This window comes from Nocardioides sp. Root140, assembly GCF_001426745.1.
Taxonomy (GTDB): Bacteria; Actinomycetota; Actinomycetes; order Propionibacteriales; family Nocardioidaceae; genus Nocardioides.
In genome coordinates this window covers 111,665-167,724 of record NZ_LMFI01000015.1, presented here as the reverse complement: position 1 = coordinate 167,724, position 56,060 = coordinate 111,665, and the positions used below count along the sequence as shown (strand labels likewise).

Here is a 56,060-nt window from a genome sequence, read left to right as displayed (position 1 = left end):
TGACGTTGCTCCTGTCGGGGGCGGAGCGCACGGTGCGTTCCGACACTGCCAACAAAGGACGGGCAAACCAGACATTTGATACATGGCGCAGTGAAAATCTCGCAGGGAACGATTCGGAGCGCACCGTGTCAGCGCCGTAGACTGACCGGGCTGTCCCATGGCCGGGCAGGAATCCATCGCGAACGAAAGCGCTGCCCCATGTCTGGAAACACCTCACGCTCCGATCTGCGCAACGTCGCAATCGTCGCCCACGTCGACCATGGCAAGACCACGCTGGTCGACGCGATGCTCCACCAGGCCGGCGCGTTCACCGCGCACCAGGCCGAGGGCGTCGCCGAACGCGCCATGGACTCCGGCGAGCTCGAGCGCGAGAAGGGCATCACGATCCTCGCGAAGAACACCGCCGTCCACTACGCCGGACCGGCCGCCGACGGCAAGCCGATGACGATCAACATCATCGACACACCGGGCCACGCCGACTTCGGTGGCGAGGTCGAGCGCGGCCTCTCGATGGTCGACGGCATCGTGCTGCTGGTCGACGCGTCCGAGGGCCCGCTCCCCCAGACCCGCTTCGTGCTCCGCAAGGCGCTCAACGCCGACATGCCGGTGATCCTGGTGGTCAACAAGACCGACCGTGGCGACGCCCGCATCGACGAGGTCGTCGACGAGACCTACGAGCTGTTCATGGACCTGCTGGACGAGTCCCACAGCCAGGACGCCCTCGACTTCCCGGTCGTCTTCGCCTCGGGCAAGGCCGGCATCGCCAGCACCGTCAAGCCCGCGGACGGCACGATGCCCGAGGGCAGCGACCTCGAGCCGCTCTTCAAGACGATCCTCGACACCATCCCGGCCCCGACGTACGACGAGGGCGCGCCGCTCCAGGCCCATGTCACCAACCTCGACGCCTCCCCGTTCCTCGGGCGCCTCGCACTGCTGCGCATCAAGCAGGGCAACCTGAAGAAGGGCCAGACCGTCGCCTGGATCAAGCGCGACGGCGACATCAAGAACGTCAAGATCACCGAGCTCCTCGTCACCGAGGGCCTCGAGCGCAAGCCCGGCGAGTCCGCCGGCCCCGGTGACATCGTCGCGGTCGCGGGCATCCCCGAGATCACCATCGGCGAGACCCTGGCCGACCCGGAGAACCCGGTCGCGCTTCCGTTGATCCACGTCGACGAGCCGGCCATCTCGATGACCATCGGCACCAACACGTCCCCGCTGGTCGGCCGCGTCAAGGGCCACAAGGTCACCGCCCGCCTGGTCAAGGACCGCCTCGACTCCGAGCTGGTCGGCAACGTGTCGCTGCGCGTGCTCCCGACCGAGCGCCCCGACGCGTGGGAGGTGCAGGGCCGTGGCGAGCTGGCGCTGGCCATCCTCGTCGAGCAGATGCGTCGCGAGGGCTACGAGCTCACCGTCGGCAAGCCGCAGGTGGTCACCAAGGAGATCGACGGCAAGGTCCACGAGCCGATGGAGCGCCTGACCATCGACGCTCCCGAGGAGTACCTCGGCGCGATCACCGAGCTGCTGGCCGCCCGCAAGGGCCGCATGGAGCAGATGACCAACCACGGCACCGGCTGGGTGCGCATGGAGTTCGTCGTCCCGGCCCGCGGCCTGATCGGCTTCCGCACCGAGTTCCTCACCGAGACCCGGGGCACCGGCATCGCGCACCACATCTCCGAGGGCTACGAGAAGTGGGCCGGCGAGATCCGGTCGCGCAACAACGGCTCGCTGGTCGCAGACCGCTCCGGCGCGGCCACGGCGTACGCCATGACCAACCTGCAGGAACGCGGCATCATGTTCCTCGAGCCGACCACCGAGGTCTACGAGGGCATGATCGTCGGCGAGAACTCGCGCGCCGACGACATGGACGTCAACATCACCAAGGAGAAGCAGCAGACCAACATCCGGTCCGCCACCTCCGACAACTTCGAGAAGCTGATTCCGGCCAAGCGACTCTCCCTCGAGCAGTGCCTGGAGTTCTGCCGCGAGGACGAGTGCGTCGAGGTCACCCCCGAGACCGTGCGCATCCGCAAGGTCGTGCTCGACGCCCACGCCCGCGCGAAGACCGCGTCGCAGGCGCGCAAGGCCAACAAGTAGCAGGCGCCCCGACCGGGCCAAAGGCAGCACCCGGCAGAGACGACGCTGGCCAGAGTCGCGAAGCGGACCACTCCCGAGCAGGGGATGGTCCGTTTCGCGTTTCCCGCCGTAGATGGCCACCTGGGAAACGTGGCGAAACCGGACAACCCGGCATTCCTCCCGGTGAGTGGGACCTCCGCCGGACCGCGCCCGCGGACCACACGACGCTGTGACCACAGACACAGAATGCGGTGACCTCGGACCACCCGTCACACATGGAGGAACAGTGAAGACACGCATCTCGACCCGGGCGCGATGGGCGGTTCTGCTTTCAGCAGCCGCCCTCGTCGTCACCGGGTGCGCCGACACCTCGGCCGACGACGGCGGGACCAAGGGGTCCTCCTCCGACGTGGACTACTCCACCCGGATGATGAACGTCGAGGAGGCGTCGGGCGACCCCGTGAAGGGCGGCACGCTGCGTGTGTCGGAGTACTCCGAGGCGCGCACCCTCAACCCGACGCAGACCTTCCCCACCGGCTCGACCGGCGGCAACATCATGGCCGCGGTCTACGACACCCTCATGCGCTACAACGGCGACGAGGGAACCTTCGAGCCCCAGCTGGCCGAGTCCCTGGAGTCGAGCGACAACCAGACGTGGACGCTCAAGCTGCGTGAAGGGGTCACCTTCACCGACGGCACCCCGCTCGACGCCGACGCCGTGATCGGCAGCGTGAACTACTACACCTCCAGCTACGGCCTGAACGCCCTGCTGATGAAGCAGGAGGTGAAGTCGCTCAAGGCCGTCGACCCGTTGACCGTCGAGATCAGCCTCGCCCACCCGTGGGCCACGTTCCCGAACGTGTTCACCAACGGCCCCGGCATGATCATGGCTCCGGCCGCCTACAAGAACCCCGAGGCCTTCAAGCCGATCGGCGCCGGCCCCTTCAAGTTCAAGAGCTACGCGCCGGCCGAGAAGACCGTCGTCGTGGCCAACGACGACTACTGGGGCGGTCGCCCCGCCCTGGACTCCATCGAGTTCGTGCTGCTCGGCCCGGACAGCACCGGCTACGAGACCCTGAAGTCCGGTGGCGTCGACGTCGCGTTCCTCCGCGGAACCGAGACCGTCGACGAGGCCATCCAGGCGAAGGTCTCCGGCATGGTCAACCACGCCGGCATGGCCAACAACCTGTGGATCAACAACCGCGAGGGCTCGCCCGGCGAGGACAAGCGGGTGCGCCAGGCGATCGCCCTGGCCTTCGACCCGGAGATCTACCTCAAGCGCATCGCCAACGGTGCCGGCAACCCGAGCAAGCTGCTCCTCGGGCCGGACTCGAAGTGGTCCCCGGGCGTCGAGGCGACGCCGACCGACTCCAATCAGGCCAAGGAGCTCGTGAAGGAGGCCAAGGCCGACGGCTTCGACGGCAAGATCCGGGTGCTGGCCCGAACCGACCAGGACTCGCAGTCGGGGGCGATTGCGATCCAGGCGATGCTCGAGGCGGTCGGCTTCGAGGTCAAGCTCGACCTGGTGCAGAACGTCGCGGACCAGATCCAGAAGGTCTACGTCGACCACGACTTCGACATCGCCACGTCAGCCACCTCGATCCAGGAGGAGAACGTCTACGGCCGCCTCGTGTCGGCCCTCAGCGCCCAGTCGCCGACCAACGTCCCCGGCTACTCCAACCCCGAGATGGACAAGCTCTTCGCCGAGCTGGAGGGCAAGGACACCCCGGAGGCGGCCAAGGAGGTCCTCACCAAGATCGAGGAGCTCTTCGCCGAGGACGCGCCCGGCGTGGCGATCAACTCCGGCGCCATGGTGAACGCGTGGAACAAGAACGTCCACGGCATCAAGGGCAGCGGCGAGACGATCATCCTCTTCGACAAGGCGTGGCTCGAGAAGTGAGCTGACAGACCGAACAGACCGAACGCCCGGCTCCTCCCCCGTGGAGCCGGGCGTTCTCTGCATTTCGTCGTACGACGAGCAGCCGGCGCACCACGCGTGCCGTCGTCGTACGACGGGTGCACGCGTGCCGTCGTACGACGGGTGCCCACGTCGTACGACGAGTGCCGGACGAACAGACAACGGTGCCCACGGGCTCTCGATCGCGAGAGCGCGTGGGCACCGTTTGGACGAGTCAGACCGTTCGGGCCCAGGGTGCGGCGGCCTCGAGCTGGCCGGCCAGCGAGAGCAGCAGCCCTTCCTCGCCGAGGTCGGCGGCGAACTGCACGCCGACCGGCAGGCCGTCGGAGTCGGTGCCGAGCGGCACCGACATGGCCGGCATCCCGGTGGCGTTGAAGACGCTGGTCCACGCCGAGAAGGTCGCGGCGTGCTGGTAGATCGACTCGGGGTGGGTGGTGTCGAGCAGCCCCAGGGGCGGCACCCGCCGGGCGACCGTCGGCGTCAGCAGCACGTCGTACTGCTCGAAGGTCGCGCCGACCTCCCAGCCGATGCGTTGGGCCGCACTGAGCGACCGTGAGAGCGCCGTGGCCGGCAGGGCGCGGTAGTGCTCGAAGAGCTGACGGGTGAAGGGCTCGAGGTCGTCGTCGAGGAGCTCGCGGCCGAGCACGGCCAGCCGGTCCTGCACCGCGACCGTGAAGGCGATGCCCATGAGCGGCGCGGTCTCCGCGCTCACCTCACCCGGCACCCACGGGGCCTCGATCGGGACGACGGTGTGCCCGAGCGACTCGCACAGGGCAGCGGCCCGCTCGACGATCGCGAGCACTTCCGGGTCCGTCTCCGGTCCGTCGGCGAAGGCGGTGGCCAGAGCGATCCGCAACGGCCGGGGCGACTGCGCGGCGAGGGTCGCGAACGACTGGGCGGGAGTCGGGACACCGATGGCGGTGCCCGGCAGGCGTGCCGACGAGATGTCCAGCAGAAGGGCGCTGTCGCGCACCGTGGTGGTCACGGCGTGGTGCACCGAGGCGGGACCGCTGAGGGTCGACGGTGCCGGCGCGCTGGTCACGCGTCCTCGGCTCGGCTTGAGCCCGAAGAGGCCGTTCATCGAGGCCGGGATGCGGATCGAGCCGCCCCCGTCGCTCGCGTGGGCGACCGGCACGAGGCCCGCGGCCACGGCGGCGGCGGACCCACCGCTCGATCCACCGGGTGACCGGGTGAGGTCGCGCGGGTTGTGGGTCGGCCCGTGGAGCTGCGGCTCGGTGCTGGCGTTCAGGCCGAACTCCGGGCTGTTGGTGGTGCCGAGCACGACCATGCCGGCCCGCTTGTAGCGGGCCACCAGCTCGGAGTCGCGGTCGGGCACGTGCTCCGCGAAGAGCCGGCTGCCGCGGGTGCTGGGCAGCCCGGCGACGTCCATGTTGAGGTCCTTGACCAGCACCGGTACGCCGCGCAACGGACCGTCGGGCAGCCCGGCGTCGACCTCGGCCAACGCCTCGTCGAAGCGGGTGGCGATCACAGCGTTCAGCGCCGGGTCGTGCTTCTCGATCCGGGCGATCGCCTCGTCGACGACCTCACGCGCAGTGGTCTCCCCGTTGCGGATCGACGCCGCAAGGGCGATGGCATCCAGCGGCTGGTTCAGGTCGTGGGCGTCGATGACGGACATCAGACGGCCACGTTGTGGCAGGCGATGAAGTGGCCCTCACCGACGGGCCGCAGCTGGGGCTCCTCGGCGGAGCAGCGGTCCGTGGCGAGCGGGCAACGCGTGCGGAACCGGCAGCCCGAGGGCGGGTTGAGCGGTGAGGGGAGCTCTGTCGCCGCGGCGGACATCGGCCGGTCGGAGGCCACCGGCCCGGTGACCGGGTCGCCGGGGGTGGCGATCTCCTCGCCACCGGGGATCGAGGCGATCAGGGTGCGCGTGTAGGGATGCAGGGCGGCGGTCTCCATGCCGGTCGACGGCAGCACCTCGCAGGTCTTGCCGAGGTAGAGCACCATCACCCGGTCGCTGATGTTCTTCACGACCGAGACGTCGTGGGCAATGAAGATCATCGAGAAGTCGAACTTCTCCTTCGTCTTCTCCAGCAGGTTGAGGATCTGCGCCTGGACCGACACGTCGAGGGCCGAGACCGGCTCGTCGCAGATCAGCACCTCCGGGTTCATCATCAGGGCCCGTGCGATGCACACCCGCTGGCACTGGCCGCCGGACAGCTCGTGCGCCCGCCGGTCCCACACCACGTCGGGGTCGAGGCCCACCGCGACGAGTGTCTCGCGGACGGCGGCGTCCTTGTCGTCCCCCTCGAACCCCCAGATCGCCAGGCCCTCCGCGACCAAGTCGCGGACCTTCCGGCGCGGGTTCAGGGAGGAGACCGGGTCCTGCATGATCATCTGCATCTTCGAGCGCGCGCGGCGCAGCTCACGCGGCTTGAGGCCGGTCAGGGCCTGCCGATCCAGTCGCACCTCGCCCGAGGTCGGCGGCGGCTCCTGCATGACGGCACGGCCGGCGCTGGACTTGCCGCAACCTGACTCGCCCAGGATGCCGAGGGTCTCCCCCGGCAGCAGGTCGATGTTGAGGCCGGACACGGCGTGGACGACCTGCTTGCGGCCGACCGGGAACTCCACGACCATCTGGTCGACGGTGAGCACGGGGGACGCGTCGGGGCGCATGTGTGCGGTTCCGCTGCCGGCCATCTCAGCCCACTTCCTGTCGTTCGGTGACCTCGGTGAGGGGGAAGTGGCAGGCGCCGAGGTGTGACGCCTCGGCATGCAGGCCACGTACCCCGTCGCTCATCTCCCGGAGCTGGGGTTGTTCTTCACGGCACCGGTCCTGCGCCAGGCGGCATCGCGGCGCGAAGCTGCAGCCGCCGGGCGGTGCGAGCATGTTGGGTGGCGCGCCCTCGATCGCCCGCAGCACCGTGTGGGGTGCATCGGCGATCCGCGGGATCGACGCGAGCAGCGCCTCGGCGTACGGGTGCGCAGGTCGGGCGAAGACCCGGGAGGTCAGTGACGTCTCCACCGTCCGGCCGCCGTACATCACGGCGACCCGGTCGGTCCGGCCCTCCACGGCGCCGAGGTCGTGGCTGATCAGGATCGTCGCCATGTTGCGCTGGGAGGCGAGGGACGCCAGCAGGTCGAGGATCTGCTTCTGCACCGTCACGTCGAGCGCGGTGGTCGGCTCGTCGGCGATCAGCAGCTTGGGGTCGCAGGCCAGTGCCATCGCGATGACCACGCGCTGCCGCATGCCTCCGGAGAGCTCGTGCGGGTACTGCTTCATCCGGCGCGCGGGCTCGGGGATGAACACCTGACGCAGGAGGTCGATCGCCCGCTCGTGCGCGTCCTTGCGGTTCAGGCCCAGGTGCAGTCGGAGCGCCTCGGTGATGTGGGCGCCGACCCGCTTGACCGGGTTCAACGAGGTCATCGGGTCCTGGAAGACCATCGCGACCTCGGGGCCCCAGAGCTTGCGCCGGTCCTTCGGCTTCATCGCGTGTACGTCGTGCCCGCCGATGCGCACCGAACCGGAGACGGCCGTGGTGGCGTTGTCGGCGATGAGGCCCATGACCGTGCGGCCGAGCACGGACTTGCCGGAGCCGGATTCGCCGACGATGCCGAGGGTCTCCCCTGCGCGCAGTGACATCGAGACTCCGTCGACAGCCCGCATCACCCCGCGAGGGGTGGTGAAGACGGTGTGGAGGTCGGCAACCTCGAGGACGAGTTCGTTGGTGTCGTTCACAGCTTTGCACTCCTCGTGTCCCACCGCTTCTGGGCCTTCTCGCCCAGGAGGTTGAAGGAGAAGACGGTCAGGAACAGGAACGCGCCGGGAACCAGCACGATGTGTGGGTAGTCCTCCATGGCGCCACCCTCACCCTCCGCGATCATGTTGCCCCAGGTCGGGTCGGGCTGCTGGATGCCGAGGCCGAGGAAGCTCAGCGAGGCCTCGGCCACGATCAGCGCGGAGATCATCACGACCGCCATCGAGCAGACCGGGAGCAGTACGTTGGGCACCAGCTCGCGGGTCATCACCCGGAACCGGGTGGCCCCCATCAGCCGGGCCGCCATCACGAACTCGCGCTGGGCGAAGGCGATCGTGTTGGCGCGGGCCAGGCGCACCATGCTCGGGATGGTCAGCAACGACAGGGCCAGGGCCATGTTGCGCAGGCTCGGGTCGAGGAAGGTGCTCAGCGTGATGAGCAGGATCAGTGGCGGCACCGCGAGCAGCGCGTTGGTGAAGATGCCGACCACGCTGTCGACGCCCTTGCGGAAGTAGCCGGCCATCACACCGATGGCGCCGCCGACGACGGTGCCGATGGTCACCGCCAGCAGCGAGATCGCCAACGACGTACGGGCCCCGTGGAGCGAGCGGGAGAGCAGGTCCAGGCCCTGGTTGTTGGTGCCCAACGGGTGGTCGGTGAGCAGGCTCGGCGCCATGTTGGTCGGCTCTACGAGGGTCTTCGCGACGTCGTTGTGCTCGCCCAGGGGCAGCAGGGGTGCGAGCACCGCGGCCACGCAGATGCCGATCAGCCAGACCACGGCCAGGACGAACAGCAGGTCGACCGGCTTGCCGCGGAAGCCCACGACCAGGCGGGCGATCCCGTGGAAGATGAGCCCCAGCCCGGCCAGGACCAGCACGGCCTTGCCGGCCAGGACGAGGGTCGGTGTGGTCCAGCCGAAGCCGGCCACGGCACCACCGGCCACCAGGAGCGCCGCTCCGACCAGGAGGGTGCGGGTGCGGTTCTCCGCGCGGGCACGGGACTTGTCACTACGCATGAACACGGCGGGTCCTCGGGTCGAGATAGCCATACGAGACGTCGATGCTGGCGTTCACCACGACGTAGACGAGGGCGATGATCAGGACCGCGCCCTGGACCAGGGGGAAGTCGCCCTGGTTGGCGGCGGTGACGATCATCGATCCCATGCCCGGCAGTGCGAAGAGGTACTCCACGATCACGGTGCTCCCGATCAGGCGCCCCAGGCTGATGCCCATCAGGGTCACCAGCGAGAACGACGACGGGCGCAACGCGTCGGTGACCATGATCCGCCACGGCGGCATGCCCTTGGCACGGGCGGCGAGGATGTAGTCCTCGTTGAGGGTGACGATCAGGTCGTTGCGCAGGATGCGGGTGAACAGCGCCAGCTCCATCATCGCGATGACCAGCGCGGGCAGCAGGGCATGGTGCAGGTTGGCCGGAAGGTCCTCACTGATCCGCACCCACTGCGCCCGCGGGAACCAGCCGAGGCCGTTGGCGAAGACCATGATCAGCAGCAGGCCGGCCAGGAAGGACGGGATCGACAGGATCGCGAACATCGACGCGCTGATGATCCGGTCGACGAGGCCACCGGCGTGGGCGGCGGACCACATCGCCAGCGGGACGGCCAGCACGAGGGCGATCAGCAGGCCCATGGTGGCCAGCTGGAAGCTGACCGGGAGGGCGCCGAGGATGCGATCGGTCACGTCCCCCTGCGGCGGCACCAGGGAGCGACCGAGGTCGCCGGTGACGGCCGAGGAGAGCCAGTGCCAGTAGCGCGTCAGCAGCGGGTCGTCCAGACCCAGCTCCTGGCGCAGGTCCACGTAGTCCTGTTTGGGGTGGCCCTCCCCGAGGATGGCGACCGCGGGGTCGCCGGGCATCAGGGTCACCATCGCGAACACGCCGAAGCTGACCACGAAGAGGACTGCCAGCAGCTCGCCGGCACGGAGCGCGATCCGGCGCATCAGCGACCGTCTCCGCTCCGGGGGCGTCGGACAACCAGGCTCATCAGCGGTGGTCCTTTCGTCGGATGGGGCACGGTCGGTGACCGGGCGAGGACATTGTGGGAAGACTAGGTCTGGTGACTGCGACCACACCGGCCGCGATCCCGCTGACCGGAACCGGTGGTGACGGGTTCGGATTCAGGGCAGGAATCGGCGGCGCCCGTTGGCGTCGAACTCCGCGACCAGGGTGGCCTTGTCGGCCTCGGTCATCGGCTCGTACGCAGGCTCGCCGCGCCCCACCCACCAGAAGACGGGGTCGCCGGTGCGCCACCCGTCGAGCTGGATCTCCTTCTTGCGCAGCTTGTTGGAGCCGGTGCTGGGCAGGGCGTGCGAGACCCGGACGAAGCGCGGGGCCCCCTTGGTGCCGAGGTCCTGCTGCCGGGCCAGGAAGGCCCCCAGGTCGAGGTCCTCGAAGGTGCGTCCCTCGGGGATCTCCACGGCGGCCATCACCTGGTCCCCCGCCCGCGGGTCCGGGACCGCGAAGGCGGCCGCGGTGAGGATGTCGTCGTGGCGACGCAGCGCCCGCTCGGTGAGCAGCGCGGAGATGTTCTCCGAGTCCACCCGGATCCAGTCGCCCGAGCGTCCCGCGAAGTAGAGGAAGCCCTGGTCGTCGAGGAAGCCGAGGTCCCCGGTCCAGTACCACCCGTGGCGCACCCGCTCGGCGTCCGCCTCCGGGTTCTTCCAGTAGCCCTCGAACGCGGCCGCGCCGGTGGTGTTGACCAGCTCGCCCACGGCCAGCTCGGCGTTGAGCACCCGGCCGTGCTCGTCGAGCTCGGCGACCGCGCACTCCTCGCGCGACTCCGGGTCGACGACCTTGACGCCGTCGTGGGCCGGACGGCCCAGGGCACTGGTCGGTGCGGCGGGGTCGAGGGCGACCATGCCGGCACCTTCACTGGACCCGTAGGACTCGAGCAGGGTGGCGCCGAAGCGCTCCAGGAACCGGGCCCGGTCCTCCGGGGACGCCTCGGTGCCGAAGCCGTGGGTGAGCGCGATCGTGTGGTCGTCGGGGCGTTCGGGGGTGCCGAGCACGTAGCCGATCGCCTTGCCGACGTAGGTGAAGTACGTCGCCCCGTAGGCACGCACCTCGTCGACGAAGCGGGACGCGGAGAACTTGCGGCCCAGCGCCACGGTTCCGCCCGCGGTCAGGGTGGGCACCCACAACCCCATCACCGCGTTGCCGTGGAAGAGCGGCATCGAGCAGTAGGAGATGTCGTGGCGGCGCACGTCGTACTTCGCGGTGTTCTGGTAGCCGAGGCCGACGAGGCGTCCCTGGCTGACCCGTGCTGCCTTCGAGGCACCGGTGGTGCCGCTTGTGAACAGCAGGAGCATCTGGGTCTTCGCGTCGATCTCCGGCCGGCGAGTGGGTTCACACGCGTGGGCCGTCACCTGGTCGGCGTACGACGGCTCGTCGGTGCGCAGGAACCTGTCCTTCGGGACGCCGATGTCGAGGCCGTCGAGGAGGTCGACACCTGACCGGTCGGTGACCACGAGCTGGAGCTCGGTGTGCCTGACCTCTTGCTCGAGGTAGTCACCGCTTCGGGTGCTGTTGATGCCGACGACGGTGGCGCCGGCCAGGGCAGCCGCACCCAGCCAGAAGATGAACTCGGGCTGGTTGTCCAGCAGGATGCCGATGTGGAACGGGCGCTCGGGGTCGCGCAGCTCCTCGGCCCAGGCGGCGCGGGCCGCACTCTCACGGACCACCTCGTCCCAGGTCCAGGAGGAGTCGCCGTCCAGCAGGCCGGGGTGGTCGTCGCCCAGGCGGGCCAGCAGCAGGTCGGCGATCGTCTCGAGCCGTTCCTCCGCAGGGACCTGCGGCCGGCCGACGGGCGCCTTCTTGGCGGTGATGGCGTTCATCGGACCGCCCCGACGTAGCCCTCCGGCTTGCCCCAGCTCGCGGAGCGGGTGGTGCTCCGGTCGACCAGGACGCACCGGGTTCCGGTGAAGTTGGTGGGCATGCACTTGTTGCAGTGGATGCACAGGGAGGCGGTGTCCCGGTCGGCGGCGATGCGGTTGATCAGGTCGGGCTCACGCAGCAGGGCACGCGCCATCGCGACGTACTCGAAGCCGGAGGCCATCGCCTTGTCCATCATCGCCTTGTCGGTGACCCCGCCGAGAAGGATCATCGGCAGCTTGACCGCGTCGCGGATCTGCATGGCGTCCTCGAGGAGGTAGCCGTCGGTGTAGGGGTAGCTGTGCAGCAGCCGCTTGCCGACCAGCTTCACGCCGAGCTTGATCGGCTGGGGCATGACCGCTGCGAAGTCCTCGAGCGGGGCGTCGCCCTTGAAGAGGTACATGGGGTTGAGCAGGGAGCTGCCCGCGGTCATCTCCAGCGCGTCGACGGTGCCGTCCTGCTCGAGCCACTGGGCGACCGGGAGCGCCTCGTCGAGCCAGAAGCCGCCGGGCACGCCGTCGTCCATGTTCATCTTGGCGAGGATCGCGATCTCGCTGCCCACCTCGTCACGGACGGCGCGCATGATCTCGCGGGCGAACCGGGCCCGGTTCTCCAGGGAGCCACCGTAGGAGTCGGTGCGGTGGTTGACCTTCGGGCTGAGGAACGAAGAGGCCAGGTAGTTGTGGCCGAGGTGCACCTCGACCGCGTCGAACCCGACGCGCACGGCCCGGCGGGCCGCCTCGGCGTGCTGGCGGACCACACGCTGGATGTCGTGGACGCCGATCTCCTGGGCGAAGCTCAACGAGGTCTTGTGGAAGTGCCGGCTCGGGGACAGCGCAGGCAGGCCGTTGCCCTTGGGGCTGGCCACCGGACCGCCGTGGCCGATCTGGGCCGAGACGGCGGCTCCTTCGGCGTGCACGGCGTCGGTCAGTGCCCGCAGTCCGGGCAGCGACTCGTCGGTCCAGTAGATCTGGTGACGGTCGGTCCGCCCCTCCTTCGCCACGGCGCAGTAGGCCACCGTGGTCATCCCGACCCCGCCCTTGGCGTAGCCGACGTGGAAGTCGACGAGGTCCTGGGTGACCAGAGACTTGTGGCTGAGGCCTTCGTAGGTGGCCGCCTTGATCACCCGGTTGCGCAGGGTCAGCGGGCCGAGGGTGGCCGGCGACAGCACGTCGGGCACGGGGGTGGAGGTCGTCATGCTCCGCACGCTAGGACGGCGCCGTCGGGCCGGCGTTCCGCTCTCCCACTGACCGGAACCGTCAGCCGAAGAACGCCTGGGCCCCGTCGAGCGGGATGGTGGCCCCGGAGAGGTACTGCAGCTCGGGGCTGACCAGGGCGGCCACCGCCCGCCCGATGTCGGCCACGGGATCGCCGATCCTCCGCAGCGGGATCGAGGCGACGAACGCCTCGGCCTCCTCCGGGTTGCGTTCGGCCCACCCGGCCAGGCCCGGCGACAGTGCGTGCGGGGCGATCGAGTTGACCCGGATGTTGTCGGGCCCCCACTCGACCGCCACGGTGCGGGTCAGCGACCGCAGGGCCGTCTTCGCGGCCGCGTAGGCGCCGTACGTCGTGGGGTCCCAGCGCACCATCGCCGAGGTGACCAGGTTGACGATCGAGCCGCCGCCCTGCGCCACGAGGTGGGGGTGCGCGGCCTTCATGAACTCGAAGGCCGCGAACGGGCCGCTCCGGAATCCTCGTTCGAAGTCGTCACGGCTCATCCCGAGCAGGGGCCCGTAGGCGCCGACGTAGGCGTTGTTGACCAGGACGTCCAGGCGCCCCAGGTCGCCGACCACCCGGTCGACCAGGCCAGGGATGCCGTCGTGGTCGGTGACGTCGAACTCGTAGGGCCGCGCGGTGACGCCGAGGCCGGCCAGCTCCGCGCAGGAGTCCTCCAGCTTGGCCAGGGTGCGGCCCACGACGGCGACGTCGGCGCCTCGTTCGGCGAGTGCGACGGCGATGCCGCGACCCACTCCCTGTCCGGATCCGGTGACCAGCGCGACATGTCCTGCAAGACTCTTCATGGCAACATGCTTCGCCGCGGAACACGTCCGGGTGGGGACCCGTCCCGGTCACCGGGAGGCACCCGCGTGGCGGCGGTCACGGCTCCGCAGACTGGACGGACCGGCGGAGTACGCCGTCCGACGTACAGACACATGAGGAGCTCCAGCCCGATGACGACCACTCACGACCCGATGGCCGCCTACGCCCGACTCGTCGGCCCCGGTGGGCCCTTCGAGATGGTCGAGGACGACGTCCTGGGCACCCGGATGCCGGTCTACCGCAACCGGGCACGCGCCCTCCACGAGGTCCTCGCTGACTCGGTGCAGTACGGCGACCGCACCTACGTCGCCACCGCGGACGAGCGGGTCACCTTCGCCGAGCACGCGTCCCGGGTCTCCTCCCTGGCCAAGGCCCTCACCGACGAGTACGGCGTGAAGAAGGGCGACCGGGTCGTCATCTCCGCCGCCAACACGATCGAGTGGATCGAGAGCTTCTGGGCGGTCGTGTCCCTGGGCGCGGTGGCGGTCGCGTTCAACGCCTGGTGGTCCGACCGCGAGGTGGAGCACGGCCTCGGCCTGACCGAGCCCGTGCTGGCCATCGCCGACGCCAAGCGCATCGACGCGCTCAAGCAGCACGGGCTGCCGGTGCTGACCGTCGAGGACGACGTCCCCACGTTGCGCGCGGCCCACCCGGACGCACCACTCCCCTCGGCCGACGTCGCCGAGGACGACCCGGCGGTGCTGATCTTCACCTCCGGGACCTCCGGCCACCCCAAGGGCGCCACCCACTCGCACCGCAACCTGCTCGCGGTCGTGGAGTACCACCGGATGAACGACGCTCTGCTCGCCGCTTTCGGCGACCCCACCGACCCGCGGGACCGCGCCTACCTGCTGGTCTCCCCGCTGTTCCACATCGCCAGCCTGCACAACCTGGCCCTCCCGCGGCTGGCCACCGGCTCCAAGGTCGTGCTGCACCTCGGCGCCTTCGACGTCGAGCGCATCTACGCGCTGATCGAGAAGGAGCGGGTCACCAACTGGGGCGCCGTGCCGACGATGGCCTCGCGGATGCTGGACGCCGACATCGCCGACAAGTTCGACCTGAGCTCGCTGACCTCGTTCTCGCTGGCCTCGGCACCGTCGTCGCTGGCGTTGAAGCAGCGGCTCCGCGAGAACCTGCCCTTCGCCACCGCGCTGGTCGACAGCTACGGACTGACGGAGACCTGCACCGGCGTCTCCGCGGCCACACCGGCCGACCAGGCCGAGGTGCCGGGAACCGTCGGCCGGGCGACGTACGGCGTCCAGCTCGAGATCCGCGACCCGTTGGGCAACGCGCTCGGCCCCGGTGTGGAGGGCGAGGTGTGCGTGCGCAGCTGCTACAACATGGTCGGCTACTGGCGCAACGACGAGGCCACCTCCGACACCATCCGCGAGGACCGTTGGCTGCACACCGGAGACCTCGGTGAGATCGACGAGCAGGGCCGGCTGCGGCTCAGCTCGCGGCGCTCGGACCTGATCATCCGCGGCGGCGAGAACGTCTACCCGGTGGAGGTCGAGAACGTGCTGACCGAGCACCCCGACGTCGTCGAGTGCCTGGTGTACGGCGTGGCCCACGAGGACCTCGGCCAGGAGGTGGCCGTGGTCGTCGTGCACGGTGAGACGGAGCCGTCGGTCGACGACCTGACCGCGTTCCTGAAGCGGGAGCTGGCCTACTACAAGGTGCCCGCGCACTGGCGGCTGACGTCGGTGCCCCTGGCCCGCAACGCGACCGGCAAGGTCAAGCGCTCCGCCGTCCTCGCCCCCAACTGAGATACTCCCTGACGTTTCGGTCCTCAATAACAGATACTCCCTGACGTTTCGGCCCCTCACAGAGGGACCGGAACGTCAGGGAGTATCTGTTTCAGTGGGGGCGGGCGACCTGGGCGTTGATGAAGAGCGCCTCGGCCGAGACGCACAGCTCTCCGTCGACGGTGATCTCGCCGGTGGTCCAGATCTTGCGTCCCTCGACCTTCGTCTGACGGCCGGTAATGGCGAGCTCGCGGAACAGCGGTGTCGGCCGGTGGTAGGTCAGGGTCAGCACCTTCGTCATCCCCGAGTCGCCGGCCCAGGCATTGGCGACGCCGAGCACGTGGTCGAGCAGCATCGAGGAGACTCCACCGTGCACGTGGCCCGGCGGGCCCTGGTAGGGCAGACCCAAGGTGACCACTCCCCCGATCGAGCCGTCGTCGCGACCCGCCAGCGCCAGGGGCGGGGCGATCGCGTTCTCCGGTCCGGTGATCGGGTCGTGGCGACTGACGCCCTCACCGGCCCACATGTCGACCAGGCGTTCGTCGATCGGACCGACGTGTTCGTCCAGGTGGTCGGCGACGGCGTTGAGCTGGGACGCGATCGCGCCCATCTCGGCCGAGGTCCGGTCGCCGGCGTGCAGCAGCGTCTCGATGACACGTCGTGCGGCGACGACCGCCTTGTCGACGCCGTCGTTGTTGGGCGCCGCGGTCAGCACCTCGAGTCGCCGGGTCTCGCCCTTCACCACCAGGGGTCGCTGGGCAGTCTCTTCGGTCATGTCGTCTTCCTTCCGGAGGAGGTCAGCGGGGAAGGCGGAGAATCCGCTCACCGATGATGTTGAGCTGTACGTCGGTCGTGCCGCCGGCGATGGTCAGTGCCCGGCTGCTGAGGAACCACCAGGTGGCGGTCCGCTCCTCCGGGTCGACGACGAGCGAGGCCCCGCCCTGGAACTCCATCAGCGTTTGCCAGGTGTCCTGGATGTTCTCCGCCGTGACCAGCTTGGCCAGGCTCGACTCGGCACCGGGCTGGAGCCCCGACACCGACCTGATCGTCTGGCGCAGGCCGAGCAGCCCGCCCGACTGTGCGTCGGCGATCAGGCGCCCGAGGACGGCGACCTGCAGCGGGTCCTCGCGGTCGACGTGCTCGAAGAGCAGCTCGGCGGTGCCGGTGGCCGAGTTCGAGGTCATGTGGACCCGCTCGTTGGCCAGCGTGGTGATCGCCAGCTTCCAGCCGTCACCCGGCCGGCCGACGAGCATCTCGTCGGGGATGAACACGTCGTCGAGGAACACCTCGTTGAAGTGCGATCCCCCGGTCAGCTCACGCAGCGGTCGGATGTCGATGCCGGGCGTGGTCATGTCGAGCACGAAGTAGGACAGGCCCTTGTGCTTGGGCACGTCCTTGTCGGTGCGGGCCAGCAGGATCGCGAAGTCGGAGCTGCGTGCTCCCGAGGTCCAGACCTTCTGGCCGTTGATCCGCCAACCGCCCTCGATCTTCTCCGCGCGCGTGCTGAGCGCGGCCAGGTCCGACCCGGCACCGGGCTCGGAGAACATCTGGCACCACTCGATGTCGCCGCGCAGGGACGGCGGCACGAGACGGTCCTGGATGGCGGAGTCGCCGTGCGCGAGCAGCGTCGGGACGGCCCAGTTGCCGATGATCATGTCGTGCGGCTCGAGGCCACGCTCGGTGAGCTCCTCGGCGATCACCACCTGGGTGACCGGGTCGGCGTCCTTGCCCCACGGAGCCGGGAAGTGCGGTGCGGTGTAGCCGAGTTCTGCCAACCTGGCTTGAGGATTCTCGTCGGTGACGGTGTCGAGCTCGGCGCCGATCGTTGCGCGGATCGCCTCCGCCTCGGGCGGGAGGTCGAGGCCGAGCGGGCGTCGTACGCCGGCCAGCGCGAGGCGGGCCACGCGTTGCTCCCAGACAGCCTTCGAGCCGAGCAGGATCGAGGTCGAGCCGGTCCGGCGCAGGGCGAAGCCGGCCAGGTGCTCCCACGTGTAGCCGATGCCACCGAGGGTGTTGATCAGGTCCTTCACGACGACGGAGGCGCCGGGGACGGTCGTGGCACCGGCGATCGCGGCGGCCAGCGAGGCCTCGTCGGACGAGGCACCCGTCTGTGCGCGTGCCGCGTCCCAGGCACAGGCCCGGCCCTGCTCGGTGCGCACCAGCATCCGGGCGACCCGGTGCTTGACCGCCTGGAACTTCGCGATCGGCTGGCCGAACTGCTCACGGGTGGTGGCGTACTCCGCCGCCGTCGCGGTCGCCCAGTCGGCGATGCCGGCCGACTCCGCGGCGAGGAGTACGGCGGCCAGGTCGAGGGGCCGCTGTGGGTCGAGGTCGAGCACGTCGGCCTTCGACACGTGGAGGTCGTCGACGGTGACGGTGGCGAAGCGGCGCAGCAGGTCGTGGCTGGGCTGCGAGGTGACCTGTCCCGAAGACCTCGTCACGACGATCCAACGGGTCGCGCCCGAGACCTGTACCGGAAGCACGAACACGTCGGCCAGCTGCCCGCCCATGACCACGCCACTGGTCCCGGAAACCCGCAAGCCGTCAGGGGTCTGCGTTCCGACCAGGCCGTCGCGCGAGAGGTCGACCGCACCCGTCGTCGTACCGTCGGCGAGCCCGGGCAGGTGCTGCTCGTGACCGCCGGCGTGGAGCACGGCGGAGGCCAGCACGGTCGGCAGGAACGGGCCGGGTGCCAGCACCCGGCCGAGCTCCTCGGCGACCACGGCCACCTCGGGGAGGCCGAACCCGGCGCCGCCCACCTCCTCGGGAAGGTGCAGCCCGAACAGGCCCTGTGCCGCCGCCTGCGGCCACCACCCGGGGAGTTGTTCGTCCTTCTGCTCGACGGCGGCGCGCACGGCGTCCTCGGTGACGTGGCGGCTCAGCAGCCCCCGCACCGACTCGGCCAGCGCGGTCAGGTCTTCGTCGAGCCCGATGCTGCCCACAGTCAGATCCGCTCGATGATCGTGGCGGTCGCGTGCGCTCCGCCGGCGCACATCGTGACCAGCGCGGTGGACTTGTCGGAGCGCTCGAGCTCGGCCAGGGCCTGGGTGAGCAGGCGGGCGCCGGTGGAGCCGACGGCGTGGCCGAGCGCGATGGCGCCGCCGTTGACGTTGACCTTGTCCATGTCGGCCTTGTGCTCCTTGGCCCACGAGAGCACGACGGAGGCGAACGCCTCGTTGATCTCGACCAGGTCGATGTCGCCGAGCTTCATGCCGGCCTTGTCGAGCACGTGGTGGGTGGCCGCGATCGGCCCGTCGAGGTGGAAGTGCGGGTCCGACCCGATCATGCCGGAGGCGACGATGCGGGCGCGCGGGCGCAGGCCCTCGGCCTCGGCGCGCTCCCGGCTCATCAGCAGTACGGCGGCCGCGCCGTCGCTGATCTGTGAGGAGTTGCCGGCCGTGTGGATGCCGTCGGGGACGACCGGCGAGAGCGTGGCCAGCTTCTCGAGCGTGGTCTCGCGCAGGCCCTGGTCGCGGGTCACCTCCATGGTCTGGCCCGTGGCGCGCAGGGTGCCGTCCTCCTGCTTCTCCATCACCGGCGCGGTCAGCGGCAGCAGCACGTCGTCGAAGCGACCCTCTGCCCAGGCGACGGCAGCACGCTGTTGGGAGATGAAGCCGAGCTCGTCAGCGGCGGCACGGGTGATGCCGTAGTGCCGGGCGATCCGCTCGGCCGCGGTGAACTGGTCGGGCAGGTCGATCTCGAACCCGTCGGGGATCGGCATCCCGGTGCCGGGAGCCAGGGCGGCGCCGAGGAAGACCCGGCTCATCGCCTCGACCCCACAGCCGATGCCGGCGTCGATCTGGCCCGAGGCGATCAGTCCGGAGATCATGTGCACGGCCTGCTGGGACGAGCCGCAGGCGCAGTCGATGCTCGTGCAGGCAGTGGTGTGGGGCAGACCCGCCACCAGCCAGGAGTTGCGGGTCACGTTGTTGGCCTGGGCGCCGGCCTGGGTCACGCAACCGCCGACGACCTGCTCCACGGACGCCGGGTCGATGCCCGCGCGCTCGATCACGCCCCGCTGGGCGGCACCCAGGATCTCGGTCGGGTGCAGGCCGGAGAGCCATCCGTTGCGACGGCCTACCGGTGTGCGGATGGCCTCGACGATCACTGCTTCGGGCATGACTGTTCCTCCTGTGTCGGACTGTCCCAGCAGGGTCGCCCGTTCGCGGGGTCTGGCGGCGTCCGGCGTCCCACTCACCGGGCGTGATCCGTGTCGCGGCCCCGTCGGCTCCACTGACCGGGACTCGTCCGGGCAGCGCTGCCGACGTACGACGTACTTTCGCCGCACCCGCTGTCCCGAGCCACCTGTGGCCGGGCCGGCGTCGACGCGGCACGAGACGCGTCGGATCCGCACCGAGTCGAAGGAGCAACATGAGCGAGACCAGCCTGGCCGGACGCACCGCGATCGTCACCGGAGCCGGCGGCGGACTCGGCCGTGCCGAGGCACTGTCGCTGGCCGCGGCCGGTGCCCGCGTCGTGGTCAACGACTACAGCGAGGCCGGCGACGCCGTCGTCGCGGAGATCAAGGAGGCCGGTGGCGAGGCACTCGCCGTCCGCGGCGACGTGGGCGACTGGGCGCTCGGCGACCGGCTCGTCGAGGCGGCGGTCGACACGTTCGGCTCCCTCGACATCGTGGTCAACAACGCCGGTGTACTGCGCGACTCGATGATCTTCAACCTGACCGAGGACGCGTGGGACGACGTGATCCGTGTGCACCTGAAGGGCCACGCCTCGCTCTCCCGCGCAGCCGCTGTCCACTGGCGCGCCGCCTCGAAGGCCGCTGGTGGTCCGATCTACGGGCGCCTGGTCAACACCACCTCCGAGGCGTTCCTGTTCGGTTCGGCCGGGCAGCCGAACTACTCCGCTGCCAAGGCGGGGATCGTGGCGCTGACCCTCTCCGCCAGCCAAGGCCTCTCCCGGTACGGCGTGACCGCGAACGCGATCGCCCCGCGCGCCCGCACCGACATGACGGCGCACGTTTTCGCCGGTGACCCCGACAGCGAGCGCACTCTCGACATCCTCGCGCCCGAGCGCGTCGCGACGCTGGTCTCCTACCTGGCCTCCCCCGCGTCCGCGGAGATCAACGGCCAGGTCTTCGTGGTGTACGGCGACATGGTCGCGCTGATGGACTCGCCCAAGGTCGAGAAGAAGTTCACCGCATCCTCCGGGGTCTTCTCGGCCGAGGAGCTGGCCGTGCAGCTCGGCTCGCACTTCGAGGGGCGCTCGCCGTACCAGACCTACGCGGCGTACTCGGTTGCCGAGCTCGACACGACCGGCGTGGAGAACATCGCCAACTGATCGGCCGGCCTGCGAGCGGCGGCGACCTCCGTGGGTTCGGGTCGTCGTCAGCTCCGGGTGGCCCCGCCTCCTCCGGGGAAGCGGGACGAGCACTAGGGGCTGCGGCCCGATCGGACCGAGTAGCCCTCGCACTCGGTCCGACCGGACCGAGTAGTCGGGCGAGTTGGCCCAGGTGGGCCGCACCACCGAGTGCCGCCCGGCCTCGGTCGGAGGCTCAGGTGTGCGATCCGCCGTCCACCCGCAGCTCAGCACCCGTGAAGTACGACGCATCGGGCGAGGCCGCGAACGCGATCGCGGCGGCGATCTGCTCGGGCTGGGCGGTGCCCAGCAGGGAACGAACCCGGCCGAAGTAGCTGAAGTCGAGGTCGCCGGGGCTCACCGCGGCGGTCAGCGGCGTGGCGGTGTTGCCGGGCGAGACCGGTACGACGCGGATGCCGCGTCCGACCAGCTCGGCGGCCAGCGTCTTGCTCAGCGCGAGGACCGCCCCCTTCGACGCGGCATAGGCGCTCATGTACGGGTTGCCGTGATCGGCCGCGGTCGAGGCCACGTTGACGATCACACCGACTCCGTCGGGCAGGTGGCGCAGGGCCTCACGGCAGAACAGCGCGGTGCCGATGGTGTTCACCTCGAACAGCTCGCGCATGTCCTTCACGCTCAGCGTCTCGATCGGCGTGGTGCGCTGGATGCCCGCCACGTTGATCAGCACCTCGATGCCGCCGAGTCGTTCGGCGGCGGTCGCCACTGTCGCGATCACCTGCTCCTCGTCGGTGACGTCGACGACGCCCGTCTCGATGCGTCCCGGGTTGCCGACGGCGCACTCGGCGGTCTCGGCCAGGCCGGTCTCGTCCCGGTCGACCGCGAACACCGCTGCGCCCTCGGACACGAGACGAAGGACGGTCGCCCGACCGATGCCCGACCCGGCGCCGGTGACCAGTGCATTGACCCCGCTGAACCTGTTCATGCCCGCGACCGTAGGGGCGGGCGGGCCGGGTGCGACCGCCAGCTCCCGTTCAGTGGTACGCCGAGGGGCCGGCGACGCGGTCGCAGATCAGACGCGGTCGCAGATCAGACGCGGTCGCGGATCAGGAGTGCGACCACTCGGCCAACAGCAGCGCGCAGGAGACCCGGATGTCGTCCTCGACCTGCTCGATCGGATTCCGCTGGTTCAGCGCGGCGGTGATCACGCCGTACCACGCCTGCTCGATCAGTCGGGCGAGCTGCTCGTCGCGAGCGCTCGGCTCGGCGAGACCCGCAGCACCCAGCAACAAGGCAGAGAACGACGCATGGGTGACGTTGGCGTCGGCGTGCGTCGCGTGCAACGCCGCGTTGTTGGAGACCATCATCGCGTGCGTCAGCAGGGGGGTCTTGAGCATCTGCCGGGTCGCAAGGATCAAGAGCTCGGTGACGGTCACCACCGGGTCGGCGTCCGGGTCCACGTCGGCCACCGCGCCCTCCATGCGCTGGATCTGGCTCTGCATGACCGCGGTGAACAGGTGCATCTTCGAGGGGAAGTAGCGGTAGAGCGTCGCGATCGCGACGCCGGACTCCTTGGCCACCTCGAGCATCTGCACGCGCTCGAGCCCGTTGGCGGCTCCCTGGCGGGCGGCGGAGCGGAGGATGCGCTCCACCCGCTCCTGCTGTTGTGGTGAGTTCGGCTGCGCTGGCGGCCTCACCTCGCCGATTCTCGGCACGTCATTCCCCTCGTCGATGTCGGAGCCATCGTCTCGCGAGGCTCTCACCGTGCGCGCGCAACTCTACCGGTGAGCGGGATCGGCGCCGGGCGACAACGCGCCCGACCGGCGCTCGCCCGACCGGCGCTCGCCCGCCCGGCGCTCGGCAGACCCTGGGCTCGGCAGGCCTGCTGGCAGCGGCTGGGCGCCAGGTCACTCCGACGAGGGCGGCAGCATCCGCTTGGACGCCTCGTGCGCCCCGAGCACCAGCTTGCGGCGATCACTGCCGCTGCGGATCTCCACGGCCTTCTCGTTGCCCTCGGCGACCTGGATCGGTCCGTGGGTGAGTGCGGCGAGTGCCTGCCGGGCAACGTCGTCCGGCTCGGAGACGTGCATGCCGGGGATGTCGAAGTTGAGCCCGGCCCGGGCCATCGCGGGAGTGCGGGTGACCCCGAGCACGAACTCGACCACGTCGACGTCGTAGTCGCGCATCTCGAGCCACAGGCCCTCGGCGAAGATCCGACCGAAGGACTTGGCCGCGGCATAGATGCTGATCTGCGCCGAGCCGAGGAGGCCGGCCAGCGAGCCGACCAGCAGGATGCCGCCGCGGCGACGCTCCTTCATCGGTGCGCCGAACAGCTGCACGAGCGCCAGCTGGGCGGTGATGTTGAGGTCGATCACCCGGCTGAACTTCTCCAGGTCACCGCTGACGAACTCGTGGCCGTAGGTGTTGGCCCCGGCGTTGAACACCAGCAGGCCGACCTCGAGGCCCTCGGTCACCTCGGCGACCCTCTTGGGCGCGTCGACCTCGGTCAGGTCGACCGACAGGGTGCGCACCTCGACACCCTTGGCCCGGACGGCGGCCGCGGTCTCCTCGAGCGGCCCCGTCTTGCGGGCCAGCAGGACGAGGTTGAGGCCGGCGTCGGCGAGCTGGTGGGCGAAGGAGGCACCCACACCCTCCGAGCCGCCTGCGATGACCGCCCAGGGGCCGTAGTTCTCCGCGTTGATCTGCTTTGCGTTGTTCGAGTCTGCGTTGATCGGGTTGGTCGTCATGCGTGCGCGTGCTCGCCTTCCGGGTTCGTCTTGAGTGGTTCGTCGACCTGCACGTCCACGTCGCCGCGGTGGACCGCCTTGATGACCGAGTTCCGCAGGCTGGCGCAGCCGGCGAAGGCGGCACCGTTCGGGCCGGGTCGGGGCGAGGCTGCCCGCCGTTCGACACAGGTCTGGGCTGCCTCGTCGGACCACTGGAGCGAGGTCTGCTCCCAGCTGCTCTTGCGCGCGAGGACCCGTGCCCCACAGGCCTCGCAGTCGACAGGCTGCATGGGCCCGTCGGCCAGCCGGTTGTCGGGGCGGACGGCCATCAGACCGTCTGCTCCTGCGCGGCGGACGCGTCCCGCGCCTTGATGTTCGCGGCGACCTCGGCCTTCCAGGCCTCGTTGGGCCGCGTGGTGTCGATCTCGAACTCGAAGCGCTCGGTCATCTCGGGGGTGACCTCCTCGACGTCGACGTAGAACTGCTCGTACCAACGGCGCAGCTGGTAGACGGGTCCGTCCTCCTCGCACAGGAGGGGGTTGTCGACGCGTGCCTTGTTCTTCCAGATCGTGACGTCCTGCTCGAAGCCGATCTTGATGAAGTCGCCCATCTTCTGGGCCATCGCGTCGGCCTCCTCGTCGGCCATGCCGACCCGCTTCTCGACGATGACGCCGTACTGCAGCACGAAGGAGTTGGCGTCGATCGGGTAGTGGCAGTTGATCAGGACGCTCTTCAGGTCCGCGTCCTCGTAGTGGTAGACGAGGTCGTCGATCATGAAGGACGGACCGTGGTACGCCGCCACGGAGCTGTTGCCGGTGGCCTTCGGAGCACCACTGCCCTCGGACTGGGGACGCGCGACGTCCTCACGTCCCTCCCCCTCCATGAACTGGGTCGCCACCGGGCCCTCGAAGACGTTCTTGAAGTACGTCGGGAACGAGTAGTGGATGTAGAAGAAGTGCGCCATGTCGACGATGTTGTCGACGATCTCGCGGCAGTTCGCACCCTCGATGACCGTGGTGTACCAGGTCCAGTCGGTCCAGTTGTCGTCGGTGGCACCGGCGATCCGTGGGATGGTGACGTCGGCCGGCGGCGGGTTGCCCTGCGGGTCGTTCCAGACGAAGAGCATGCCGTCCTGGACCAGCGTCGGCCAGGACGCCGTACGGGCCCGCAACGGGACGCGTCGGGCGTAGGGGATCGCCTTGCAGCGGCCGTCCCCGCCCCAGCGCCAGTCGTGGAACGGGCAGGCGATCTCGTTGCCCTTGACGGTGCCCTGCGACAGGTCGCCGCCCATGTGGCGGCAGTAGCCGTCGAGCACGTTCACCGTGCCGTCCTCGCCGGCGAACACGACCAGCTTCTGTCCGAAGGCCAGCACCTGGTGCGGCTCGCCGTCCTGGAAGTCCTTGGCCAGGCCGAGGCAGTGCCACCCCCGGGCGAACCGGGTGGGTGCAGCGTCTGCTTCGATCCGGCGAACCTCGTCCTCGACTGCAGTCATGTCCGTCTGTCTCCGTCCGTGCCTGGGGGGGGTGTGCCACTCACCGATCTTTCGCTCGAGTCTCGACCCGCCCCCGAGCGCGCGCGGACCGAAGTCCCACTCAACGGAAGAAGTCGCCGATCGCGTCCCCGAGTGGCCGCATTCTGGCCGCATGAGCCAAGACGTCCTGGACAACGTGCGAGCCCTCCTCCCGGCGATCGCCGAGCGTGCCGTGTCGACCGACGAGGCCCGCGTGGTGTCGAAGGAGACCATCGCGGAGCTCACCGACACCGGCCTGTTCCGGATGCTCCAGCCCAAGAAGTACGGCGGCCTCGAGCTCGAGCCGCTGAGGTTCTACGAGGCAGTCCGGATGATCTCCGGCGCCTGCGGTTCCACCGGCTGGGTCAGCTCCGTGATGGGCGTGCACCCGTGGCAGGTGGCGCTCTTCGCCAAGGCCGCCCAGGACGAAGTCTGGTCCGACGGGCCGGACGTGCTGCTCGCGTCGTCGTACGCCCCGGTGGGGCAGCTGAAGCGGGCCTCGGGCGGCTACCGGATGAGCGGCCGATGGAGCTTCTCCTCCGGGTGCAACCACGCGGAGTGGCTGCTCCTCGGTGCCCTGGTGATCGGCCCGACCGGCAACCCCGTCGACTTCATCACCGCCCTGGTGCCGCGCGCCGACGTCGAGATCCTCGACGTGTGGAACACGGTCGGGCTGCGCGGCACCGGCAGCAACGACGTGGTGGTCGAGGACGTCTTCGTCCCCGAGCACCGCACGCTCCGCAACTTCGAGCACGCCCGCCTCACCGGGCCGGGACAGAAGGTGAACAAGGGGCCGCTCTACCGGATGCCGTTCGGCGCGATCTTCACCACCGCCGTCACCGCGCCGGTGCTCGGCGCCGTGGCCGGCTGCCTGGAGACGTACGTCGGCGAGATGGCCGACCGGCTCCGGCTCAGCCTCGGCGGCGGTCGTTTCGCGGAGGACCAGTTCGCGCAGGTCGCGGTGGCGCGGGCGTCGTCGGCGGTCGACGGGGCGGTGCTGCAGATGGACCGCAACATGTCCGAGATGTACGCCGCGGCAGCGGCCGGCGGCGAGATCCCGATGGAGCTGCGACTGCGCACCCGGCGCGACCAGGTGCTCGGCACCGAGCGCGCCCTGGAGGCCATCGACATCCTCTTCAAGACTGCCGGCGGCAGCTCGCTGCACTGGACCAGTGCGATCAGCCGGGCCTGGCGCGACGCGCACGCGGGTTCGGTGCACGTGGCCAACGACGTCGAGCGCACCCTCGCCCTCTACGGCAAGGGCGTCTTCGGCATCACCGTCGAGGACAACCTCATCTGAACCGACAGCTCGACCGAGAAGGAGCACCATGACCGGCACCGGTCCCCTGTCCACCGCGAGCCAGCTCACTCTCGAACGGCGGGCGCTCGACCTCCTCGCCACACCGGAGCTCCTGGCCGCCCGCGACCGGGTCGCGGCGCTCTACCGAGCCGACCGCAACTACGGTTCGCACCCCGCCGGCGTCGCCTCCCTCGAGGCCGCCGCCGCGTCGATCACGGTCGCCGCCGTGCAGCACGCACTGGTCGCGGACCCGGCCCGGCCGGTCTTCCTGTGGTCGGCCTGCTCGGCCCACGGCTGGCACGGGATCGACATGCCCAACTCCGGCTACGGCATCGACAATCCCGACAACGTGCACCGCCGCAGCGCGGTCGACGGCGAGTCGACGTACGTCGTGCGGGGTCGGGTGCCGGAGGTGCCGGCCGCCCAGTTCTCGTTCATCTGCTACGGCGCCCCGGAGGCCGACGGAGAGGTGACCCGTGAGGGCGCCGCGATCGCCTCCGTGGTGCTCTCGTCACAGCTGGTGCCGGACGCCGACGGTCGCTTCGAGCTCACGGTCGGGCCGACGCCGGTCGACGACCGACCGCACCTCCTGACCGCACCGACCTCGACCTGGATGCTGGTGCGCGACGCCCTCACGGACTGGGAGTCCCAGGACCCGCTGTGGCTGGAGATCGAGCGGGTTGCGGGGCCTGACGCCGCACCCGAGCCGACGGACGCCGACCTGGTCGAGCTGGCCGTGGCCAACGTGGAGCGGTTGAGCCGCTACTGGCTGGACTACGACAACGAGCTGATCCACGACGTACGACCGCTCAACGCGATCAAGCAGCCGACGCCGCGGCCCTTCGGGGCCTCGGTGGTGGGCCGGTTCGACGTCGCCGCCGACGAGGGGCTGCTGGTCACCCTCGACCCGTGCGGCGCCGACTACCTGGGCTTCGAGGTCACCGACCCGTGGGGCGTCACTCGTCCCAGCGTCGAGGCGACCGGCGGGCTGAACAACCGCCAGGCCAAGGCGAACGCCGACGGCACGCTCACCTACCTGGTGGCCGCGACCGACCCCGGCGTGCACAACTGGCTCGACACCGGCGGGCTGACCGCCGGCATGGTCGCCGCCCGGTGGCAGGGCGGACAGGTTGCCGAGGACGCCGAGCCGGTGCGCGAGGTCCGCGTGGTCCCGCTCCGCGACGCCGCCTCGTTCTTCGGCGACGAGCACCGGATCACCCCCGCAGGACGTGCGGAGCAGTTGCAGCAGCGGGCCGCCGCCTTCGCCCGTCGCCTGCGCTGACGCTCAGGAGGCCTGCGCTGACGGTCAGGCGGGCCGCTTTTGACGCTCAGGCTGCCCGCGGCAGGACCGGCGGTCAGTGCGTGGACCGGGTCGGGAAGGTCGGGGCCTGGAGCCTGGCCAGCTTTGCGATCTCACCGGGCGTGGCGCGTTGGCTGCGGGTGAAGTCTCCGGCGTAGTAGCCGTTGTGCCGGCGGACGGGGCCCCGGTAGGTGCCGCGGTCTTCTTCGATCGTGAACATCTGAGTCATCTCCTTCGGGTCCCGAGGCGACCGCCCGGTTGGCGGTCCGTGTCGGCCTCTCATCAGTTCCACGAACGGCCCCGACCGTATTCGACAGGTCAGCCCGGACGACTTTCTCCCGAGCGAGACCTCGACTGAAAGCTTCCGAAGAAAATCTCGTGACGGATGTCGAGAAACTCTGGTCGGCTCCGACCAAGGGGTGGAAGGACCAACCACGAGTACTGGAGGATCAATCCCATGGCACGCATCAAGCGCTTCGACCACGTTGGCATCACCGTCTCCGACATCGACAAGGCGGCCGAGTTCTTCGTCGGGCTCGGCCTCGAGATCGAGGGCCGCACCTTCGTCGAGGGCGAGTTCCTCGAGACGGTGTGCGCCGTCCCCGACTCCCGCACCGAGGTGGTGATGCTCAAGTCCCCCGACGGCATCCGGCTCGAGCTGGCGCGTTTCGTCCGGCCCGACCACCAGCCGGGCTCACCCGACGCCCTGGCCACGGAGGTGGGCCTGCGCAACGTCAGCTTCGAGGTCGACGACCTCCACGGCGCGGTCGACGAGCTGGCCGCGAAGGGATACGGCCTGGTGGGCGGCATCGGCGAGCACGAGAACGTCGTGCGCATGGCCTACGTGCGCGGCCCGGAGGGAATCGTCGTGTCCCTCTTCGAGTACTTCGGCTGACGCCGGTACGCCGGTACGCCGCCACGCCGCCACGCCGCCGCTCGGCCCCACGCGGCGACCTCAGTGACGCAGGACCGTCAGGGCGTACGTCGTGTCACCACGAGCCGGGCGCCGCGCTTCGGGACGCTGGTGATGTTGCGAACCTTGGCCACGTCGTCACCCTGCGCGCTGAGGTCGTAGCGGGTCAGCACCTCACGCAACACCGTCACGCCCTCCATCAGCGAGAAGCCGGCGCCGATGCAGCGTCGTACGCCGCCCCCGAAGGGAATCCAGGTGTTGGCCTCGACCTTGCCCTCGATGAAGCGCTCCGGCCGGAAGACTTGCGGGTCCGCGAAGTTCTCGCTGTGGGACAGCTCGATCGATGCGGCGACTGCCGCACCGGCCGGCAGCGACACTCCCCCGACGACGGCCGGCTTCATCAGCAGCCGCGTCACGATGGGGATCACCGGGTGCAGCCGCATCGACTCCTTCAGCACCGCCTCGAGGTAGGCGTCGTCGCCGGAGTCGGCCGCCCCCTGCGCCTTGCCGAGGAGCTGCGGTGAACGGCCGAGCTCGTAGAGCGACCAGGCCAACGCGGTGGCCGTGGTCTCGTGACCGGCCAGCAACAGCGTGACGAGCTGGTCGCGCAGCTCGGCGTCGGTCAGTGGGTCCTCGCCCTCGTGGTCGCCGACGTGCAGCAGCTGGGAGAGTACGTCGGTGCGCGTGGCGAGGTCGGCGGCCTGTCGACGCTCGGCGATCTCGGCGTACAGCACCCGGTTGAGCTCGCGCTGGTTCTGGTGGAACGCCTTCCACATGCCGATCTTCCCCAGCTGCGGGTAGCTCGCGCCGACCAGGACGAGCGGGTTCACGTTGACCACGTTGTCGATCAGGGGCTGCAGCTCCACGACCCGGTGCTCGTCGGTCACGCCAAAGACGACGCGGATGATGACGGCCAGGGTCAGCGCGTTCATCCGCTCGAGCGACGCGAACGTCGTGCCGACCGGCCACTGGTCGACCTGGTCCTTGGCGATCTGGGCGATCAGCTCTTCGTACCCCTTGAGCGCGCGGGCACTGAACGCCGGCATCAGCAACTTGCGGGCGCGCTTGTGCTGCGACGCGTCGAGCAGGAGCACCGAGTGCTCCCCCATGACCGGCCCGAGAATGGCGTTTCCCTTGCCCGCATGGAAGTTCTCCGGGTCGCCGGCGAAGATGTCCTTGATCTGGTCGGGCTTGGAGTAGACGACGAGTGGCCGCCCGTCTGGCAGCAGCCGGATCGTGAAGACGTCGCCGTACCGTCGGTGCAGTCGCGGGACGAACGCACTGCGGAACCGCATGAAGGCCAGGGTCTGTACGACGGACGGCAGTCGCGGGCCGGGTGGGAACTCCCCGGTCGGCAGGGGCGGCCAGCCCTCGATGTACGCCGGGACTCTCGGCTCCGCGGAGGTAGTCATGCGATCGAGTCTGTCCCCGGCTCAGGCGCCCGACAACCTCCCCAGGTAGGAGTTCCATGGTGCCTGGGAGTCGCTGCGGCTCCGTCCTCGGCGCACGTTCTAGCGCTGGATCCGCTGTGGGAGAGCCTCGTAGTCATCCGTCGACGGTGCGATGAAGAGCCACCAGCCCGTCTCCAGAGCGACCGTCGAGTGGCTGACCCCGAGGTACTCGATCTCGACAGTCCTGCCCGGTGCCGTCCGCCCCCAGATCGACACCATCCGCCAGGACCAGTGGGTGCCCTGGTCGTCGGCGCTGCCACTCCCCGCCTCCTGCCACTCACCGTCCGGTCCGCGCACGTACTCGTCGAGGTCGATGTCAGCCTCGTCACCGTTGGTGTCGACCAGCGCCGCGGCAATGTCGTCCTGTACGGCGGCCGCAAGGGTCACGGCGTACCGCGGATCCCAGCCCCCGGCCTTGATCGCCGACTCCGCGTTGAGTTCCATCATCTAGGCATCGTGGCAGCAACGAGCCTGGACAGCGATCGAGTTCCCCAGCCCGGTCGGCTGAGCAAGACGGCGCTCATGACGTCAGCAACAACGCCAACGTGATCACGCTGAGCGGGAAGCCGACCCACCGAACAGCAGGCTTCGACCCGTGCCAGAACAACTGATCAAGGCCCATCAACAGTAGGCAAGCTGCGAAGCCCAACGTCGCCAGGTCACTCCGTGTCACGCCATCCGCGATGGCCGTGGAGGTGCTGATCGCGGCGACTGCGCCGGTGAAGAGCAGGAACCATCCCAGGGGCCTTGGAAGGGCTTGACCAGTTGACATGAGCGCATCATCCGCGATGTCGGCGACCTGTGTGGCCATTTCCCGCTGCGTTCGTGAGTGGACAAACCCAAGGGAGACCTAGTCTCGCTCGTATCTATCTCGGAACGACCTGCCGGCCTCGCGAATCGATCGAGCTCCGAAGACGAGGATCGGTAGCCATAGGAGCAACACGAACAGGCTGACGAGCAACCAGGCCCATGGTCCAGAACGCCCGTCGTTCAAGCCGAACACGAGGACGGCGCAGAGGATTGCCGAGATCCCCCACTTCCAGCGATACATGCCTCCCAAGACCGACGAGGCACGGCTGGGCGACTCCGTGACCGTACCCGCCTTGTCTCTCACGTGCCGTTCCGCCCTTCGCGGCTATGCGCCTCGGGCACGGCTCCGCCACGCCTTCAGCGCGGCGGGTACCGAGAGCACCAACCACAAGACCAAGAACACGAAGACAAAGGCTGCTGCACTGACCGCAATCTCTGTCGCTTGGGGCGACAACGGCGACAGTTCTTCTGCCCCCGGTTCCTTGGCCTCTCCGAGAACGAGTAGCACCTGCACGACAAGGAGAATCGCGGTGATGGCGGCCGCGGCCTGCCACGGACTCAAACGCTTAAGCACTGCATGACCGATCAGCGGAACGGGCGGCAGTTCTAGAGCGAGCCCGGTTGGAGCGGTACAGCAGCGTCTGGACAAGCGCTGCCAACACCACGAAGACCACGATCGACAGGACGCGTTCTCCCATGGGTCCCTCGCTCCGAAGCAGCATGTATGCACCGGTCACGACGACGGCAAGGAGGGGTGGAAGGATCCAGAAGGCGTAGGCACGGGCATCTCTCACGTCGCGAATCATGGCACCTAGCTCCGCGGCGCGTGTGTCTTCTTCAGATATCGCGGTGGAACGCAGCCCTCCCCACTGCCTGGTTGCCCCGTGCAGCCGATGACCCTCCCGTGAGCCGGGCCCCTCAGGCACCGTCTTCGGTCAGGGTCGTGGTCGGCAGCCAGTCGGCTCCGAGGAGGCTGGCGAGGTCGGCGAGGCCGGTGGTGTCGCCTCCCACCGTGTCGGAGGCTGCGGCGATCCGCTCCACCATCACCTTGCCGACCTGCTCCTCCACCGTGCCCTCGGCGTACGCGATGTGCCACGGCGAGACCTGGTGGTCGCGGTGGGTGCGGCCGGTCACCTGTCGTGCGGCGATGCCCGAGAAGCGGGCTTGGTGGAAGACGCCGACGCGCGGCTCGGTGCTCGCCTGGCGGCCGTCGGGGAGGGTCTCGCCGGCGTGCAGGCTGATCGAGGCGACCGTGGTGAAGACGCAGACCTTTGCCTGTCCGGTCTGGAACCTGAGCCTCTCGGCCTCGGGGTCGAACCGGTTGCGGCCATAGATTGTGGCGACTTCGATGCCGGAGTCACGCAGGCGATCGGCGATCGGGTCGGCGGCGGTCGCGACGAACTCGACCGAGCACGCCACTTGTCGCTCAGCCTGGACCTGCTGGGCGATCCAGGCGACCGTCGAGTCGACGCGAATGAGCCCGGCCTTTTGACGGAACCGCAGCAGCGCGGCCCGGCCTTTCGCTACATTGCGGCCGCGTCGAGCGATGTCCATCTCACGACAGAACTCTCCCCACTCGGCCTCGTACGCCGTCCGCTCCGCCGGCGTGAGAGCCACCGGCATGCCCGAGATCGGCACCGGACCCCACGGCGCAGCGCGGTGCAGCATCGCCGGGGGACGTTCCTCGGCCAGCCAGCCGCGCACCAGTTTGAGGTCCGCAGCGCGCCGCGCCGGATCGGTGGTCCACGTCGCTCCGTAGCGTCCTTGCTCCACCCCCACGCCGTGGCGTTCGAGGGCGGTCGCGAACGTGGCACCGGGTTGCGTGGCCGATGCCCAGTCCTTCATGGGCTCGCCGAGCACCTGCGCATATGCCGGAGCGAGGTAGGGCAGCTCGAGTGGCGTGTGTCCGGGCGTCGCAGTCGTTGCGATGACGAACGGCGCCTTGTCGTGCGGCTTCCCGTGTCCCGAGATCCGCGCCCAGAGCTTCCACCGCTTCGTCGTCGTACGTCGCAGGGCGTGGGCCTCGTCGGCGATGATCACGTCCCACGTGTGGTCCTTGACCTTCTCGAGTCGATCCCACGTGATCACGACCCATTCGAGACCGCCGTGGCCCAGCGCCATGATCGTGCGGCACCAGTGACCGATCGTGATCGCGGCAGGTCGGTCGGCGATGACGAGAACGCGTCGCGCACCGCGCAGGTCACCCACCGCAGTTGCCCCAAGGACCGCGGAGATCGTCTTGCCCACGCCGGGTTCGTCAGCCAGCAGGAACTGCCTTCCGCCTGCGGCGGCATGCGCCGCGATCGCATCGGCCGCCTCGTACTGAATCATCCGGGGTTCGAGTGCGTCGGTCGGCTCGGAGCTGGGCGTCGGGTTGCCGGGATTGAGGGTGTTCTCGATGAACCGACCGAGCGTGAACGGACCCGGAGCATAGGGCGCCAGGTGCGCGGGCACAGCACGCCCGACGTACAGATGGGCCTTGACTGTCGGGTGCCACGCGGCATCGTCGACCTGTGTCCCGTACGGGACGTCAAGCACCCACAGTCGCTCGTCCGGACCGGGGGCCGGCAACGGCCGCTGTGACTGTCGCACGCCGCCCCGGCGCGGGGACGAGCTGCGCCGACGAGCACTGGATCGGCGAGGACTGGCCACCCCCGGACACTATCGGGGCCGCCCCCACGCACAGAGTCGGCTCGCCCACGTCCGCGGTGCTCAGTGCAGACGCCGATTTGCGCGGCATCCAGTGCCCCATCGGCGGTGGAATGACGCACGTTGGACGCCACGGGGACTGACGCGCGAGCCACATGGGTGGTTTGTGTCAGAACGAGCCCGTCGGTGGGCGACCATTCAGTAGGCTGCCGACGTGCAGAGACTTTTCTTCGGCTATGCCGGCTCGGACACCAATGCCCGTGAGTGCATCCAGGCCGCCGCGACTCGAGTCGCTGAGTTCGCGAGTGTCGAGCAGTCCATTACGTGGGAGGACCTGCTCGTAGACGGGAAGCTCATTATCAATGACATCCTCGACGCCATCCATGACTGCACTCTCGGGATCTTTGACGTCACCAGCATGAATAACAACGTCTTGTTTGAACTGGGCGTGGCGATCGGCGCTGGTAAGGCCGTGGTGATCACACGAGAGGCAGACAATCAGACCTCGGACCGCATCTTTCGCGAGTTCGCGCTGCTGACCACGACCGGTTACACCGGATACCTCAACTCGGATGAACTCCTTGGTCGTCTCACCAAGATCATTGCGACGCCGCCGCCGCCCTTGCTTACGACCTTCTTGGGCGAGGAGAACAATCCAACGCTCGAAGATCGCCTGTTGTACGTGCCAAGCATGAAGGAAGACGAGGCCGCTCGGGCGTTGTCCAAACTGCTCGCCTCACATCGGAAGCTCGATGTACTGACAATCCCGTTGGACGAGCACGGCACATCTCCTTTGGCTTGGTTGACACAAGTCACGTACACGAGTCCTTTCGCGATCTATCACTTCACCCCACCGGAGGCCCTTCTCGCTGATGTGTCCAACCGGCGTTGTGCGCTCTTGGCAGGAGTCGCAATCGGAATGGGTCGCCAAGTCAGAGTGGTGATGAACAGCGCTGCACCAGTGGCAATGGACTACCGCGATCTGCGGCTCTCCTACACCAACTCCAAGAACCTGTCGGAGCGCGCCGAGACTTGGCTCTCCGGTTTGAAGTTCGAGAGTGCTAGTGGCCAGCGGATCCGCCGACACCTGCCCGCAGAACTAGCAGCGCTTCGATTCGGAAATCATGTCGCCGAGGCTGACGCCGGCGGGCTGGACGAATACTTCGTTGAGACTCGAGACTTCCTGGACGTCGTGGAAGGCACTGCGACCATCTTCACCGGTCGCAAAGGCACCGGAAAAACGGCAAGCATGCTGCAAGCGGCCTCTGTTCTGAGGAGCGACGCACGCAACGTTGTATGTGTGATCAAACCGGCCTCCTACGAGCTTGAGGCTCTGAACGACCTACTGCGCGGGATCCACGTTTCTCACATCGGCGACTACCTGATAGAAGGCATCTGGAAGTACTTGCTATACACGGAGGTGGGGGCGGCATTGGTGACGCATGCGGAACAGTCACCCGCTGGACTAGCTTCTGGCTCACCTGTCGATGCTGTCCGCAGAGCGCTCAATGCCGTGCACCATGGAACGGATGCATCGTTCTCGGAGCGGCTCGAGGACCTCATCCGGAACCTTGATCTCGATTTGGACAGCTTGGCCGAGGAATCTGGTCTCGAAGAGACCCGCAAGCAGATAGGTCGGGCGCTCTACGGGGGCCACATCCGGTCCCTGCGCACCCTTCTCGTGGCTGCCTTGACAAACAAGGCCCGGGTGGCAATCTTAATTGACAATCTCGACAAGGCTTGGGAACACGGAGCAGACCTTGCGACAATGTCTTCCGTGATTTTTGGCCTTCTCACCGCCGTCGGGAGAGTCTCAGACGAGATCGACCGAGAGGTCGCAAGCGATGGCAGGAAGGTTCGATTCACTCTGACGGCGTTCTTGCGAAGCGACATCTACGCCTACGTTCGCACTCGCGCTCGAGAGCCAGACAAGATCAGCGCTGCCGAGATTGAATGGCGCGACGTGGACCTCCTGGCCAGGGTGCTTGAGGACCGTTTCATCGTTTCTCGCGGTGGCAAGACAACTGCCGACGCTCTCTGGACTGAGTTCTTCGCAAAAGAGATCAAGGGCAGGCCGTCGAGGGACTACGTACTGTCCCGGGTGCAACCACGCCCGCGCGACCTGATCTTCTTCGCGAACTCGGCCGTCGTGCAGGCCACGAACGCTCGGCATCACATCATTGACGCCGATGACATCGATAAGGCCGAGCTCGCGTATAGCCAATTCGCCTACGAAGCTCTCCTCGTCGAAGGGGTAGCCGTTGGGCTGGACATGGAGAGTCTCCTGATGGCGTTCGTCGGCGAGAACGCGAAGCTTTCCGACGGTGAAGTTCGTGATGTTATGGCGGAGGGTGGCGTTCCCCGCGAAGCTCATCCTGACTACATGCACATCCTGCGGCAGCATGGATTCTTGGGCATTCAGACATCGTTGGGCATCTTCGACTACGGAGGAACTCCAGGCGAGATGCAGAAGGCCGAGATCCTTGCTTCGAAGCTCGGCAAGGCAGCGGGGCTCACTCGCACGTATGAGATCCATCCTGCTTACCGACGTCACCTATTGATCGAGGATCCTGACGCCAGTGTCTAGGCTTGGTCGCTGGACGACACCTTGTGAGTGAATGTCCCGCGTCATTCTGGGTGGAATGACGCGGGATGGCGTGGGAACGGCTGCGCGCACACGCAAGCCCGGACACAATCATGGGTGTGAACACGACCGGCGTCCCCGCCGCCGAAACCCAGGCCGCGCCAAGACGACGACTCGACCGACCCGTGCTGGTGGCCAACCTCGTCTCGGGAGCACTGTGGCTCCTGCTGGTGGCGGCTCTGGGCGCCTGGGTGCTGGCGCTGATCGGCGCGGTGTACGTCGCCGCGGCAAGCGTGTTCCTTGCCGCGGTCTACGGACGCGAGTCGCTCACCGTGCGCCAAGAGGCGCAGGCGTGGGCAACTCCCTGGCTGGCAGCGGTGGCGCTGTGGACCTGGGTGGCCGCCAGCCTCGAGGGTGGGGACTCAAGCTGGGCACTGAACCTGTGGTTCGGCGTGGTCGTCGCGAGCGGGTGCTACCTGGCGTGGCAGTTGCTGGCCTTGGCCGCGCGACAGCTGATGGAGTGGACGGCACGAATGCGCCGCTGAACCGGTCCCGGCCCCGCAGGTCTGCCGCAAGCGAGGCGACGACCGGTCAGGGGATGCGCACCACGGCCGTCGTGACCGGCGGGATCGGCCCGGCGCTGCGGGCATGTCGCAGGGCGATCATCACCTCAAAGTGCCCCTGGGTGGCGAGCCAGTCGTGCTCGGCAAGGCCTGGGTCCTGCTCCGCCAGCACCAGCCGTACGACGCCGTCCCGGCCCGGGCTGGTGTCGAAGCTCGTGGCGTGCACCCGGTCGCCGAAGCGCCACTCGAAGGACTCCATCCAGAAGTTCATCGGCACCAGGCTCCAGTAGCCATCGGGGTCCGGAGTGAACTCGATCATCAGCGCTTGGTCCGGTTCCAGCGACCAGTAGCCGGTCAGGTAGCCGTGGCCGGCAGGGGTGTGGATGTCTCCCTCATCGGGCATCGCCTCGAGCACGTTGAGCCGCTGCGACCGTTCACGGTGGGCCCATTCGGCCCACACACGGGTGTTGAACTTGGCGAACCCGATCGCCTGCTCCATGCCGACTGCCAGGTCCTCGGACGTCAAGGGCTCCCGCGGGGGTGCCGGCGTCGTACGCCGGATCGAGAGCGGGCGCGGTCGGTCCCGCAACGGGTCGCGCAGGTAGCGACGCACGGAGATCGAGTTGGCGTCAGGCTCCATCCGCAGGGCATTGCGCCCGCCGCGGGCGTCGAGTCGGAGCTCGAAGCTCCCGTCGTCGTCGAGGTCGAGGTCCTGCTCGGTGACCGACGCGATCATCCGACGGGGCGAGGCGTTGAGTCCGGTCAGGTCGCCGGCGTAGAGGCTGAACTCGATGAACTCGGTCTCGGCCATCGACCCGGAGACGACGTACTCATGGCCGAAGCTGACCAGTGCGGCGTCGTAGAGCTGACCCGGGCTGTCCCCGGCGAACTTGCGGACGCCGTCACGGGTCTTGCTGTGGAAGGCCGGCCAGACGGGGTCGCCGTAGTCGATGAACAGCTCCAGGCCGATGGTGAGGTAGCGCAGGTAGAGCCGCTGCCCCTCGGCCGAGTCCAGCGGCCGGTCCGGCGCGTCGAGCCGGGCGAGTTCGCCCGGTGCTGCGGCCACGGCCTCGGCGAGCCGGGCGAACCCGGCGCCGTCCTCTTCCGTCATCGGTCACTCCCTCGGTCAGTTGCCGAAACGCTGTTGGACGTGCCGGCGGCGTACGGCGATCTCCTGGGCGCGGTCCTCCGGACCCAACCTCGGAGTGTCTGCCGGCAGCACGTCGCCGAGCGCGTCGATCTTCACCGTGACCGCCCGTGGATGCTCGTCCTCCGGGAAGTCCGGGGTCGTGGACCCGTCGTAGCGCATCAGGATGACTCCCTGAACCAGACCCATGGTGTCGAGCCAGTTCGGGACCCCTGGATCGCGGGCACTGACCACGAACCGGTAGGCGCCGTCCGCGTCGCGGTGCGCCTGGTCGCCCGAGAGGCTGGTCTGCCGATTCGCGTACTCCAGCGAGGAGAACCACGGGTCGAGGAGCTGGATCCCCTGGTAGTCGCCCGAACCCGGCCAGGCGGTGATCACCATCGCCTCGTCGTCACCGAAGGCGAAGTTTCCCCGGACCATCCATCGTCCCGGCACGCCGCCGCGGGACCCGGGGTCGAACGGCTCCGACAGGGTGTTCGGCGACGCGTCGAGGTAGCCCTTCTTCACCAACGCCGGCCAGGCGCGCGCCTGCGCGACCAGGTCGGAGGTGGCCTCGCGCAGACGCGCGGCCAGGTCGTCAGGCTGCAAGGCGGGACGCAGGTCACCCTCGTGACCCACCCGGTCGATGTGCACCTCCCCCGGAGTCGCCGCGGACGCCCAGTCGCTGTAGATCTGGCGCACCAGGACGCGGGTCGCGTCGGCCGGATTCTCCAACCAGTTGCCCGGCTGCTCGACCGACGACGCGATCACCTCGAAGGTGCCGTCCTCGCTCACCTTGAGATCCTCGGCCGCCAGGTAGGACGCCATCCGGCCGGAGCCGAGGTAGGGGTCCCCGGCATAGATCTGGACCTCGAGTCGCTGCGCGTCTCCGAGCGTGCCCCAGATCCGGTAGGTCTCCCCCGGGTTCAACCGGGAGATCAGGTACCGCTGGTCACTGTTGTCGCCGCCCTCACGGATCCGGGTGTCGAGCACCCGGAAGAACGGGAAGTCTGGTTCGAAGAGGACGTGCTCCTCGAGCCGGGCGATCGTCATCCCCAGCAGGAACCTGTGGGCGCTGGCACGGTTCTCCGGTGACGAGTAGAGCTCGTCGTCCCGCAGCTCGCCGGCCAGTCGGCCGATGGTCCCCAGGAAGCCGTCGAAGCTGTCTGCGAGTTCATCGGCGCCCATGGGAGATCCCTTCAACTGCGTGAGATGTGACTGACGAAAGCATGGCGTCAGGAGTCCTGCAGGTCCCCGTCACGGGGTCGTGAACGCCGCCAGCGGCTCGGAGCCCGACCAGTCGTGGCCCCAGTAGGAGTCGGCGGTGATCTCCTCGGCGGTGTAGTAGGACTCGTCGACGAGCATGCCCTCGAAGCCGTACTCGAGGTCCCAGCCGCCGGGCGCGCGCACGTAGAACGACACCATCTTGTCGTTGGTGTGCCGACCCAGGGTCGAGGAGAGCGAGAAGCCGGCCTTGTTCACCTTGTCCAGCGCCCGGCCGACGGCGTCGAGCGAGTCGACCTCCATCATCAGGTGCACCAGACCGGGCGCCTCGCCGTGCGGGGCCGGGCAGACCGCCAGGCTGTGGTGACGCTGGTTGACGCCGAGGAAGCGCACCCGACGCACGGGCGGCGGCGAGTCGAGCCCGCCCAGCCGGATCGCGCCGCGTGGCAGGAAGTCGAGCACCTCCGTGTAGAAGTCCACCGTCTCCTCGGCGACCGTGGTCGGCAGCACGACGTGCCCCAGGCCCTGGTCACCGGTGACGAACTTCTGCGCGTGCCCGGTGAGGACCGGGCTGTGGTCGAGGACGGGCCCGAAGAAGACCTCCACGGGCGTCCCGGCCGGGTCCTCGAAGAACACGCCGGCCTCGACGCGACGCTCGTCGCACTCCTCCTGGCTGAGCACCTTCACGCCGATCCCGGAGGCCTCGACGGCACGGCCGACGGCGGCGAGCGCGAACTGGTCGCGCACCTCCCAGCCCACGGCGAGCACCTTGTCGGACTCCCCCGGTACGACGACCAGGCGGGCCGCGCGCTCGTCCATGCGCAAGTAGAGGCCGTTCTCGTCGGGCCCGGTGGTCTCCTGCATTCCCAGGCAGTCGACGGTCAGCTCGCGCCACCGCGGGATGTCCTGGCTCTGGACCTTCAGGTAGCCCAGTTGGCGGATGTGGGTCATGGCTTCGTCCTTCGTCAGGTGCGGGAGGGTGCGGCGGAGTGAGGGTGGTGGGTCAGATCATCGACAGCATCGGGCCGGGCGGCGGCGTGATGTCGATGTCGGTCAGTGCGGTGGCGTGGAAGACGGAGCCGGGCACGTGGATCGCGTGGGCGAGCCCCATGTGGCCGTCACGCCAGAACCGCTGGATCGGGTTGTCCATGCGCAGGCCGTTGCCGCCCGAGCGGGCGACGACCTCGTCCATGGCCCGCACCGCGCGCCAGGCAGCGGCCACCTGCGTACGACGGGACGCGGCGCGCTCGGCGAACGTGACCTCCTCGCCCGCGGCGGCCTTGTCGTAGAAGCGGGTGACGTTGTCGAGCATCGCCGTCCGCGACGCCTTGATCTCCTCGGCCGCAGCGCTGATCGCGAACAGCACGTAGGGGTCGTCCTTCACCTTCGTCCCGGTGATCTGCACGCGGGTCTTCTGGTAGGCGAGGTGGGCGGCCAGCGCGCCCTCGGCGATGCCGACCACGGCCGACGTGATGCCCAGCGGGAACGCGGTCGTGAACGGGATGTGGAAGCTCGGGTCGGTGTGGCCGGACTCGGCCGGCTGCGAGCCGTCGAGGAACTTGGCGAACTCGACGACGCGGTGCTCGGGGATGAACGCGTCCTTGACGATGACGTCCTTCGACCCGGTGCCGCGCAGGCCCACGACGTCCCACGAGTCCTCGACGATCTCGTAGTCGGAGCGCGGCAGGATCACGTGGTAGTTCTTCGGCGGCATGAGGGTGTTGCCCTCCTCGTCGCCCAGGAAGGCGCCGAGGAAGATCCAGTCGCAGTGGTCGGTGCCCGAGGAGAACTGCCAGTGCCCGTTGAAGATGTAGCCGCCCTCGACCGGGCGCAGCACCCCCATCGGGGCGTACGGCGAGGCGATCCACGTGTCGTGGTCCTCACCCCAGATCTCCTCCTGCACGCGGGGGTCGCACATCGACATCTCCCACGGGTGCACGCCGACGATGCCGGCCACCCAGCCGGTGGAGCCGTCGAGTGAGGCCAGGCGCATGACCACCTCGGCGAAGTCGCGCGGGTGCGCCTCGGCGCCGCCGTACTTCGCGGACTGGAGCATCCGGATCACCCCGGTCTCACGGAGCAGCTCGACGGTGCGGTCGGTCAACCGGCCGAGCTTCTCGTTCTCCGGGCCGAGAGCAGCGAACTCCTCGGCGTGGGCCTCGACGGCGTCGAGCACGGTGTTGGTCATCCTGGCCTCTTCTCTGGTGGTGCCTCCCACCAAAGATCACAGCCGGTGCCGCGGGGCGTGCCGCGGGCTCCCGCTGATCGGGACGATGCGCAGGAAGGTCAGGCGAAGGCGGCCGAGCAGCCGGTCAGCACCGCGCGGTCGCCGACCGTGGCCGTGAACGAAGCTGAAGCCGCCGCCCGATCGACAGTGGCCCCGACGGAGAGCACGTCGCCGGGGAAGACCGGCCCGGCGAATCGCGCCGACAGGCTGGTCAGGTCGGCCGGGTGGGCACCGAGCGAGGCGGCGAGTGGGAGCGTCACGGCAGCCACGGAGCACAAGCCGTGCAGGAACGGCCTCGGCTGTCCGGCGGCCTGTGCCGCGGCCGGGTCGACGTGCATGTGGTGCCGGTCGCCGAGCAGGCGGTAGAGCGCGGCCTGCTCGGGCCGGGTGGGCACCTCGAGCTGCAGGTCCGGGGCAGCGGGAGCGGCCGGCGACGAGGGTCCGCGCTGGCCACCGAACCCGCCGGCGCCGGGGGCGAACAGCGACCAGGTCGCCACGAAGTGTTCGCTCTCCACGGCCACCTCGAAGACCGCGGCGGACCCCTTGTCCCACACGTTCGCCACAGAAGCGCTCATCGTGAAGGACCCGGCACGCGGCAGGGGCGCGCGTACGTCGAGGCGCTGGGCCCCGTGCACCGCCGTACGGATGTCGAAGGCGCCGGCCGAGCCGAGCGCGTCGGGTGCCCACTGGGCCAGGGTCAACGCGAAGGTCGGCAGCACCCGGAGCCGCTCCTCGAAGACCAGGTCGAGGTCATCGGCGGGGGCGCCGACGGCCAGTGCGTAGAGGATCGCATCGCGTTCGTCGTACGACACCTGCCGCTCTCCCAGGTCGCGGCCCGCCCAGTCGCCGGCGTCGCTCACGCCACGCCCACGATCACGCCGCTGGTCGGTACGCCGGTGCCGGCGGTGACCACCACGTTCTCGACGGTGCGCGGCTGGTTCACCGAGGTGCCGCGGACCAGCCGGACCGCCTCGGCGATGCCGTTCATGCCGTGCAGGTAGGCCTCGCCGAGCTGGCCCCCGTGCGTGTTGAGCGGGAGAGATCCGTCGAGCTCGAGGTGCCCGTCCAAGATGTAGTCGGCCGCCTCGCCGCGCCCGCAGTAGCCGAGCTCCTCGAGCTGGGTCAGCACGAACGGGGTGAAGTGGTCGTAGAGGATCGCGGCGCCCATGTCGGTCGGGCGCAGCCCGCTCTGCCGCCACAGCTGGTCGCCGACCAGGCCCATCTCGGGGATTCCCGAGATGGAGGGGCGGTAGTAGGAGGTCATCATGTGCTGGTCGTCGGCCGCGCCCTGGGCCGCGCCGAGCACGTACGCCGGAGTGTTCGGCAGGTCCTTCGCGCGTTCGGCCGAGACCAGCACGAGCGCCTGGCCGCCGTCGGTCTCCTGGCAGCAGTCGAGCAGGTGCAGCGGCTCGGCGATCCAGCGCGAGGCCTGGTGCTCCTCGAGGGTGATCGGCCGACCGAAGAAGTGCGCCTTCGGGTTGGTGGCCGCGCGGGCCCGGTCGATCACCGAGATGCGGCCGAAGTCCTCCGACGTGGCGCCGTACTCGTGCATGTAGCGCTGGGCGAACATCCCCACCCACTGGGCCGGCGTGGACAGGCCGTACGGCGTCATCCAGGAGTACGCCGCCCGGTCGGCGTTGGTGTCCATCGGGCGACTGGCCTGCCCGAGTCCGTAGCGCTCCCCCGAGCGTTCGTTGAACGACCGCCAGCAGACCACCACGTCGGCGAGGCCCGCATGGATCGCGGCCGCGGCATGGGCGATCGTGCCGCACGCGGCGCCGCCGCCGTACCCGACCCGGGAGAAGAAGCTGAAGTCGCCGATGCCGACGTTGCGGGCCACATGGATCTCGGAGCTCGACTCGGCGGTGAACGTGACCAGGCCGTCGACGTCGGAGGGTTTCAGGCCCGCGTCGGCGATGGCGGCGGTGACCGCCTCGCAGGCCAGCTGCAGCTCGCTGCGGCCGGACTCCTTGGAGAACTCGGTGGCACCGATGCCGACGATCGCGGTCGCGCCCGAAAGCCCGCTCATGCTGCGTCCTCCGGAAGCTCCACGACGACCGAGCCGGTCGCGTGCGGGCCCAGGCTGTTGATGCCCTTGACGTCGACGGTGACCAACCGGTCGTCGACGGCGGTGACGGAGCCGCTCATCGTCATGGTGTCTCCCGGGTAGTTGGGCACGCCGAGCCGGATCTTGATCTTCTTCACCCGCGCGGCCGGTCCGGCCCACTCGGCGACGTAGCGCTCGACCAGCCCGTTGCTGGTGAGGATGTTCATGAAGACGTCCTTCGAGCCGCGCTCGACCGCGAGGCCCGGGTCGTGGTGGACGTCCTGGTAGTCGCGACTGGCGATCGCGGTGGCCACGATCAGCGTGCGGGTCAGCGGAATCGCCAGCTCGGGCAGGTCATCGCCGACGGTGACCGAGCTCGGCGTACGTGTGGGTGCGAGACTCATGAGGTGACCTCCTCGACGGCCAGCAGGGCGCCGAGGTCGGCCAGTGCCGCCGAGGATCCGCCCAGGGTGCTGGAGATCTGCTTGCCCCACAGGAAGTGCCGGTGCACCGGGTAGTCGACGTCGACTCCGATCCCGCCGTGCACGTGCTGCACGCGGTGGACGACGTCGAGGCCGGCCTGGTCGCACCACCACTTGGCCACCAGCGCGGAGCGGTCGGCGCCGGCCTCATTGCCGTTGCCGTTGCCGTTGCCCGCGTCGGCGTCATCCGTCAGCGCCTGCCACAGCGTCACGCGCATCGCGTCGACGTCGATCCAGCAGTCCGCGAGCTGGTGCTGCACGGCCTGGAACGACCCGAGCGGGCGACCGAACTGCTCGCGGGTCGAGGTGTACGACGCGGCGAGGCGCATGGCGCCGTCCGCGACGCCGACCTGGACGGCGGCGAGGGCGAGGGCGGCCTGACGCAGCGCGGCAGCCAGCGCCCGACCACCGGGCTCGCCGAGCGCCTCGGCCGGGGTGTCGGTGAGGGTCAGGGTGCCGGCCAGGTCGAGGCTCGTGGTCTCGGCCTGCTCCCAGGCCAGGTCGGTGTTGGCGACCAGGAACAGCCCGGCGCCGTCGGGCGTGGTCGCCGAGACCAGCACGTGGTCGGCGCCGCCGGGGGTGGGCACGACGGCCTTGACCCCGTTGAGCAGCCAGCCGTCAGCGGCACGGGTGGCCGTGGTCGTGGGCGCCGAGGGCGCGGCGCCGTCGAACTCCTCGAGGGCGAGGGTCAGGCGCAGCGACCCGTCCGCGGCACCGGGCAGCAGCGCGTCACGCTGGGCCGGTGAACCGTCGCGGGCGACGGCGAGTGCTGCGACCACGGCCGACCAGAGGGGCACCGGCGCGACGTGGCGGCCCTGCTCCTCCAGCACGACGCATGCCGCGTCGAGGCCGAGCCCGGCGCCGCCGTACTCCTCAGGCAGCGCGAGGCCGAGCAGCCCGGTCTTGGCCAGGTCTCCCCAGAGCACGTCGTCGACGCGGGTCGCGGTGGCCTCGACCTCGCGGACCCGGTCGGTCGCCGCGCGGCCGTCGAAGATGTCGCGGGCCAGGCCCTGGACGTCGATCAGCTCTTCGTCGAGGTTGAAGTCCATCAGCTCTCCTCGGTGGGTTCGGGCGCTGCCGGGCCGAAGACCGGCAGGGTCAGGTCGGGTCCGTCGTCGATCCACTGGACGGCGAGCGGCATGCCGATCGTGACGTCCTCGGGAGTGACACCGGTCAGGTTGGTGATCAGGCGGGTGCCCTCCTCGAGCTCGACGACCGCGATCAACAGCGGGTAGTCGAAGGCGGGGTGGCGTGGGTGATGGGCGACGACGTAGGAGTAGAGCGTGCCGCGGCCCGAGCACTCGACGGTGTCCCACTCGAACGACTGGCACTCGGGGCACTCGGGCCCCGGTGGGTGCCGCAGCGACTCGCACGAGGTGCAGCGCTGCACCACGAGCCGGCGCTCGCGCGCCGCCTCGAACCAGAAGGCGTTGTCGAGGTTGATCGCCGGCTTCGGGCGCTCGGCGCGGGGCTCGACCTTGGCGGCGGGCTTGAACCGCAGGGTGCGCCAGCGCTGGGTGGCGACCACCTCGCCGGCACCGTCGCGGTAGGTCTTCATCGTCGTCACGAAGCGCCCGACGCCCAGGCCGGTGGCCTTCTCGGGCGAGATCGAGTCGACGACCTCCTCCACGGAGATCTCGTCGCCGGGCACCACCTCGCGCACGAAGTCGAACTCGGAGTCGGTGGCCACCACCGAGGTGTAGCCGCCCTCGTCGAGCAGGGCGATCAGCTCCTGGAAGCCGCCGGCCGCTGCCTGCGGGCGCACCGTGGCGGCGTACCCGCGCATCGTCCAGGCCTGGATCATCGAGGCCGGGGCGACCACGTCGTCGCGCCCGGTGGCCCGGGCGGCGTCGGCGTCGAGGTGCACCGGGTTGGCGACCTCCATGGCCTCGACCCAGTGCCGGATCATCGGCACGTTGACCGGGTCCTGCCCGGGGGTGCGCTCGTTCAGCACGCGGCCGATGAAGGCTTCCAAGCGCTCGTCGTACTGCCTGTCGTCGTACGACGTCCCGGCGCTCATCGCTTGCCCCTCGGCATGCCGAGCCCGACCGTGGCGACCATGTCGCGCAGCACCTCGTTGACCCCGCCGCCGAACGTGTTCACGATGCCCTGGCGGGACAGCTGCTCGACCTGGCCGTGCAGCACGGCTCCCTCCGAGCCCGGACGGATCCGGCCGGCCGCGCCGATGATCTGGGTCAGTGTGCGTTGCACGTCGATGTGCGTCTCGGTGCCGTAGGTCTTGGCGGCGCCGGCGGTCTCGCCGCGCAGCGACCCGTCGCCGACGGCCGCGGTCAGCTTCCAGTTCATCAACCGCATCGCCTCGAGCTTGGCGTGGGTGCGGGCGAACTCCTGCTGCACCCACGGTCGCTCGATCACGCCGTTGCCCTTGGCCCAGGCCAGGGTCTGCTCCCAGAGCTGGATCATCCGGCCGCCGAGGGCGGCGAGGGCGACGCGCTCGTGGTTGAGCTGGGCGGTGATCAGCTGCCAGCCGCCATGGAGCTCGCCGACCAGCTCGGTCGACGGCACCCGGATACCGCTGTAGTACGTCGCAGTGACCGTCATCCCGCCGACGGCCTTGATCGGGCTCCAGCTGAAGCCCGGGTCGTCGCACGGCACGATCAGGATCGAGATGCCCTTGTGCTTGGCCGCCTCGGGGTCGCTGCGACAGGCCATCCAGACATAGTCGGCGGTGTTGCCGCCAGTGGTGAAGATCTTGGCGCCGTCGACCACGAAGTCGTCGCCGTCGACGACCGCGCGGGTGGAGACCGAGGCGAGGTCGGTGCCGGAGTTCGGCTCGGTGTAGCCGATCGCGAAGACGATGTCGCCGGTGAGCATGCCGGGGAGGTACTTGCGCTTCTGCTCCTCGGTGCCGAACTGCATCAGCGTCGGGCCGACGGTGTTGATCGTGACCAGCGGGAACGGCACGCCGGCGCGCTGGATCTCGTCGTAGAAGATGAACTGCTCGTCCGCGCCCAGGCCGCGCCCGCCGTACTCGGTGGGCCAGCCGACGCCGAGCCAGCCGTCCCGGCCGAGCATCTTGACGACTTCGCGGAACCGGTCGCCGCCGGCTCCGGCCTCGCCGACCGCGCGGCGCTCGTCGTCGGGCAGCAGCTGGGCGAAGTAGGCCCGCAGCTCCTGGCGCAGCGCCGTCTGGGCGGGGGTCTCACGCAGGTCCATGACACTCCTGATTCCGGGCCCGGTCGTGGGCCCACTCGTGCAGATTGACACTTGAATAGACACGTGTCAACCACATGTCTATTCAGCGGGAGTGAACCCGGTTAGAGTGACCGGCATGACTGCCCACCGCGTCGTACGCAACGTCCTCTCGCCCGCGCGTGCCGCGACGCGGGAGCGCCTGATCGACGCCGCGATCGAGCTCGCCACCGAGGGCGGGTACGACGCGGCCGGCATCCGCCAGGTGGCCGCGCGCGCCGGCGTCTCGGTCCCGACCGTCTACCAGCACGCGAGCTCCAAGGACCAGCTCCTGGTCGAGGCGCTGATGACACTCGGCGAGCGGTCCACGGAGGGCGTCCGCCAGCGCCGCCCGCGGGAGAAGACCCCGGCGGCCCGGCTGAGCGCGGTGTTCCGCCGGGTCATGCGCCAGGCAGGAGAGAAGCCGCTGCTCTACCAGGCCCTCTATCGGGCGTACGTCGCCAGCGCGCCGGCACTCACCGCCCTCGACGGACCGGTCGGGTTCGGCCCCGAACGCGCCCGCTGGATCGGCGAGACCCTGCGCGCCGGCGACGTCGGCGACCACACCGACGAGGAGATCGAGTCGGCCTCCCGCATCCTCAGCATGATGTTCCTCGGCGCGATGATCGGCGTCGCGGCGGGACGCGACGTCGACGAGGTGGTCCGGATCCTCGACGAGGCCACCCACCAGCTCATCCGCTGAGGCCTGCGCCGAGGCATTCCCGCGCGACGAGCGGCCACTGACCGGGATTGGTCGGACACACGGCCCTCCGACTCCGGATGATTCGAGGCATGAGCACCGACGTCCGCCCCACCGACACCACGCCCACCTCCGGGGACATGCGCGCCGCGATGGGCATCTTCGCCTCCGGGGTGACCATCGTGACCGGTATCGACAGCGACGGGCCGGTCGGCTTCGCCTGCCAGTCCTTCGCCTCGGTCTCGCTCGAGCCGCCGCTCATCCTCTTCTGCGCGGACCACGGCGGCCGCAGCTGGCCACGGATCCAGAAGACCGGGCGCTTCTGCGTGAACGTGCTCGGCGAGGCCCAGTCCGAGCTGTGCGCCCGCTTCGGCTCGAGCCGCGGCACCCGTTTCGAGGATCTCGACTGGGAGCTGTCGCGTTGGGGCGCCCCGTCCCTGCCGGGCGTGATGCTGCGGGTGCACTGCGAGATCGAGGACGTCCACGTCGCCGGCGACCACGACGTGGTGATCGGCCGGGTCCGCGAGCTCGAGTACGACGGCTACGAGCGGCCGATGATCTTCTACCGCGGCGCGTTCGGGACCGACTTCGACGAGCGGGCACAGAGCCACCACGACGCGACGCCCGCCTCCATGCTCACGTGGGGCGACGGCATCCGCTGGGGCTGAGGACCGCAAGAACCCACGGCTCGCGCATCAAAAGCACGCGGCTCGCGCATCAAAAACCCACGGCTCGCGCATCAAAAGGACGCGGGTCGCGTCACATCCAGCTGCTGCGACCGGCGGCCATCAGGCGGCCCATCGTCTCGGGCGACCAGGTCTGCTCGGGGACGAGGCCGTCGGTACGACGACGCGGGCGCACCGGCTTGGCCAGCTGCGGCGAGAGGGCCTGAGAGAGCTCGCGGGTGGCGGCTGCCACCAGCCCGGCCACTCGCTCGAGCGGCGCCTGGGAGTCACCGACCAGCGAGATCGCACCAATCGGACCGTCGGCGTCACGCACGGCAGCGGCGACGCAGGCGATGTTCGTGAAGCACTCGCCGCGCTCGTAGGCCAGACCACCGCGCGACCGGATGCGGTGCAGCTCCTGGTGCAGCGTGTTCAGGTTGCCGATGGTGTTGCGGGTGGTGCGGTCGAGCTCCTCGCCGACGATCTCGTCGACGGTCTCGGGCTCCAGCCAGGCCAGCATCGCCTTGCCCAGCGCGGTCGAGTGGGCCGGGGCCCGTCCTCCGACCCGCGACGGCACGGCGCCGGCGAAGCGGCCGCCCATCTTGTCGAGGTAGTGCACCTGGCCCTGGTCGAGAACCGCCAGGTGGACCACGAGACCGGTGCGCACCATCAGGTCGTGGAGCATCGGCGCAGCCTCGGTGCGCAGGTCGTTGATGCCGCGGTCGCCGGTGGCGCCCAGCGTCAGCGAGCGCGAGCCGAGTGCGTAGCCGAAGCTCGTGTGGTCGAGCCAGGCCAGCTTGACGAGCTGGTCGAGGATCCGGTGCGCGGTCGAGCGCGGCAGGTGCGTGGCGCGGGCGATCTGCTCGAGCGTCAGGCGCGTCGTCGGCCCGGTGAACGCATCAAGGATCAGCGTCATCCGCTCGACCATCGACGGCGGCAGCTCGCGATCGGCCTTGGCCGGCATCTCGACACTCTCGACAGCAGACATGTGCGCCACTCCCTTGCAGAACGGATCCCCCAAACTGAAATGAATTCTAGGTGACCGCAGCCACAAGGACAAGCCCTTCGCGAAGTTCCGTTCACCGGGAGGCCCGGACCCGGCCGAGCTGACCGGTGGCAGCATCCGCAGCAACCACCCCACCGCGTGTCAGGAGAGCCCATGCGCATAGGCATCGTCAGCCCGATCGTGACCGCAAATCCCGGAGCACACAGTGACTGGGAGGCAGCAGCCGGCATCGCCGAGCTCGCCACGATCGCCGAGGCCGCGGACCGGCTCGGCTTCGACCACCTGACCTGCAGCGAGCACGTGGCGGTCCCGACCGGGGTCGCCGAGCAGCGCGGCGCGACGTACTGGGACCCGCTGGTCACCCTCAGCTACCTCGCCGCCCGCACCACCGACATCCGGCTGGTCACCCAGGTGCTGGTGCTCGGCTACCACCACCCGCTGGAGATCGCGAAGCGCTACGGCACCCTCGACCTCGTCTCCGGGGGCCGGGTGGTGCTGGGCCTCGGCGTCGGGTCGCTCCAGGAGGAGTTCGACCTGCTCGGCGCCACCTTCGAGGGCCGCGGCGCCATCGCCGACGACGCCCTCAAGGCCCTGCGGGCCAGCCTGGGTCGTCGTACGCCGACCTACCACGGCTCGCACTTCGACTTCGAGGACCTGGTCATCGAACCGCACGCGATCCAGGAGCACCTGCCGCTGTGGATCGGCGGGCGTACGCCGCGCTCCCTGCGCCGCGCGCTGACCCTGGGCGACGGGTGGGTGCCCTTCGGCCTCTCCCTCGACGACCTCACCCGGATGCTGGCCGACGCCGACCTCCCCGACGACTTCCAGGTCTCGCTGAGTGCCGGACGACCGCTGGACCCGATCGGAGAGCCCGAGCGCACCGGGGACCAGGTGGCGCGCGTGCTGGAGGCCGGCGCCACCGTGGTGAGCACGGCGATCGACGCCACGTCGGCCGGCCACTACGTCGAGCAGCTGGAAGCCCTGGCCGTGCTCGCGAAGGAGATCTGATGGACGTCGCCGCACTGGAAGAACGCCTGCGCCGCCTCGAGGACAAGGAGGCGATCGCCGAGCTGATCGCGACCTACGGACCGCTGGTCGACGGCGGGGCCGCCGACGACGTCGCCGCCCAGTGGACCGAGGACGGCGTCTACGACGTCGACGAGATCACCATGAACGGCCGCGACGAGATCCGCTCGATGGTGCGCTCGAAGAACCATCAGGGCTGGATCGCCGGTGGCTGCGCCCACTTCCTCGGGCCCGTGAAGATCACCGCGACCGGCGACGAGGCGGTGGCCGTCTGCCACTCGCTGATGATCGTCAACCGCGGCGGAGACTTCGAGAAGGACCCCGAGTTCGTCGTACGCCGGGCCACCGCGCACCACTTCGAGCTGGTTCGTGGCAGCGACGGCTGGCTGGTCGCCAAGCGGACCAGTCGGGTGCTCGACGGCCGGGCCGAGGCGCCCGCACTGCTGGTCAAGGGCGCCCATGGGAAGCGCGCATGACCGGACAGCTCGAGGGCAGGGTCGCGATCGTCACCGGCGGCGGTGACGGCATCGGGGCCGGCGTGGCACGGGCGTTCGCGGCCGAGGGCGCGAAGGTGGTGGTCGCCGAGCTCGACGCGACGAAGGGACAGGCGGTGGCCGACGAGATCGGTGGCAGCTTCGTGCGAACAGATGTCGGCCGGCGCGACCAGGTCGAGGCGATGGTCGCCCACGCACTCGACGAGCACGGCTCGGTGGACGTCCTGGTGAACAACGCCTGGGGCCGCGCCACTGTCTCCCGGGTCGAGCACAAGACCGACGAGAACATCGACCACGGCCTGGACGTCGGATTCCGCGGTCCGTTGTGGGCGATGCAGGCGGCCTTCCCACACATGAAGGCTGCGGGCTGGGGTCGGGTGATCAACATGGTCAGCCTCAACGGCATCAACGCCCACATGGGAACGCTGGAGTACAACGCGGCCAAGGAGGCGCTGCGCGCCCTGACGCGGACGGCGGCCCGGGAATGGGCTCCGACCGGCATCGTGGTCAACGCGATCGCTCCCGGCGCCAAGAGTGCGGCGTACCACCGGGTGATGGCCGAGAACCCCGCGCTGGCCGCAGCGGTCGACGGCCAGAACCCGATGGGGCGCGTCGGCGACCCGCTGGCCGACATCGCACCCGTGGCGGTGTTCCTGGCCAGCGAGGGCGCACGCTACGTCACCGGCAACACGATCTTCGCCGACGGCGGCGGGCACATCAACGGGGTGGCCTGGGCGCCCGAGCTCCCGGACTGAGCCTGGAACGGGCCTGACCGAGCACGCGAGCCACAACGCAGAACATCCCAGTCACCGGGTGACTGGGATGTTCCGCGTTACAGGGATCTCAGCGGCGCACGGCTCAGGGCAGGCGCGCCGAGAGCCGCGGGGCGTCGATGACCGTGCCCAGCAGTGCGTTGGCCTCCGGGTCGTCGTGGCCCGAGCGCGCCAGCCAGGCGATCACCCTGCCTGACGCCTCGACGGGCGCTCCGGTGAAGCCACGAGCCTCGATCTGGTCGGTGCCGCCCCGGGCACGGCCCGACTCGGTCACCACGAATCCCGGTTCGAGGTTGAACGCACGGATGCCTTGGTCACGGAACTCCGCGTTCACCGCACCGGCGATCCGGCCGAAGCCAGCCTTCGCCGCGGCGTACGCCAGGCCCCAGCCGCCCTCGCCGGGAGGACCCGGTGGATCGATGCTCGCCGACCCCGAGCACATGTTCGCGACGATGCCTCCGCCCGCGGCGACCATGGCCGGCAGCAGCGCCTGCACCAACGCCACCTGTCGCACGAGGTTCGACTCGAGGCTGTCCCGGAGGTCACCGAGGTCCAGCTCGAGGAAGCGCGCGTGCGGGACGTGGTGCACGGCGTTGTTCACCAGCACCGTCGGCGCACCCCATTGCTCCAGGAGCAGGTCGGCGACCGCCGCCGGACCGGCCGGGTCGGCCAGGTCCATCCGCAGGGGCAGGGCCCGTACGCCGAGTGCCTGGATCGCCGCAGTCGTCGAGTCGAGGCTGCCCGGCACCGAGTGGAGGACACCGGCCTCCCGCGTGGTTCGTCCCGGAACCGAGCCCTCACCCTCGGTGACGGTGCGGGCGGTGAAGGCCACGTCGAAGCCGTCTCCCGCGAGGGCCAGCGCCGTGCTCCGGCCGATGCCCCGACTGGCGCCGGTCACCAGCGCGATCCTGCGTGGTGAAGTCATGTCAGACCCGCTCGATGATCGCGACGATGACCGGCCTGCCCATCAGGGTCGGTCCCACCGATCAGCCGATCCAGGCGTCCTGGAGCAGCACCATGCTGTTGGTGGTGTCGACGACACCGTGCACGTCCTTGCTCCACATCAGGAACTCACCGGTCGGGCTGAAGATCAGCGCCGGCACCTGCTCGTTCCACTGCGCCTGGATGCGGCCCATGATCTCGCGCTGCTGGTCCTCGGTCTCGGCGGCCTGGAACTCGTCGAAGAGGGCGTCCATCTCGGGACCGGTGGGCATGCCGACGTTGAGGTTGCCCTCGCTGTGCAGCGTGGCGAACATCCGGCCGTAGGGGCCGGCCTCACGCCAGCTGATCCCCCACCCGGCGACGTCGTAGTTGCGGTCGACGGCGACCTTCTGGATCTGCTCCTGCACGTTCGAGACCAGGTCGAGCTTGACCGTGAGCCCGACCGCCTCGAGGAACGCCTTGACGGTCAGCGCAGTCTCCTTCGAGGCCGCGTCGGAGGCGTCGAGGTAGGTCACCTTGCCGTCGAAGCCGTCGGCCTTGGCCTCGGCGACCAGCTTCTTGGCGGCGTCCGGGTCGTAGGGCAGTGGCTTCACGTCGGTGTGCCACACCGACGAGCTCGGGAAGACCTCGTTGCTCGGCAGCCCGGCGCCGCCGTACGACCGGTCCGCGATCACCTTCGGGTCGATCGCCATGTGCATCGCCTGGCGCACCCGTGGGTCGCTGCCCGGGTGCCCCTCCTGGCCGTTGATCACGGCCACGCTGCCGAGGGAGACCATGTTGAGGAAGCCACTCTGTCCGGCCTGCACGGCCTCGTCGACCAGGTCGGGCTCGCGCGTGAAGGCCGCGTCGAGCTCGTCGGACTTGAACGAGTCGTACGTCGCACTCGGGTCGTTGAGGAACACGACCTTGATGCCGTCGAGGTTGGGCGCACCACCCCAGTAGTCCTTGTTGGCCTTGAGCTCGATGCTCTCCGCTGTCTTGTGCGAGGCGAAGGTGAAGGCGCCTGCACCGACCGGCTTGAACTTCTCGCCCTCGCCGGCCGACTTGGCGACGATCATGCCCGGCCCGGTCGTGAGCATGTAGTCGAAGCTGGGCCACTTCGTCGCGAGCTCGAACTCGACCGTCAACGGGTCGGTCGCCGAGACCGACTTCACGTTGTCGCTCCACAGCATCGCCTCGTCGGCGCCCAGGCGCACGTAGCGCTCGATGCTGAACTTCACCGCGGCGGCGTCGAGCGCCGTACCGTCGCTGAACTTCACGCCGTCGCGCAGCTTGAGGGTCCAGGTCTTGTAGTCGGCGCTGTGCTCGAGGCTCTCGGCGAGCTGCGGCTGCACCGTGTTGTCGGCGCTGTTCCAGCGCATCAGCACGTCGTAGATCGCGGACATCTCGAGACCACCGGTCGAGCCGGCCACGATCGTCTCGGCCGGGTCGAGCACCGCGGGCTCGGAATAGGCGCCGAAGGTGAGCGTGCCGCCCTGCTTCGGGTCGCCGGCGTCGGCGATGTTCACCAGGCCGGTCTCGTAGGTCGCGGCGTCGCCGTGCTTCTTCTCCCCGTCGTCGCCCGAGGCGCACGACGTGAACATGGCCGCGGTCAGCACCAGTGCGGCAACGCCGCCCAGCTGGCGCCGCGCGCGGATCTTCATTGATGTCATACGAATGGACTTCCTTCCACTGCCAGGGATCCACGCCTCGTGCGGGCAGCCCGGCCTGCAGCAAAGCAACCCGTCGGCCGGAGCGCCCGGACCACTCCCACCCAGCGAGAGCCGCAGCCGAAACCCGGCGACAACCAGACCAAGCAAGTGCTAGGTTTCAAGACCTCGGGAGGAAACGGAGGGCACCCCATGAGCGTGCTGCAGATCGAACCGACACCCACACCCCGACCGGGGGTCGCCGAACGTCTGACCTGGATCCTCGACAGCTTCGTCGACGGACCCGAGGTGATGTTCCTCGAAGACATCACCGAAGCCACCGGCCTGCCCCGCTCGACCGCGTTCCGGCTGGTCACCCAGCTCGTCGACCTCGGCTGGCTCGAGCACGCCGTCTGCGGCTACCGACTCGGCCCGCGGGTGCTGGCCCTCAGCGCCCAGGCCCAGACCCACGCCACCCTGCGCGCGGCAGCGTCCGACACGCTCAACGACCTGCACGAGGCCACCGGTGCGGTGGCCCACCTCGGGGTGCTCGAAGGAGGCCGGGTGCACTACCTCGACAAGATCGGCGGGCCCCTGCGCAACAGCATCCCGGTCACCGGTGTCGGCAAGCGGATCGCCGCCGACCGTGGAGTCAGTGGGCGGGTGCTGCTGGCCGGGCTGCCGCCGGAGCAGGTCGACGTCCTGCTCGCGCAGGAGAACCGGACCCAACGACTCCCGAGCCTGCACCAGCAGCTCGATGCGGCACGTCGCCGCCACGGCATCGTCCAGTCCCCCGCCGAGAACTGCCCGATGCGCATCAACGCGGTCGCGGCACCGATCCTCTCGCCCGCGGGTGCGATCGGGGCGATCGGAGTGGCGAGTCGTCGACACCTCCGCCTCGACGCGCTGGCTCCCCAGGTGGCCCGGGCCGCCCGCCAGATCAGCCTGGCGATGTTTCCCGGCTGGACCGGCCGCCGCTGACCCCTGCTGGTCCGTTCACCCGGGTCGTCGTACGCCGCCCCGGCGACGCCGTGGCCACAGCCCGCGCGGTCACCAGATGATGTCGCGCCGGTTCACCTTGCCGGTCGCGTTGCGGGGCAGCGGTTCGGTGCCGATGTGCCACACGGTGGGCGTCTTGTATTTCGCCAGCCGCGGCGCGAGGTGCGCCCGCAACGTCGCCTCGTCGACCTGGCTGCCGGGTCGCACGACCACCGAGGCCGCCACCGCCTGCCCCATGTCGGGGTCGGGCACACCGAGCACGATGCACTCGAGCACGTCGGGCAGCAGTGCCAGCTGGTTCTCGACCTCGGCCGGATAGACGTTCTCCGCACCGCGCAGGATCAGGTCCGAGCGTCGGCTCGAGAGACGCAGGTGGCCGTCGACGAGACACCCCAGGTCGCCGGTCCGGAACCAGCCGTCGGCCGCCTCGGACTCGGCGGTGGCCTCCGGGTTGCGCCAGTAGCCCAGCATCATCTGGGGTCCGCGCAGGCAGACCTCGCCCTCGACCCCGTCGGGCACCGCCCTGCCTTCCGCGTCACGCACCTCGACCTGCAGGGTCACCACCGGGGTGCCCACCGACTGGGGGTCCACCTCGAGGTCCGCGGCGGTGGCCAGGGTGGCACCCGTGGACGACTCCGTCAGGCCGTACGTCGTCCCCAGCGCTGCACCGGCCACCGGCAGGGCCACCCTCAGCCGCTCCTTGAGCACCGGCGCGGACGGGGCGCTGTTGACCGAAAGTGCGCGCAATGAGGACAGGTCGTACGCCGACAGGTCGCACTCGAGCAACCGGGTGAGCATGGTCGGAACCGCACCCCAGTTGGTGATTCCCTCCTTCTCGATCAGCCGCAGCACGGCGTCGATGTCGAAGCGCCCCAGGTGCAGGACCGCGGTGTCGCCGACCGCGAGCCTGGCGATCGCCAGGTTGTGCAGCCCGGCGATGTGGAACAGCGGAGTGGCCAGCAGGTAGCGGCGGTGGCTCGGCGGGAAGCCCAGCTCGGTGGCGACCGCGTCGTTGAGCAGGTGGAACCAGACCGCGCAGAGCACGTTGCGGTGCGAGTGCGTGGCGCCC

At 69.5% G+C, this 56,060-nt stretch carries 51 protein-coding genes (2 of these 51 running past the window's edge); 15 read left to right on the top strand and 36 right to left on the bottom strand.

Going from position 1 to position 56,060, the window contains the following annotated elements:
- Position 1 carries a 1-nt sliver of a hypothetical protein gene (locus ASD30_RS23965; protein WP_056688197.1) on the bottom strand. It extends 569 nt beyond the left edge of the window, so just 1 of its 570 coding nucleotides falls inside the window; only part of the start codon is in view: it crosses the left edge, with 1 base visible at position 1; the stop codon falls past the left edge of the window.
- A gap of 197 nt (positions 2–198) precedes the next feature.
- Between ASD30_RS23965 and typA the strand changes: the two genes are divergently transcribed.
- Both typA and ASD30_RS23955 read left to right on the top strand, forming a co-directional pair.
- A complete protein-coding gene (gene typA, locus ASD30_RS23960) occupies positions 199–2,094 on the top strand; it encodes a translational GTPase TypA (RefSeq protein ID WP_056688194.1) in 1,896 nt (631 codons plus the stop codon).
- 265 nt (positions 2,095–2,359) lie between these two features.
- Positions 2,360–3,973 carry an ABC transporter substrate-binding protein gene (locus tag ASD30_RS23955; protein WP_056688191.1) on the top strand — a complete coding sequence of 538 codons (1,614 nt, stop codon included), beginning with the start codon at positions 2,360–2,362 and terminating at the stop codon, positions 3,971–3,973.
- A 232-nt stretch (positions 3,974–4,205) separates the two neighbouring features.
- On the opposite strand, the gene ASD30_RS23950 is transcribed toward ASD30_RS23955, so the two are convergent.
- The 8 genes from ASD30_RS23950 to ASD30_RS23915 all read right to left on the bottom strand — a co-directional run bounded on the left by ASD30_RS23950 (position 4,206) and on the right by ASD30_RS23915 (position 13,616).
- Positions 4,206–5,627 (bottom strand): amidase, encoded by a 1,422-nt coding sequence (locus ASD30_RS23950; RefSeq protein ID WP_056688188.1) that lies wholly within the window; start codon positions 5,625–5,627, stop codon positions 4,206–4,208.
- Entirely contained in the window at positions 5,627–6,649 is a 1,023-nt protein-coding gene (locus ASD30_RS23945) for an oligopeptide/dipeptide ABC transporter ATP-binding protein (protein ID WP_056688185.1), read from the bottom strand. Before ASD30_RS23945 ends, ASD30_RS23950 begins: the two co-directional genes overlap by 1 nt.
- A 1-nt stretch (position 6,650) precedes the next feature.
- Positions 6,651–7,688, bottom strand: coding sequence for an ABC transporter ATP-binding protein (locus ASD30_RS23940; protein ID WP_056688183.1), 1,038 nt, complete (start codon positions 7,686–7,688; stop codon positions 6,651–6,653).
- Positions 7,685–8,722: an ABC transporter permease gene (locus ASD30_RS23935; RefSeq protein WP_056688179.1), complete on the bottom strand. Its 1,038-nt coding sequence runs from the start codon at positions 8,720–8,722 to the stop codon at positions 7,685–7,687. Before ASD30_RS23935 ends, ASD30_RS23940 begins: the two co-directional genes overlap by 4 nt.
- Positions 8,715–9,665: an ABC transporter permease gene (locus tag ASD30_RS23930; RefSeq protein WP_056688176.1), complete on the bottom strand. Its 951-nt coding sequence runs from the start codon at positions 9,663–9,665 to the stop codon at positions 8,715–8,717. The genes ASD30_RS23935 and ASD30_RS23930 overlap by 8 nt, the downstream gene beginning before the upstream one ends.
- Before the next feature lie 177 nt (positions 9,666–9,842).
- Complete coding sequence (locus ASD30_RS23925; RefSeq protein WP_082564142.1) at positions 9,843–11,558, bottom strand: AMP-binding protein; 1,716 nt, start codon at positions 11,556–11,558, stop codon at positions 9,843–9,845.
- Entirely contained in the window at positions 11,555–12,793 is a 1,239-nt protein-coding gene (locus ASD30_RS23920; protein ID WP_056688173.1) for an NADH:flavin oxidoreductase, read from the bottom strand. Before ASD30_RS23920 ends, ASD30_RS23925 begins: the two co-directional genes overlap by 4 nt.
- A gap of 61 nt (positions 12,794–12,854) precedes the next feature.
- Positions 12,855–13,616 (bottom strand): SDR family NAD(P)-dependent oxidoreductase, encoded by a 762-nt coding sequence (locus ASD30_RS23915; RefSeq protein WP_056688170.1) that lies wholly within the window; start codon positions 13,614–13,616, stop codon positions 12,855–12,857.
- Between the two features lie 150 nt (positions 13,617–13,766).
- Here ASD30_RS23915 and ASD30_RS23910 point away from each other — a divergent pair, with 150 nt between their 5' ends.
- Positions 13,767–15,401 (top strand): class I adenylate-forming enzyme family protein, encoded by a 1,635-nt coding sequence (locus tag ASD30_RS23910; RefSeq protein ID WP_056688166.1) that lies wholly within the window; start codon positions 13,767–13,769, stop codon positions 15,399–15,401.
- A 91-nt stretch (positions 15,402–15,492) separates the two neighbouring features.
- Here the strand turns inward: ASD30_RS23910 and ASD30_RS23905 are convergent, their stop codons facing one another.
- Genes ASD30_RS23905 through ASD30_RS23895 form a run of 3 tightly spaced genes read right to left on the bottom strand, consistent with a single transcriptional unit; the run spans position 15,493 to position 19,500 of the window.
- Positions 15,493–16,155, bottom strand: coding sequence for a PaaI family thioesterase (locus ASD30_RS23905; RefSeq protein WP_056688163.1), 663 nt, complete (start codon positions 16,153–16,155; stop codon positions 15,493–15,495).
- A 22-nt stretch (positions 16,156–16,177) separates the two neighbouring features.
- Positions 16,178–18,322 (bottom strand): acyl-CoA dehydrogenase, encoded by a 2,145-nt coding sequence (locus tag ASD30_RS23900; protein ID WP_056688160.1) that lies wholly within the window; start codon positions 18,320–18,322, stop codon positions 16,178–16,180.
- A 2-nt stretch (positions 18,323–18,324) separates the two neighbouring features.
- Positions 18,325–19,500, bottom strand: coding sequence for a steroid 3-ketoacyl-CoA thiolase (locus ASD30_RS23895; RefSeq protein ID WP_056688157.1), 1,176 nt, complete (start codon positions 19,498–19,500; stop codon positions 18,325–18,327).
- A 251-nt stretch (positions 19,501–19,751) separates the two neighbouring features.
- Between ASD30_RS23895 and ASD30_RS23890 the strand changes: the two genes are divergently transcribed.
- Positions 19,752–20,678: a 3-oxoacyl-ACP reductase gene (locus ASD30_RS23890; RefSeq protein WP_056688155.1), complete on the top strand. Its 927-nt coding sequence runs from the start codon at positions 19,752–19,754 to the stop codon at positions 20,676–20,678.
- Between the two features lie 214 nt (positions 20,679–20,892).
- Here ASD30_RS23890 and ASD30_RS23885 read toward each other — a convergent pair whose 3' ends face one another.
- The 5 genes from ASD30_RS23885 to ASD30_RS23865 all read right to left on the bottom strand — a co-directional run bounded on the left by ASD30_RS23885 (position 20,893) and on the right by ASD30_RS23865 (position 24,872).
- On the bottom strand, positions 20,893–21,639 hold the full coding sequence (locus ASD30_RS23885) for an SDR family NAD(P)-dependent oxidoreductase (protein WP_056688152.1): 747 nt from the start codon (positions 21,637–21,639) through the stop codon (positions 20,893–20,895).
- 121 nt (positions 21,640–21,760) lie between these two features.
- Positions 21,761–22,306 (bottom strand): TetR family transcriptional regulator, encoded by a 546-nt coding sequence (locus ASD30_RS23880; protein WP_200949850.1) that lies wholly within the window; start codon positions 22,304–22,306, stop codon positions 21,761–21,763.
- Between the two features lie 255 nt (positions 22,307–22,561).
- Positions 22,562–23,401 carry an SDR family NAD(P)-dependent oxidoreductase gene (locus tag ASD30_RS23875; RefSeq protein WP_056688148.1) on the bottom strand — a complete coding sequence of 280 codons (840 nt, stop codon included), beginning with the start codon at positions 23,399–23,401 and terminating at the stop codon, positions 22,562–22,564.
- Complete coding sequence (locus tag ASD30_RS23870; protein WP_056688145.1) at positions 23,398–23,709, bottom strand: hypothetical protein; 312 nt, start codon at positions 23,707–23,709, stop codon at positions 23,398–23,400. Before ASD30_RS23870 ends, ASD30_RS23875 begins: the two co-directional genes overlap by 4 nt.
- Positions 23,709–24,872: a Rieske 2Fe-2S domain-containing protein gene (locus ASD30_RS23865; protein WP_056688142.1), complete on the bottom strand. Its 1,164-nt coding sequence runs from the start codon at positions 24,870–24,872 to the stop codon at positions 23,709–23,711. Before ASD30_RS23865 ends, ASD30_RS23870 begins: the two co-directional genes overlap by 1 nt.
- Positions 24,873–25,023: 151 nt before the next feature.
- Here ASD30_RS23865 and hsaA point away from each other — a divergent pair, with 151 nt between their 5' ends.
- Entirely contained in the window at positions 25,024–26,190 is a 1,167-nt protein-coding gene (gene hsaA / locus ASD30_RS23860; RefSeq protein ID WP_056688140.1) for a 3-hydroxy-9,10-secoandrosta-1,3,5(10)-triene-9,17-dione monooxygenase oxygenase subunit, read from the top strand.
- 28 nt (positions 26,191–26,218) lie between these two features.
- Positions 26,219–27,472 (top strand): DUF1214 domain-containing protein, encoded by a 1,254-nt coding sequence (locus ASD30_RS23855; protein WP_056688138.1) that lies wholly within the window; start codon positions 26,219–26,221, stop codon positions 27,470–27,472.
- A 73-nt stretch (positions 27,473–27,545) separates the two neighbouring features.
- Here the strand turns inward: ASD30_RS23855 and ASD30_RS26795 are convergent, their stop codons facing one another.
- A complete protein-coding gene (locus tag ASD30_RS26795; RefSeq protein WP_156388529.1) occupies positions 27,546–27,710 on the bottom strand; it encodes a hypothetical protein in 165 nt (54 codons plus the stop codon).
- Between the two features lie 237 nt (positions 27,711–27,947).
- On the opposite strand from ASD30_RS26795, the gene ASD30_RS23850 reads away from it, so the two are divergent.
- Positions 27,948–28,385 (top strand): VOC family protein, encoded by a 438-nt coding sequence (locus ASD30_RS23850; RefSeq protein WP_056688135.1) that lies wholly within the window; start codon positions 27,948–27,950, stop codon positions 28,383–28,385.
- A gap of 77 nt (positions 28,386–28,462) precedes the next feature.
- Here ASD30_RS23850 and ASD30_RS23845 read toward each other — a convergent pair whose 3' ends face one another.
- The 4 genes from ASD30_RS23845 to ASD30_RS23820 all read right to left on the bottom strand — a co-directional run bounded on the left by ASD30_RS23845 (position 28,463) and on the right by ASD30_RS23820 (position 33,202).
- Complete coding sequence (locus ASD30_RS23845) at positions 28,463–29,815, bottom strand: cytochrome P450 (RefSeq protein WP_082564141.1); 1,353 nt, start codon at positions 29,813–29,815, stop codon at positions 28,463–28,465.
- A gap of 99 nt (positions 29,816–29,914) precedes the next feature.
- Entirely contained in the window at positions 29,915–30,301 is a 387-nt protein-coding gene (locus ASD30_RS23840; RefSeq protein WP_056688130.1) for a hypothetical protein, read from the bottom strand.
- Between the two features lie 73 nt (positions 30,302–30,374).
- Positions 30,375–30,665, bottom strand: coding sequence for a hypothetical protein (locus tag ASD30_RS23835; RefSeq protein WP_056688127.1), 291 nt, complete (start codon positions 30,663–30,665; stop codon positions 30,375–30,377).
- Between the two features lie 917 nt (positions 30,666–31,582).
- On the bottom strand, positions 31,583–33,202 hold the full coding sequence (locus ASD30_RS23820) for a DEAD/DEAH box helicase (protein ID WP_200951238.1): 1,620 nt from the start codon (positions 33,200–33,202) through the stop codon (positions 31,583–31,585).
- Positions 33,203–33,527: 325 nt separating this feature from the next.
- Here ASD30_RS23820 and ASD30_RS23815 point away from each other — a divergent pair, with 325 nt between their 5' ends.
- A complete protein-coding gene (locus ASD30_RS23815) occupies positions 33,528–35,900 on the top strand; it encodes a P-loop ATPase, Sll1717 family (protein WP_056688115.1) in 2,373 nt (790 codons plus the stop codon).
- A 116-nt stretch (positions 35,901–36,016) separates the two neighbouring features.
- On the top strand, positions 36,017–36,442 hold the full coding sequence (locus tag ASD30_RS23810; RefSeq protein ID WP_156393768.1) for a hypothetical protein: 426 nt from the start codon (positions 36,017–36,019) through the stop codon (positions 36,440–36,442).
- A 46-nt stretch (positions 36,443–36,488) separates the two neighbouring features.
- Here ASD30_RS23810 and ASD30_RS23805 read toward each other — a convergent pair whose 3' ends face one another.
- The 10 genes from ASD30_RS23805 to ASD30_RS23760 form a co-directional block, all read right to left on the bottom strand.
- Positions 36,489–37,571 (bottom strand): DUF1214 domain-containing protein, encoded by a 1,083-nt coding sequence (locus ASD30_RS23805; protein ID WP_056688107.1) that lies wholly within the window; start codon positions 37,569–37,571, stop codon positions 36,489–36,491.
- 15 nt (positions 37,572–37,586) lie between these two features.
- Positions 37,587–38,774: a hypothetical protein gene (locus ASD30_RS23800; RefSeq protein ID WP_056688104.1), complete on the bottom strand. Its 1,188-nt coding sequence runs from the start codon at positions 38,772–38,774 to the stop codon at positions 37,587–37,589.
- A gap of 69 nt (positions 38,775–38,843) precedes the next feature.
- Positions 38,844–39,761, bottom strand: a complete 918-nt coding sequence (locus ASD30_RS23795; protein ID WP_056688099.1) for a VOC family protein — start codon at positions 39,759–39,761, stop codon at positions 38,844–38,846.
- A gap of 52 nt (positions 39,762–39,813) precedes the next feature.
- On the bottom strand, positions 39,814–40,998 hold the full coding sequence (locus ASD30_RS23790; RefSeq protein WP_056688096.1) for an acyl-CoA dehydrogenase family protein: 1,185 nt from the start codon (positions 40,996–40,998) through the stop codon (positions 39,814–39,816).
- Between the two features lie 98 nt (positions 40,999–41,096).
- Positions 41,097–41,897 (bottom strand): MaoC/PaaZ C-terminal domain-containing protein, encoded by an 801-nt coding sequence (locus ASD30_RS23785; protein ID WP_056688093.1) that lies wholly within the window; start codon positions 41,895–41,897, stop codon positions 41,097–41,099.
- Positions 41,894–43,066, bottom strand: coding sequence for a lipid-transfer protein (locus ASD30_RS23780; protein WP_056688091.1), 1,173 nt, complete (start codon positions 43,064–43,066; stop codon positions 41,894–41,896). The genes ASD30_RS23785 and ASD30_RS23780 overlap by 4 nt, the downstream gene beginning before the upstream one ends.
- Positions 43,063–43,488 carry a MaoC family dehydratase gene (locus ASD30_RS23775; protein WP_056688089.1) on the bottom strand — a complete coding sequence of 142 codons (426 nt, stop codon included), beginning with the start codon at positions 43,486–43,488 and terminating at the stop codon, positions 43,063–43,065. Before ASD30_RS23775 ends, ASD30_RS23780 begins: the two co-directional genes overlap by 4 nt.
- A complete protein-coding gene (locus tag ASD30_RS23770) occupies positions 43,485–44,615 on the bottom strand; it encodes an acyl-CoA dehydrogenase family protein (RefSeq protein WP_056688086.1) in 1,131 nt (376 codons plus the stop codon). The genes ASD30_RS23775 and ASD30_RS23770 overlap by 4 nt, the downstream gene beginning before the upstream one ends.
- Entirely contained in the window at positions 44,615–45,586 is a 972-nt protein-coding gene (locus ASD30_RS23765; protein ID WP_056688083.1) for a bifunctional MaoC family dehydratase N-terminal/OB-fold nucleic acid binding domain-containing protein, read from the bottom strand. Before ASD30_RS23765 ends, ASD30_RS23770 begins: the two co-directional genes overlap by 1 nt.
- Complete coding sequence (locus ASD30_RS23760) at positions 45,583–46,743, bottom strand: acyl-CoA dehydrogenase family protein (protein WP_056688080.1); 1,161 nt, start codon at positions 46,741–46,743, stop codon at positions 45,583–45,585. The genes ASD30_RS23765 and ASD30_RS23760 overlap by 4 nt, the downstream gene beginning before the upstream one ends.
- 115 nt (positions 46,744–46,858) lie before the next feature.
- Here ASD30_RS23760 and ASD30_RS23755 point away from each other — a divergent pair, with 115 nt between their 5' ends.
- Together ASD30_RS23755 and ASD30_RS23750 are read left to right on the top strand one after the other, a co-directional pair.
- Positions 46,859–47,461 (top strand): TetR/AcrR family transcriptional regulator, encoded by a 603-nt coding sequence (locus ASD30_RS23755; RefSeq protein WP_056688269.1) that lies wholly within the window; start codon positions 46,859–46,861, stop codon positions 47,459–47,461.
- A gap of 89 nt (positions 47,462–47,550) precedes the next feature.
- Positions 47,551–48,126: a flavin reductase family protein gene (locus tag ASD30_RS23750; protein WP_082564140.1), complete on the top strand. Its 576-nt coding sequence runs from the start codon at positions 47,551–47,553 to the stop codon at positions 48,124–48,126.
- A 91-nt stretch (positions 48,127–48,217) separates the two neighbouring features.
- Here the strand turns inward: ASD30_RS23750 and ASD30_RS23745 are convergent, their stop codons facing one another.
- The gene (locus tag ASD30_RS23745) at positions 48,218–49,111 is read right to left on the bottom strand and encodes an IclR family transcriptional regulator (RefSeq protein ID WP_056688077.1); all 894 of its coding nucleotides are present in this window, start codon (positions 49,109–49,111) and stop codon (positions 48,218–48,220) included.
- A 171-nt stretch (positions 49,112–49,282) separates the two neighbouring features.
- Here ASD30_RS23745 and ASD30_RS23740 point away from each other — a divergent pair, with 171 nt between their 5' ends.
- Genes ASD30_RS23740 through ASD30_RS23730 form a run of 3 tightly spaced genes read left to right on the top strand, consistent with a single transcriptional unit; the run spans position 49,283 to position 51,404 of the window.
- On the top strand, positions 49,283–50,137 hold the full coding sequence (locus ASD30_RS23740) for an LLM class F420-dependent oxidoreductase (RefSeq protein WP_056688074.1): 855 nt from the start codon (positions 49,283–49,285) through the stop codon (positions 50,135–50,137).
- Positions 50,137–50,631, top strand: a complete 495-nt coding sequence (locus tag ASD30_RS23735; RefSeq protein WP_056688070.1) for a nuclear transport factor 2 family protein — start codon at positions 50,137–50,139, stop codon at positions 50,629–50,631. Before ASD30_RS23740 ends, ASD30_RS23735 begins: the two co-directional genes overlap by 1 nt.
- Entirely contained in the window at positions 50,628–51,404 is a 777-nt protein-coding gene (locus ASD30_RS23730; protein ID WP_056688067.1) for an SDR family NAD(P)-dependent oxidoreductase, read from the top strand. The genes ASD30_RS23735 and ASD30_RS23730 overlap by 4 nt, the downstream gene beginning before the upstream one ends.
- Positions 51,405–51,507: 103 nt before the next feature.
- Here the strand turns inward: ASD30_RS23730 and ASD30_RS23725 are convergent, their stop codons facing one another.
- Complete coding sequence (locus ASD30_RS23725; protein ID WP_056688064.1) at positions 51,508–52,347, bottom strand: SDR family NAD(P)-dependent oxidoreductase; 840 nt, start codon at positions 52,345–52,347, stop codon at positions 51,508–51,510.
- A 61-nt stretch (positions 52,348–52,408) separates the two neighbouring features.
- Positions 52,409–54,007, bottom strand: coding sequence for an ABC transporter substrate-binding protein (locus ASD30_RS23720; protein ID WP_056688061.1), 1,599 nt, complete (start codon positions 54,005–54,007; stop codon positions 52,409–52,411).
- 198 nt (positions 54,008–54,205) lie between these two features.
- On the opposite strand from ASD30_RS23720, the gene ASD30_RS23715 reads away from it, so the two are divergent.
- Positions 54,206–54,973, top strand: coding sequence for an IclR family transcriptional regulator (locus ASD30_RS23715; RefSeq protein ID WP_056688059.1), 768 nt, complete (start codon positions 54,206–54,208; stop codon positions 54,971–54,973).
- 69 nt (positions 54,974–55,042) lie between these two features.
- On the opposite strand, the gene ASD30_RS23710 is transcribed toward ASD30_RS23715, so the two are convergent.
- Positions 55,043–56,060 carry the 3' portion of a class I adenylate-forming enzyme family protein gene (locus ASD30_RS23710; protein ID WP_056688057.1) on the bottom strand. 596 nt of this gene lie beyond the right edge of the window, so only the last 1,018 of its 1,614 coding nucleotides appear in the window; its start codon lies beyond the right edge, outside the window; it ends in the stop codon at positions 55,043–55,045.

What these genes read in the sequence shown, in the direction of transcription:
- ASD30_RS23855 (WP_056688138.1), top strand. Translation starts at nt 26,219, where the DNA reads ATGACCGGCACCGGTCCCCTGTCCACCGCGAGCCAGCTCACTCTCGAA.
- ASD30_RS23770 (WP_056688086.1), bottom strand. Translation starts at nt 44,615, where the DNA reads ATGGACTTCAACCTCGACGAAGAGCTGATCGACGTCCAGGGCCTGGCC.
- ASD30_RS23730 (WP_056688067.1), top strand. Translation starts at nt 50,628, where the DNA reads ATGACCGGACAGCTCGAGGGCAGGGTCGCGATCGTCACCGGCGGCGGT.
- ASD30_RS23945 (WP_056688185.1), bottom strand. Translation starts at nt 6,649, where the DNA reads ATGGCCGGCAGCGGAACCGCACACATGCGCCCCGACGCGTCCCCCGTG.
- ASD30_RS23840 (WP_056688130.1), bottom strand. Translation starts at nt 30,301, where the DNA reads ATGATGGAACTCAACGCGGAGTCGGCGATCAAGGCCGGGGGCTGGGAT.
- ASD30_RS23930 (WP_056688176.1), bottom strand. Translation starts at nt 9,665, where the DNA reads ATGCGCCGGATCGCGCTCCGTGCCGGCGAGCTGCTGGCAGTCCTCTTC.
- ASD30_RS23755 (WP_056688269.1), top strand. Translation starts at nt 46,859, where the DNA reads ATGACTGCCCACCGCGTCGTACGCAACGTCCTCTCGCCCGCGCGTGCC.
- ASD30_RS23720 (WP_056688061.1), bottom strand. Translation starts at nt 54,007, where the DNA reads ATGAAGATCCGCGCGCGGCGCCAGCTGGGCGGCGTTGCCGCACTGGTG.
- ASD30_RS23780 (WP_056688091.1), bottom strand. Translation starts at nt 43,066, where the DNA reads ATGAGCGGGCTTTCGGGCGCGACCGCGATCGTCGGCATCGGTGCCACC.
- ASD30_RS23750 (WP_082564140.1), top strand. Translation starts at nt 47,551, where the DNA reads ATGAGCACCGACGTCCGCCCCACCGACACCACGCCCACCTCCGGGGAC.
- ASD30_RS23765 (WP_056688083.1), bottom strand. Translation starts at nt 45,586, where the DNA reads ATGAGCGCCGGGACGTCGTACGACGACAGGCAGTACGACGAGCGCTTG.
- ASD30_RS23935 (WP_056688179.1), bottom strand. Translation starts at nt 8,722, where the DNA reads ATGCGTAGTGACAAGTCCCGTGCCCGCGCGGAGAACCGCACCCGCACC.
- ASD30_RS23895 (WP_056688157.1), bottom strand. Translation starts at nt 19,500, where the DNA reads ATGCCCGAAGCAGTGATCGTCGAGGCCATCCGCACACCGGTAGGCCGT.
- ASD30_RS23740 (WP_056688074.1), top strand. Translation starts at nt 49,283, where the DNA reads ATGCGCATAGGCATCGTCAGCCCGATCGTGACCGCAAATCCCGGAGCA.
- ASD30_RS23905 (WP_056688163.1), bottom strand. Translation starts at nt 16,155, where the DNA reads ATGACCGAAGAGACTGCCCAGCGACCCCTGGTGGTGAAGGGCGAGACC.
- typA (WP_056688194.1), top strand. Translation starts at nt 199, where the DNA reads ATGTCTGGAAACACCTCACGCTCCGATCTGCGCAACGTCGCAATCGTC.
- ASD30_RS23745 (WP_056688077.1), bottom strand. Translation starts at nt 49,111, where the DNA reads ATGTCTGCTGTCGAGAGTGTCGAGATGCCGGCCAAGGCCGATCGCGAG.
- ASD30_RS23735 (WP_056688070.1), top strand. Translation starts at nt 50,137, where the DNA reads ATGGACGTCGCCGCACTGGAAGAACGCCTGCGCCGCCTCGAGGACAAG.
- ASD30_RS23725 (WP_056688064.1), bottom strand. Translation starts at nt 52,347, where the DNA reads ATGACTTCACCACGCAGGATCGCGCTGGTGACCGGCGCCAGTCGGGGC.
- ASD30_RS23915 (WP_056688170.1), bottom strand. Translation starts at nt 13,616, where the DNA reads ATGAAGAGTCTTGCAGGACATGTCGCGCTGGTCACCGGATCCGGACAG.
- ASD30_RS23800 (WP_056688104.1), bottom strand. Translation starts at nt 38,774, where the DNA reads ATGGGCGCCGATGAACTCGCAGACAGCTTCGACGGCTTCCTGGGGACC.
- ASD30_RS23865 (WP_056688142.1), bottom strand. Translation starts at nt 24,872, where the DNA reads ATGACTGCAGTCGAGGACGAGGTTCGCCGGATCGAAGCAGACGCTGCA.
- ASD30_RS23910 (WP_056688166.1), top strand. Translation starts at nt 13,767, where the DNA reads ATGACGACCACTCACGACCCGATGGCCGCCTACGCCCGACTCGTCGGC.
- ASD30_RS26795 (WP_156388529.1), bottom strand. Translation starts at nt 27,710, where the DNA reads ATGTTCACGATCGAAGAAGACCGCGGCACCTACCGGGGCCCCGTCCGC.
- ASD30_RS23870 (WP_056688145.1), bottom strand. Translation starts at nt 23,709, where the DNA reads ATGGCCGTCCGCCCCGACAACCGGCTGGCCGACGGGCCCATGCAGCCT.
- ASD30_RS23875 (WP_056688148.1), bottom strand. Translation starts at nt 23,401, where the DNA reads ATGACGACCAACCCGATCAACGCAGACTCGAACAACGCAAAGCAGATC.
- ASD30_RS23795 (WP_056688099.1), bottom strand. Translation starts at nt 39,761, where the DNA reads ATGACCCACATCCGCCAACTGGGCTACCTGAAGGTCCAGAGCCAGGAC.
- ASD30_RS23885 (WP_056688152.1), bottom strand. Translation starts at nt 21,639, where the DNA reads ATGAACAGGTTCAGCGGGGTCAATGCACTGGTCACCGGCGCCGGGTCG.
- ASD30_RS23760 (WP_056688080.1), bottom strand. Translation starts at nt 46,743, where the DNA reads ATGGACCTGCGTGAGACCCCCGCCCAGACGGCGCTGCGCCAGGAGCTG.
- ASD30_RS23835 (WP_056688127.1), bottom strand. Translation starts at nt 30,665, where the DNA reads ATGGCCACACAGGTCGCCGACATCGCGGATGATGCGCTCATGTCAACT.
- ASD30_RS23845 (WP_082564141.1), bottom strand. Translation starts at nt 29,815, where the DNA reads ATGACTACCTCCGCGGAGCCGAGAGTCCCGGCGTACATCGAGGGCTGG.
- hsaA (WP_056688140.1), top strand. Translation starts at nt 25,024, where the DNA reads ATGAGCCAAGACGTCCTGGACAACGTGCGAGCCCTCCTCCCGGCGATC.
- ASD30_RS23850 (WP_056688135.1), top strand. Translation starts at nt 27,948, where the DNA reads ATGGCACGCATCAAGCGCTTCGACCACGTTGGCATCACCGTCTCCGAC.
- ASD30_RS23715 (WP_056688059.1), top strand. Translation starts at nt 54,206, where the DNA reads ATGAGCGTGCTGCAGATCGAACCGACACCCACACCCCGACCGGGGGTC.
- ASD30_RS23805 (WP_056688107.1), bottom strand. Translation starts at nt 37,571, where the DNA reads ATGACGGAAGAGGACGGCGCCGGGTTCGCCCGGCTCGCCGAGGCCGTG.
- ASD30_RS23775 (WP_056688089.1), bottom strand. Translation starts at nt 43,488, where the DNA reads ATGAGTCTCGCACCCACACGTACGCCGAGCTCGGTCACCGTCGGCGAT.
- ASD30_RS23950 (WP_056688188.1), bottom strand. Translation starts at nt 5,627, where the DNA reads ATGTCCGTCATCGACGCCCACGACCTGAACCAGCCGCTGGATGCCATC.
- ASD30_RS23790 (WP_056688096.1), bottom strand. Translation starts at nt 40,998, where the DNA reads ATGACCAACACCGTGCTCGACGCCGTCGAGGCCCACGCCGAGGAGTTC.
- ASD30_RS23920 (WP_056688173.1), bottom strand. Translation starts at nt 12,793, where the DNA reads ATGACGACCTCCACCCCCGTGCCCGACGTGCTGTCGCCGGCCACCCTC.
- ASD30_RS23925 (WP_082564142.1), bottom strand. Translation starts at nt 11,558, where the DNA reads ATGAACGCCATCACCGCCAAGAAGGCGCCCGTCGGCCGGCCGCAGGTC.
- ASD30_RS23890 (WP_056688155.1), top strand. Translation starts at nt 19,752, where the DNA reads ATGAGCGAGACCAGCCTGGCCGGACGCACCGCGATCGTCACCGGAGCC.